Here is a 41,193-nt window from a genome sequence, read left to right as displayed (position 1 = left end):
GCTTGGCGCTGCGGCGGACGCATAGGGGGAGAGAAGTGTCACCTATGTATCCGGTTCAAAGTGTTACCCATCTATCGGCTGGACAGTTAACCGTGTGCCTCGGCGCCCTTGCCTGCAGGGCTGGTGATTGGCGAAACCTTCGGCGCCGGCAACCTTTCTCCCTTACGGGGAGAAATGCCCGGCAGGCCAATGAGCGGCAGCGCTGGCGCCGACAGTATCGCCTTCCCAGTTACCGCGTCCGCGATTTCAGCGGCAGCCTGCTTGCGCCGTCTCGTATGCAGTGCGGCGCGCCGTCAGGCGAAACGGCATGTCGCCGAGTTCGCGCTCCGACATGGTGTCGAGCACGGGATGCGACAGCGGATCGGTCACCCAATTGAGGACATCCCCGTCATGGCGCCGCCGCGTGTAGCCGGCGGCAAAGACTTTGAGCAATGATACGATCGTCACTATCCTCGCCTCCTCGGTCTGACTGTCCCGCTAGAATCTGCCCTGTCTCGCCGTCTTTCAATTGAGATTTCGGCCGCCCCGGTTTAGAAAAACTGGAATGGCTATGCTGAACCGCGTCCATCTCAACGGCCTGCGCGCCGTCGAAACCGTCGCCCGCCTCGGCTCGCTGGCGGCCGCTGCCGGCGAGCTCAACGTATCCGTCAGCGCCGTCAGCCAGCAGATCAACCGCACCGAAAAGCAGCTTGGACAGGCGCTGTTCGAACGAACGGCGAGCGGGCTGGTGCTGACCGAGTTCGGCACGGTTTTTTCCGCCCGGCTGGGCGCCGGTTTTCGCGAGCTGGCGCAGGCGGTGGCGCTGGCCGACGAGGCAAGCCAATGCACGCTGGTGGTTTCGGTGGCGCCGGCCTTCGCCTCGAAATGGCTGCTGCCGCGATTGTCGCGGCATTTCGACCGCCATCCCAACGTGCTGCTGCGCATCGACGCCTCGGTGCGCCTCGCCGATCTCGAGCGCTCCGACATCGACATCGCCATCCGGCTTGGCGACGGCAAATGGCCGGGCGGCCGGGCGGAACTTTTGTTGGCGCAGGAAGTCTTTCCGGTCTGCGCGCCGGTGATCGCCAAGAAACTGAAGTCGATCGAAGACCTGGCGCAGACCTGCGCCATCACCGACGAGCGGGCGATGATCAACTGGGAGAGCTGGTTCAAGGCTGCCGGGGCCGAGCCGGTCACTTTTCGCAAGGGCGCGCGCTTCACCGACCCGATGTTGTGCCTGGAATCGGCAATCGCCGGCCACGGCGTCATGCTCGGCTGGCAATTGCTGGCCGCCGATGCGCTGGCCGACGGCCGCCTCGTCGCGCCTTTCGGCGTGCGGGCGCAGAGCGGCCTCGGCTACTGGCTGGTGACCTCGGCCACCAAGACCGAAAGCCGCAAGGTGCGCGATTTCAAGATCTGGATCAGCGAAGAGATCGCGGCGACCGTGGCGCAGTTCAGCGCGCTGGAAAGCGCTGCCTAGGGCTGTCCGTCGCGACGGTGCTGGAAAGCACAGCCGCGCCGATCTATGTTGGAAGCTTCACCCCCAAGACCAAGACAGGCAGGATCATGACCACACATTCGCGCGGCGTTTCCGCAACGATCGACCCGGTGAAGCTTGACAGGCTGGCGGAAGTCGCCATCAAGGTCGGGCTGCAATTGCAGCCGGGGCAGGATCTGGTGCTGACCTCGTCGATCGCAGCCCTGCCGCTGACCAGGCGCATCGTCGAGCACGCTTACAAGGCGGGCGCCGGGCTGGTAACGCCGATCTTCAACGATGACGAGATCACGCTGGCGCGCTTCCGCTACGGGGCGGATGCCGGCTTCGACCGCGCCGCCGGCTGGATGTATGAAGGCATGGCGAAGGCCTTTTCCAACAATGCGGCGCGGCTTGCCGTGCGCGGCGAGGACCCGTCGCTGTTGTCGGCGCAGGACCCGGCGAAAGTGGCGCGCGCCAACAAGGCGAACTCGATGGCCTACCAGCCGGCGCTGGAAAAGATCACCGGCTTCGACATCAACTGGAACATCGTCGCCTACCCGGATCTCGCCTGGGCAAAACAGGTCTTCCCCGGCGATGCCGACGATGTCGCCGTGGTCAAGCTTGCCGATGCGATCTTTTCGGCATCACGGGTCGATGTGGAAGACCCGATCGCAAACTGGACGGCGCACAATGCAGCGCTGCGCGGCCGCACAAAGTGGCTGAACGAGCACAATTTCCATGATCTGCATTTCAGCGGCCCGGGCACCGACCTCACCGTCGGGCTGGCCGACGGCCATGAATGGATGGGCGGCGCCTCGACTGCCAAGAACGGCGTCACCTGCAACCCGAACATCCCGACCGAGGAGGTCTTCACCACGCCGCATGCACGGCGCGTCTCCGGCCGTGTATCCTCGACCAAGCCGCTGTCCTACCAGGGCACGCTGATCGACGATATCTCGGTGCGTTTCGAAGAGGGCAGGATCGTCGAGGCCAAGGCTTCGAAGGGCGAGGACGTGCTGAAGAAAGTGCTCGACACCGACGAGGGTTCGCGCCGGCTCGGCGAGGTGGCGCTGGTGCCGCATTCCTCGCCGATCTCGGCCAGCGGCCTGCTGTTCTTCAACACGCTGTTCGACGAGAACGCCGCCTGCCACATCGCGCTCGGGCAGTGCTATTCAAAATGCTTCGTCGACGGCGCCTCGCTCACCCAGGACGAAATCGCCCAGCGCGGCGGCAACAAGAGTTTTATCCACATCGACTGGATGATCGGCTCCGACAAGATCGACATAGACGGCGTGCACAAGGATGGCCGCAAGGTGCCGGTGATGCGCAAGGGTGAGTGGGCGTAAGCTCGCGGAGGGCGGATGGGTTTCGACCTGACGGTCAAGCGAATTTACGAAGCACCCGCGCCCGATGACGGGCAGCGGGTGCTGGTCGATCGCATCTGGCCGCGCGGCATCAGCAAGGAGGATGCCGCGCTGACGCTGTGGCTGAAGGAGATCGCGCCGAGCAATGAATTGCGGAGGTGGTTCGGACATGAGCCGGCGCGATGGGCGGAGTTTCAGGTGCGGTATTCGGTCGAGCTGGATGGGAATAGAGAAGCGGTGGCGAAACTGCGTGGCTTGCTCGGAAAGGCCAAGGTGACGCTGCTTTATGGCGCACATGACGAGGCGCATAACAATGCGGTGGCGTTGGCGGGGTATTTGCGCTGGACGGGTTGAGAGACAGCGAACCGCTGCATACGCCGCAAGCGAAAGCCTTCACAATTAGCGATCGCCCTCCACGCGTTCGTCCATCCTCGGGTCTGCGCTGCGTCGCTTCGCTCCTTGCTTCGCCCTAGGATGACGAAGCGAGGCTACGCTACTTCACCACCCCTTCATAAGCCTCCGGCTTGAACCCCACCAAAATCTCATCCCCGACCTCGAGCACCGGGCGCTTGATCATCGTCGGGTTGGCCAGCATCAGCTTCCTGGCCTTCTTCTCGTCGAGCCCTTGCTTGTGCTTGTCGGGCAGTTCGCGGAAGGTCGTGCTGCCCTTGTTGAGCAGCTTTTCCCAGCCAACCTTGCCGATCCATCCATCCAGTCTGCCCACCTCTATCCCCTCGGCCCGGTAGTCGTGAAAACGGTAAGGCACATCGTGGCCCTCCAGCCAGGTGCGCGCCTTCCTGATCGTGTCGCAGGTGGTGATGCCGTACATGGTGATCGTCAAAACGCACTTCCCTTGGGCTGGTGGTCGAATCCGCCGGACAGCCTAAAACCGTCCTTCCCGCTTTGCCAGCACCCCGGTCACATCAGCCCATTTTTAGGGCTTGCCAATACTAAGGAATTTTCCTAAGTATCTTTCTATACCCGTCGACGGACCTCAGGATCGCCCATGCCAAGCCTCCTCGCCCCAACTACAAGTCTCCCGCAGATCGACGGCATCTTCCGCGCGCTGGCTGACCCGACGCGGCGGCGCGTGGTCGAGCGGCTGAACCGCAGTCCCGCCTCGGTCAGCGAGTTGGCGCAGCCTTTCGAGATGGCGCTGCCTTCCTTCATCGAGCATCTGAAAGTGCTGGAAGGCTGCGGTCTGGTGCGATCGGAAAAAATCGGCCGCACCAGGACCTATCAGCTGGCGCCCGAACCGCTGCAGCTCGCCCAAAACTGGCTGGCCGAACAGCGCACGCTGTGGGAGCGCCGACTCGATCAATTCGACGCCTATGTGATGAGCCTCAAGGAGCAAGAAAAGTGAGCTATCCCTTCAAGCCCGACCCCAGACTGGACCTTGTGCTGGAGCGCAAGCTCGACGCGCCGCGCGAACTCTTGTGGAGCGCGATGACGGTGCCGGAGCATGTCAAGCAATGGTTCACGCCCAAGCCCTGGCTGATCACCGATTGCGAGATCGACCTTCGTCCGGGCGGACTGTTCCGGACGCGCATGCAATCGCCCGACGGCAAGGAGGTCAACGACCGCCATTGCTGCTATCTCGAGATCGTGCCGAACGAGCGGCTGGTGTGGACCGATGCGCTGCTGCCGGGCTATCGGCCCTCCGGCGAGCCCTTCATCACCGCAGTCATTTCGCTTCAGTCGGATGACAAGGGCACGCGCTACACGGCAACGGCCATCCATCGCGACGAGGCTACCCGCAACAATCATGAAGAGATGGGGTTCTTCGACGGCTGGGGCACGGTGGCCGATCAGTTGGCGCAGTATGTGAAGACCATTTGAGCTTTCCCACTGCGGCCAGGACTTTGTCCCGGCCGCCTGGTTTTTGGGTCGTGCAGCGAAGCGCGCCGGAACCCGACGGCACCCGGGCTCAGTAGTAGAAGCGCTCTTCTGTGATCTTGCCGTTCTTGACCGTGTACAGGCCAACCTCGTCCATGGTGACCCGTTCGCCGGTGGCCTTGGGAGTTATGTCGAACTTGAAGCGCACCGCGAACTGGTCGCCGTTGACATAGGGGCCTTCGACAGAGCCGCCATGGACTTCGTGGTTCGCTTGCCACCATTCGCCCTTTTGCCTGAGAGCCTCCTTGCCACAGGCAATGGCCATCGGCCCCTCCATCGCTTCGAGGCTGACGATATCATCGGCATTGTACTTTTCACCAGCACCCAGGTGATCCCCCTGCTGGAGCATTTCGGTGAAATCCTTGGCAACATCCGCGATGGTCATGTGTGTTCCTCCTGTTCAGACTGGTTTGAAGTAGGGAAGCGCTTGCCGGCCCGCCACCTTTACCCGCACGACAGCTGACAAGGTGTGTCAGGACGATGATATAGCGCGGCTATGTGACGACGATTGCGGCGGCGTCGGACAGCGACTTCGGTTGCAGACAAAAGCCAATTCCGCAATGCTGGGTGCATGTGCAACCTCTACAACATCACGACGACGCAAGAGGCGGTCCGCCAATGGACCCGCACATTGCGCGATATCAGCGGCAACCTCGAACCTTCGCTTGATGTCTATCCCAATCAACCTGGGCTTGTCGTTCGCAACAGGACGGATGGGGAGCGTGAACTGGCGAAACTGCTTTGGGGTTTGCCAACGCCGCCCGAGCGCATGAAAGGTAAGGCCGACTACGGCACCACCAACGTTCGCAATCCGCAATATTCGCACTGGCAGCAATATGTGGGGGTCGAGCACAGATGTGTCGTGCCGGTGACCAGCTTTGCCGAGCCCAGCCCTGCGGCGAACGATAAAGACCCGGAAACAGGAATCCAGCGAAATTACTGGTTTGCCCGTGGCGAGAGCCGGCCGCTGTTCTTCTTCGCTGGTTTCTGGACGTCTTGGCAGGGCGTGCGAAAGGTCAAGGACGGTCCCGGCGACTTCGAGCTATACGCCTTCATGACCACCAAGCCTAATGCTCTCATCGCGCCGATCCACGAGAAGGCTATGCCCGTGATCCTCACCACGCCGGAGGAAACCGAGGCTTGGCTGACGGCGCCATGGTCGGAAGCACGGCATTTGCAGCGGACGGCGCCCAACGACGCGTTGGTGATCGTTGAGAAGCCAGCCACACAGATCAAGTTCCCACCACAGGCCCCGGCCCAAGGGTCTCTGTTTTAACCCGGAATCGGCTCTCCTCAATCTTCGTCTCGCCAGATTACCCGCCGAACCATGCGGATTTCGACAAGACGTCTGACGCGAATTTTAAGGCGTTCAGCAGCGCTTGGCAGAATGATGCCGGCATCGAGTTCACGACCTTTGCAGCGCTCGCACCGCATGTGCCGCTCCACATCCCAAAAGGGGATATCACCAACCAGCTTTGCGAGATCGCCAGGCAGATAGTGTCGAGTGATGTTGCAGTTCCGACATCGAACACGAATTAGCTGCCCGACTTCATGCGCCAAGCAGAGGGTTTGCACATTACGGCGCGGTCGGGTGCTTAGTTCGGGCATCCCGCAAAGTAGGAATATGTTCCTTTACGAGTCAATTCACACTTAATTCCACCTTGGCGATCTTCACAGCAGGTTAAATCCAACCGTCGATGAAGGGATTGGGTTGGATCAGCTTGGCAGCATAGGGCAGTTGGCACCACGGCGCAGGCTGATATGCGCCACGTCGCCGACGCTGAATTGAAAGCCCTCGGCCTGGCGCGGCGCATCGATCACCACCGGCAATCCCTGCCCCAGCTCAGCATGCAGCCGCAGCGTGCGGCCGTGGAAGACGATGGAGTTGACGCGCGCCGGCGCGGTGCCGGCGGCGGCATCGGTGGTGGCCAGCAAGTCCTCGGGGCGAACGCCGATGGTGCGCTCAGTGCCTTCGCCGGGTGTGTCGCCGGTTTCAGATGTTGCTTCCAGCGAAAGCCCGCCAGCGGCGAAGCGCAGGCGGTCGCCGTCGCGGCCGATGAAGCGCGATTGCAAGAGGTTCATGGTGCCGATGAAGCTTGCGACGAATTTCGTCGCCGGCCGGTCGTAAAGCGTAGCCGGCGGCGCGATCTGCTCGATGCGGCCCTTGTTCATGACGACGATGCGGTCGGAGATCGACAGCGCTTCGGTCTGGTCGTGGGTGACCATGACGAAGGTGGTGCCGAGCCGCGACTGCAGCCGCTTCAGTTCGACCTGCATCTGTTCGCGCAGATGCGCATCGAGCGCCGACAGCGGTTCATCGAGCAGCAGAACGCGCGGCTCGCAGACTATGGCGCGGGCGAGCGCGACGCGCTGGCGCTGGCCACCCGACAGTTCGGAAACGCGGGCGCCGAGCTTGTCGGCGAGGCCGACCATATCGAGGGCTTCGCGGACGCGCTTTGCCTGCTCGGCGCCGGACAGTTTGCGCAGCGACAGGCCGAAGCCGACATTCTCGGCGACGTTCATATGCGGGAACAGCGCATAATCCTGGAACACGGTGTTGACGGGACGGTCGAACGGCCTGAGCGCGGTGATGTCGCGACCATCGAGCAGCACCTTGCCGCTCGACGGGCTCTCGAAACCGGCAATGACGCGCAGGCTGGTGGTCTTGCCGCAGCCCGAGGGCCCGAGCAGGGTGATGAACTCGCCGCTGATAATGTCGAGATCGACGGCGTCGAGCCCGACAATGCCGCCGGGGAAAACCTTCGAGACCGTGTCCAGGCGTACCAGCGCATCAGGCGCCATCGCGAACCTCGGACGGCTTGGTGGTGTTGACCCAGAGGATCTGGCAAGGCTCGGTGCCGGGATTGCGGAAGGCGTGCAGAAGCGTGCTCTTGAAGGCAAAGGAGTCGCCGCTCTTCAGCACGTATTTTGTCGAGTCCACCACCAGTTCGACCTCGCCCGACAGGACATAGCCGAACTCGTGACCGATATGCGCGTAGGCTTCCGCCGTGCCGCCATCGGCTTCCACGGTCACCAAGAGGCCGGTCAGCGCCGCGCCCGGCGGCGACAGCAGCGCCTTGGCGATGCCTTCCGACTTGACCGGGAGCTGCCGCCTTTTGTCGGCGCGCACGCAATAGAGATCGTTGGCGGCTTCGTTGCCGTCGGTGATCAGCGCCGAAGGCTCGATGTCGAGCGCGGCCGCAAGCGGCCAGATCACCTTGACGCGCAGCGAAGACAGGCCGCGCTCGATCTGGCTCAGCGCACCGATGGAGACGCCGGCTTTTGCTGCCAGCTCGGCCAGCGACAAATTGCGCTCCAGCCGCAGCGCCCGCACGCGCCGGCCGACGCGGATGTCGGCGTCGGCCTTTGGTTTCGCTTCGTCAAGCATGTCCATCAGTTGGTCCTTGTTGCAGTCTTTGGCGCGGCGGCAAGACCCGCGGGCTTCAGGAGATTAGTCACAATTACCTGCCGTCGGCGCTGCCCCTCATTGTCCTGCCGGACCTTTCTCCCTGTATAGTGACGGGGAGAAAGCGGCTGGTCGCAAACTCGGCGCCATTTTCTGCAACGTTTTGCGATTGGCGAAATCGCTGGTGATATCCCCCCTCTCCCCGTCACTATACGGGGAGAGGATGCCGGCAGGCAGGTGAGGGCAGCGCAACCGTCGGCGATGGATCCCTCACCCGCCCGCCTTCACTTTCTCGAACATCTTCGCCACATCGTCGTTCTGCTTCATCGGGCCGGTGAAGATGGTGGTCTTCAGCATCACCTCCGGGTCCGCCGGCAATTGCAGCTTGTCCAGTTCGTCCTTCGCCACGCCGGCGAAGGCGGTGCTCAGCGAGCTGCCATAGCCGTAGGCCTGGATCAGGTACTTACCCGAGTCGGCGTCGAGCCGGCTGTTGATGAAGTCATAGGCGAGGTCGACGTTTTTGGCGTCCTTGAGCATCACGAAGCCGCAGGCCCAGGTCAGCATGCCCTCCTTCGGCTTCATGAACTCGACCGGCACGCCCTGCTTCTTCAGCGAGGTTGCCGACGCGTTCCAGGTCATGGCGGCGACCAGCTGGCCGCTGGCCAGCGCCTGTTCGACCGAGGTCATGTCGGTGGTGTAGTTGGAGAGCAGGGGACGCTGCTCGCGCAACTTTTCCGCCACCTTGTCCATCTGCTCGGGCGTCATGTCGAAGGGGTTTACGCCGGCCAGAAGTGCGGCAACGATCGGGGTGTCATGCACGGCATCGATGGTCGCCATGCGGCCGGCATATTGCTTGTCCCACAGAAGGTTCCAGCTCGCTTCCGGGTTCTTCACCAGATCGGTGCGGTAGAGGATCGAGGTGTTGCCCCAGTCCCACGGCACCATCCAGACCTTGCCGTCGCCGGCCTGGATGTCGGGCAGGTTCTTGAACACCGGGAAGATCGAATCCCAGTTCTTGATGCGCTTGGTATCGATCGGCTGCAGCAGGCCTTCCTTGTTCCAGCGCGCCACCTTGTCGTAGCAGGGATGGGCGATATCGGGGCGGAAGCCGGCCTTGACCTTGGTGAAGGCATCATCGTCGTCGCCGAAGATCGAGGCCTCGACGCCATCGGGATGGGCCGTCAGGAAGCTCTTGTTGAAGTCTGGCAGTTCATAGCCGGACCAAGTGAAATATTGCAGCTTGTCGGCGGCGAAGGCGACAGTCGACGACAGGACGATTGCAAGCGCGGCAAGCCCGGTGCGGGCTGTCTTTGCAGTGATCGATTTCGGGCCAGTGATCGATTTCAGCCCAGTAATTGATTTCGGGTCGAATGCCATTTCGGTTCTCCTCTTTTGTTATGATTCAGGCTGGACTGGTGGGCGCCGTCCGACGGGCTGTGCTCAGCCCGCGATGGCGCAGGATTTCGGCGATGCCGGCGATGATGACGGACACAGCAAGGATAGCTGTCCCCAGCGCCATCACGGTCGGCAGCGAGCGAGGAAAACGCAGTTGGCTCCAGATGTAGAGCGGCAGCGTCGGCTCGGTGCCGGCGAGGAAGAAGACGACGATGAACTCGTCGAAGGAAATCAGAAAGGCCAGCATGAAGGCCGAGACGATGGCCGGCAGCGAGAGCGGCAACATCACCCGCCGGAAGGTCGTCCAGTCGGAAGCGCCGAGATCGAGTGCGGCCTCGCGAATGGTTTTCGGAACTGCGGCAAACCGGCTGCGCATGATCACCACGGTGGTCGGCAGCGCCACCAGTATGTGGCCGAGAACGATGGCGATGCGCGACGGGCCGAGGCCGATGAGATTGACGAGGATCAGCAACGATATGCCGACGATGACGCCGGGGATCAGGATCGGCAGCCTGGAGATGGCGCTGATGGTGGCGGCGAGCGGCGAACGACCGTAGAGGTCCATATAGGAGACGGTGATGCCGCAGAGCGTGGCGCCGGCGGCGGCCACGACGCCAATGACGAGACTGTTCAAAAGCGCGCCGGACAGCGCCGGATTGCCATAGAGCGTGGCATACCATTCGAGCGTGAAGCCCTGCAGCGGAAACGCGGCCTGGATGGAGTTGTTGAAGGAAAACAGCGGGATCAACAGCACCGGCAGATAGAGGAAGACGAGATAGGCAAGCACATAGACGCCGAGCCAGCCGCGGCCATCATCTCTCCGCGCCGCGCTCATGTGCGGCTGCCGAATTTGCGGTCGGCGCCGCGTGCGACCAGCACCACGCAGAGGATGACCAGCATCACGCAGACTGAAAGTGCCGCCCCGAACGGCCAGTCATTGGCCTTGCCGAACTGCGACTGGATCAATGTGCCGATCATGGTGCTGGCGGGACCGCCGACCATGGCCGGGGTGACATAGTCGCCGACCGTCGGCACAAAGACGACGAGGGCGGCCGCCAGAACGCCCGGCATCGAATTGGGCAAGACGACGCGGCGAAACGCCGTGAACGGTCTGGCGCCGAGATCGGAGGCGGCTTCGAGCAGTGATTTCGGGATGGTGTCCAGCGCCACATAGATCGGCAGGATGGCGAAGGGCGCATAGGCATGCGCCAGCGTGACGACCACCGCCGCCGGCGTGTTGAGGAAGGCCAGCGTCGGCTCCGACCAGATGCCGCTTTCGATCAGCGCCGAGTTCAAGACGCCGTTGTAGGCGAGCACGATCTTCCAGGCGAAGACGCGCAGGAGATAGCTGGTCCAGAACGGCAGGGTCACCAGAAACAAAAGCAGGCTGCGGCGGCGGCCGGCATGGAAGGCGAGATAGTAGCCGACGGGATAGGCGGTGACGACGGTCGCCAGCGTCACCAGGCCGGCGATCACCAGCGAGCGCAGCGTCACTGTCCAGTAGAGCGGATCGGAGACCACGGTGATGAAGTTGCCTGCCGTAAAGCCGGCGCCGAGCAGCGAACCGTCATTGCCGCGAAGTGAGAGGAACAGCACGAGGCCGAGGGCGAACAGGATCAGGAGGACGGTGACCAGCCCGCCCGGCAGCAACATGGCGAAGCGGAAGCCCCGGGCGGAGCCTGCTGGCGCTTCAGACGCAACGACGGTCGACATCGGGCTACTCGACAGAAATATGAAATCGACTTAACTTTTTTCATATTTGTGAAACTGTCAAGTTGAATCAACGCTCGAACGCGTCCAGCATCCGGTACCAGGCGATGGTCGCGGCGACGCCGACCTGGCGGAAGGCGTGGAACGGGATCGGCCGGACCGGCGACAGCGGGAACGGCAATTGATTGACATCGCCGCCCGCGAGGTAGCCCGCCATGCGTTTTCCCAGCGCGGTCATCAGGCCGACGCCCCTGCCCTGGCAACCAACCACGGCGAGCAGACCCTTTTCCGGCTCATGGATGTGCGGCAGGTGATCCGGTGTCATCGCCACGCGGCCGAACCAGCGCTTCTCGATGACGACATCGGAGAGCGCCGGATAGAGCCGCACCAGCGCGCGCTGCAGATGCGCCCAGTCGGCCTCGCTCCTCGGCCGCGCCTTGCGGCCGCGGCCGCCAAGCACCAGATGGCCGTCGGCTGTTTTGCGGTAGTAGACGAGAATGCGCCTGGAGTCGGACACCGCCTGCCCTTCCGGCAGGATCGTCGCCGCAAGGTTGGATGACAGCGGCGCGGTGGCGACCTGGAAGGAATGCAGCGGCACGATCGTTTCGGCGAGGCCCGGAAGCAGTCCATCGGTATAGGCGTTCGTCGCCAGGACAACCGCTTTCGCCCGCACCTCGGCGCCGTTTTCGGTTGAAACACGCCAAAGGCCGGCCTCCTTGCGGAGTTTCACCACCTTCTGCCGCTCGGCAATGCTGGCGCCGGCGGCGGCAGCGATGCGCGCCAGTTCCACTGTATAGGCGAGCGGATCGATGATGCCGGCGCGGCGGTCGAGCCAGCCGCCGAGATAGCCTTGCGCGCCGGTCATATCGGCGATCTCGCTTTCATTCAGAAGCCGGACATGGGCGCCACGCGCCCGCCATTGACGATCCCTGTTCGCCGCCGCTTTCAATGCGGTTTCGGTATGCGCGGCCTGGATCCAGCCATTGCGCGTGAACGGCACCGCCAGCTTTTCGTCTTGGATGAGATCGAACACCGTATCCGCCGTCGAGGCGGCGAAATCGACCAGCGCTTGGCCACGCTCGAGGCCGAAATGCTCGAGCAGCCATTCGGGATCATATTTCAGGCCGGGAATGACCTGGCCGCCATTGAGGCCCGAGGCGCCCTGGCCGATCTCGCCAGCCTCCAGCACCTGTACACCGAGACCGAGCCGGGCTGCGTGCAAGGCGGTCGACAGGCCCATGAAGCCGCCGCCGACGATGGCAACGTCGACCGGCGCAGTGAGGAGCAACTGGAAGGCGGATGCGGTCTGCGGCTTCTGCCAGATCGGAACGGAAAACGGTGCGGGCAAGGCTTCACCTGGAGTATGCGGAAAATGAAAATTCTAGTGCCAGTTTCATTTTTTTGAAAGAGCGGGCCTCATGTCAGAACCGACAATTGCCTGCGCCACGGGATAGACCTTTGGCGTGAATCCGGTGAAAGTGCAGCGGCCCAGCTGCCATCTCGATCATCAAAGGACCGTAAGCCATGACGAACCCAACGCAGCTTCCCGCCGACGGGCTCTTCATCGGCCGAGCCAGGGCAAGCGATGCCTCGCATCCTCTGGTGGTCACCGTGCGCGACGGGATCGTTTTCGACGTCACCTCGACCACCGCACCCACAGTGCGCGACATCTGCGAGATGGCCGATCCGGCCGGACACGTGCGCTCTGCCAAGGGCGAACCGATCGGCTCGCTCGACGCGATCGCCGCCAACAGTTTTCAGGCCACCCGCGATCCGGCAAAACCCTATCTGCTCTCGCCTGTCGACCTGCAGGCGGTGAAGGCGTCGGGCGTGACCTTCGTGGTCAGCCTGCTCGAACGCGTCATCGAGGAGCAGGCGCGCGGCTCGGCGGAACAGGCCGACGCCATCCGCGCCGACATTGCCGGGCTGATCGGCCACGATCTGTCCAAGCTGAAGCCCGGCTCGCCTGAGGCGATGGAGATCAAGGCCAAGCTCATCCAGCGCGGCGCCTGGTCGCAATATCTGGAAGTCGGCATCGGCCCCGACGCCGAGATCTTCACCAAATGCCAGCCGATGGCGTCCGTCGGCTTCGGCGCCGATGTCGGGCTGCATCCTGTCTCCACCTGGAACAACCCCGAGCCGGAGATCGCCATGATCGCCGCCAGCACCGGCAAGATCGTCGGCGCGACCATCGGCAACGACGTCAATCTGCGCGACGTCGAGGGACGCTCGGCGCTGCTGCTCGGCAAGGCCAAGGACAACAATGCCTCGGCCTCGCTTGGGCCCTTCATCCGGTTGTTCGACGCAAGCTTTTCCATCGACGATGTCAAGCGCGCCACTGTGCGGCTGAAGGTCGAGGGCGAGGACGGGTTTTCGCTGGAGGGCGCGAGCTCGATGGCCGAGATCAGCCGTTCGCCCGAAGAACTGGTCGCGGCCGCCATGGGGCCGCACCACCAGTATCCCGACGGCTTGGCGCTTTATCTCGGCACCATGTTCGTGCCGTCGAAGGATCGCGGCGAGAAGGGCAAGGGATTCACCCACAAGATCGGCGACATCGTCACCATCTCGTCGGAGAAATTCGGCGCGCTGGTGAACCGCGTGCTTCTGTCGCCCGATTGCCCGCACTGGACCTACGGCGCCAGCCATCTCATGCGGGACCTCGCCAAGGCCGACCTGATCTGATTTCGGAGCAGCGGGACGAACGGATAGCCGATAAACGTTCGCATCCGGTCCCTGTAAGCCGTTTGTTAGCGGAATCCGGGTGACTGTATCGGAAATTCGCTCCAGGATCGGGGCGCGGTCTGTGGGGGCCGAATCGCATGCTCGGTTTGCCGATGATATCGGTGCGCAATCTCGCCATGCGTTATGGCGGCGTTGTCGCGCTCAGGGATATGAACCTGTCTGTCGGACAGGGGACCATCCATGCTGTCGTCGGTGAAAGCGGCGCCGGAAAGTCGACGCTGGTGAAGGTGCTTGCCGGCGTGCTCCGGCCCAACAGCGGCACCATCCGCGTCGGCGACCAGATCGTCACCGTCGACAGCCCGATCGCTGCACGCAAGCACAGCTTCGGCGTCGTCCACCAGGGGCTCGGCCTGTTTGCCGACCGCTCGGTGCTGGCCAATCTGTTCGTCAATCGCGAGCCGTTGCGCAATGGCTTCGTCTCCAGGCGCGAAATGGAGGCACGCAGCCGCACCTTGCTTCGGCAACTCAAGCTCGACGTCGATGTCCACGCTCCTGTGGGACAACTCGGCATGGGCGAACGGCATTATGTCGAACTCGGCCGCGCAATTCTGGAAGGCCCGAGGCTGCTGATCCTCGATGAACCGAATTCTGCGCTCGACCGGCGCCAGACCGAGCACCTGTTCACCGTACTAAGTGACCTCAAGGCCAAGGGCACGAGCGTGCTCTATGTCTCGCACCGGCTGGAGGACGTGTTAGCGATCGCAGACCAGGTCACCGTGATGCGCAACGGCCGTGACGTGCTGACAAGTGAGCGCTCGGCGTTGAGCGAAGCCGATGTGATCGACGCCATGATCGGCCAGCAGCGCGGCAGCCTGTTCCCGCCTGCACTGCCGGCCAATGCCAGCACGATAAGGCCGCGGATCACGGTGGAGGGTCTGAGCGGCGGCCGGATTTCCGGCGTCAGCTTCACCGCCCGCTCCGGCGAGATCCTCGGCTTGGCCGGGCTTGAGGGGTCGGGCGTTGAAGACCTGTTCGAGATGCTGTTTGGCCTGCGCGAGGCGCAAAGCGGCAGGGTGCGGCTCCTCGACGGCTACGGCTTGCCTGGAAATCCGACCGAAGCGGCGCGGCGCGGCATCGGCCTGGTGCCGGCCAACCGCCTGTGCAACGGCCTGATGCCCGACCGGTCGCTGGCCTTCAACATAGGCAACATCGCTACCGGCGCCCGCAACTGGGGGTCTCGCCGCTACTCGCCCAAGGCCGCGATCGCCGCCGCCGCAAGGCAGATCGATGCGCTGCGCATCAAGGGCCTGCCGGACGCGCCGGTGAATTCGCTGCTGGCCGGCGATCAGCAGAAGATCGTAATCGCCAAATGGCTGGAGACGGCGCCGCAAGTGCTGCTCCTAGACAATCCGGCTGGCGGTATCGAGGCGGCTGCCAAGCGCAAGATCTATGCGCTGATCCGGCAGATGGCGGCCAATGGCTGTATCGTTTTGCTGCGTTCGGTCGAGCCGTCCGAACTGACAAACCTCAGCAACCGCGTCCTTGTCTTCCACCGCGGCCGGGTCGCCGGCGAGCTGTCCGGCGCCGAGATGAAGCGAAGGACAGTGCTGCAACTGACCACCACCGGCGAGATGCCGGAGGCGGAGCGGCCGAAAAAGAAACTCGTGGGAGCCATGGCATGACACGATTGGATCCCATGCTACAGCTTGCCGGTTCGGCTGCCCACCCGAAGCGCAGCCTTCGCCTGCCCGTCGAACTCAGGCCGCTCATCGGGCTCGTTGTCCTTGTGGCGATTACAGGCTTTGCCCGGCCGGATTTCCTCGACGAGGCCAATGTGCTGTCGTTGCTGGAAACCGCTGCGTATCCCGGCATGCTGGCGATCGGCATGGTGTTCGTGCTCGCACTCCGCGAGATCGACCTTTCCGTCGGCTGGATATTCCATCTCGCGGCCCTTCTCACCGCATTCCTTCTGGCCGCCGGCATCGACCCGTGGCTTGCCGCCCTTGCCGGCGTGCTGCTCGGCGCCGGGCTCGGCCTCGTCAACGGCCTGCTGGTGGTGGCGCTGCGACTGCCGGCCATCGTCGTTACGCTGGGCACCTTTGCAATGTTCCGGGGCCTGGCGGCGGTGGCCGTCAAGATGCAAGCGACAGCTCCGGCCAGCCCAGGCGGCGACTTCTTTGAGATCGTTCACGGCAAGCTGTTCGGCCTTGTGCCGACGGCTGTCTTTGTCTTCGTCACAATGGCGGTGGTGATGCACCTCGTGCTTCACCGCAGCCGCTTCGGCTACCGGATCCAGGCCGTCGGCAGCAATCCGCAGGCGGCGCTCTATGCCGGCATCCCGACAGGTGCTGTGCGGCTGCAGACGCTGGTGCTGATGGGCATCGTCTCGGGGCTGGCGGGCGCGCTGTGGCTTGGCTCTCCCGTTACCGACGTCGACCAAGGCGGCGGTTTCGTGCTGATGGCGATTGCCGCGGCGATCATCGGCGGCACCTCGCTTTCCGGCGGGCGCGGCACCGTCTTCGGTGCGGTGATCGGCATGCTGATCGTCCAGGTCATCTTGAGCGGCGTGACCCTGTTCGGCATCGACGCCGCATGGAGCCCCTTCGTGATCGGCGCGGTGATGGTGCTGGCGCTCGCGCTCGACCGGCTGGCCAAGGTGCTGCGCAACCGCCAGGCCGAGCGCTTTCAGGAAAATCCGCGCGCCTGAGTTTAAGCCCCGCCTGCTTGCCGGGAAATATCTCTATCTCTTGGTTGACGCAATTCCGGACGGAAAACCGTTTCACACTTTTCCTGGAATCGCCCTCTAACTGATGCGATCTGATGGGATCGATGATGGCGCGTTGCATCGCGCCACCATCCATTGGGCGGATGGAGGCTTGCCATCGGCCGCAAAAGAAGATGCTCTGCGCATCCGGGTCGGCGCTGGCAGGAGGAGAGGATCAAGGGCATGGCCCGGATCATCGCCGGACGTGGAGGTCGTTTTTCAACATGGGAGGAAAGCAAATGCTGACGAGGCTACGATTACTCGTGCTTGGCTTGATTGTGGCGCTGGCCGTTCCGGCGGCGGCACAGGCCAAGACGTTCTACTGGATTTCGCATGGCGGCCCGGCCGACCCGGTCTGGACCTACTTCCTGGCCGGCGCCAAGCAATGGGCGAAGGACACCGGCAACACCGTCAACACCTCGTTCCACAATGGCGACGTTGCCTCGCAGCAGGAGGCCGTGCGCGCCGCGATCTCGGCAAAGGCCGACGGCATCGTCACCACCAGCCCCGATCCGGGCAGCCTGATCGAAATCGCCAAGGAAGCCAACACGGCCAAGATCCCGATCATCAACTTCAACACGCCCGATCCCAAGGCAAGCTTCGACGCCTATGTCGGCGGCGACAACGTCACCTTCGGCAAGCACTGGGCGCAATATCTGGTCGACAAGGGCCTGGTGAAGAAGGGCGACTTCGTCTGGATGCCGGTCGAAATCCCCGGCGCCACCTACGGCGTCCAGGAAGAGGAAGGCATCAAGAGCGTCTTCGAACCGCTGGGGATCACCTATGAGATCACCGAAGCGACCCTCGACCAGGCCGAAGCCATCAACCGCATGGTCGACTATCTCACCGCCAACAAGGCCAAGGTCAAGGCAATCATCGGCCTCGGCGATCTGGTCACCGGCTCGATCAAGCGGGTGTTCGACCAGGCCGGCATCAAGCCGGGCGAAATTGCGGTCGTCGGCTGGGGCAACTCGCTCGACACCACCCAGGAAGTGCTGACCGGCTACGTCAATGCCGGCCAGTGGCAGGACCCGCAGGCGACCAGCTACGTCGCGCTGTCGCTGGCCAACATGGCGGCGTCAGGCATTCCTCCGGGCTTCAACGTCATCACCGGCGCGCTCTATGAAAAGGACACCGCGCAGGTCTACGACGACATCCTGTCGGGCAAATAACCCAGACCTTCAACAGTCGCGGCCGCAGCCGCGGTCGCGACTGTCTTTTCGCCGAGCCCTTCGCGTTGCGCGCTGGGCTCAGCCTTCCCCTTCCTGTCGCAGGTTATCAGTGGAAAACCGTTCGCTCATCCAACGCCTGATCGCGAGGCCGGAATTCGGGCCCTTCGTTCTGCTCATCGTCGAAATCGCGGTGTTCTGGAGCATCAACCACGATTTCCTGTCGCCGCAGAACATCTCCAACACGCTGGCCTTCACCGTCGAGCTCGGGCTGATCGCGCTGGCGATGACGCTGTTGATGACGTCGGGTGAATTCGATCTGTCGGTCGGCTCGCTGTTCGGCTTTTCGCCGGTGCTGATGTGGACGCTGTTCAACAGCGGCCTGACCTCGCTGGAGGTCGGCTTCCTCGCCGCGCTGCTGATCGCGGCCTTCATCGGCCTGGTCAATGGCTGGTTCGTCACGCAGCTGAAAATCCCATCCTTCCTGGTGACGCTCGGCATGCTGCTGGTGGTGCGCGGCACCGCGCTGTTCGTCACCGACGGCTTTCCGCAGCGGACGTGGAGCGCCGAGGGCAGCTGGCTGGCCGAAGCGCTGGTCGGTGATTTCTTCATCGGCCCGTTCCGCATCTACATGTCGCTCTTCTGGTTCATCGCGGCGGCCATCGCACTGGGCTACGTGCTGACGCAAAGCCGGACCGGCAACTGGATCCAGGCAGCCGGCGGCAATCCAAGCGCCGCAAGGGCGCGCGGCGTCAACGTCAGCGGCGTCAAGATCGGCCTGTTCGTGCTGTCGTCGGTGATGGCTTCGCTTGCCGGCGTCATCTCGTCGCTGCGCACGTCGGCCGCCAACCCCAACAGCGGCACCGGCTACGAGCTCGAAGTCATCGCCATGGTGGTGATCGGCGGCACGGCGCTGACCGGTGGGCGCGGCACCATCATCGGCACGGTGCTCGGCATCCTCATCCTGCGCGTCATGCGCAACGGCATCGTGCTGATCGGCGTGCCCGGGCTGGCCTACAACATCTTCATCGGCGCCATCATCCTCGGCATGATGGCGCTGCACTCATGGCTGGAACGCCGGCATCAGGCAGGGACCTAGAACCATGGCTGAACCGCTCATCCGCATGTCCAACATCAAAAAGTCCTACGGGCGCGTGCAGGCGCTCGAAGACGCCAATTTTCATGTCAACGAAAGGGAGATCGTCGGCCTGCTCGGCGACAATGGCGCCGGCAAATCGACGCTGATCAAGGTGTTGTCGGGGGCGGTGCCGCTGACCAGCGGCGACATTTTCATCCGCGGCAAGAAGGTCAATCTGCGCAGCACCAGCGACGCCATCGCGCACGGCATCGAGACGATCTACCAGGATTCGGCACTGGTGACGCAGCTGTCGATCGCGCGCAACCTGTTCCTTGGCCGCGAGCCGATCAAACCGCCGCGCTTTTTGAACCGCATGGACCAGGAGGCGATGAACAATGTCGCCCGCGACCTGTTGAAACAGGTCGGCATCTCCAAGAACATCCCGCCGACGACGCCGATCGGCTCCCTGTCCGGCGGCGAGCGGCAGGCCGTCGCCATCGCGCGCGCCATGCACTTCGACAGCGACCTGATCATCCTCGACGAGCCGACCAACAATCTCGGCGTCGCCGAGACGCAAGGCGTGCTGAGCTTCGTGCGCAACGCGCGCGATTCCGGGCATTCCTGCATCTTCATCGCCCACAACATCCACCATGTCTTCCAGGTGGTTGACCGCATCGTCGTCATGCGCCGGGGCAAGGTGGTGGCCGACGACATCGACCCGAAGAAGACCAGCGTGGCCGAGGTCGAACGCATCATCACCGGGATGTCCGACAAGGAGATCCGCGACGCCATCATCGAAGGCGGGCCATCGCACGGCTGAACCGTCTTCGCGCCGTCTGGCACGGAAACGCATCCGCTCTAACTCGTTGTAGAGCATGACCTTTTGACAAAACGGTTCCCGTTTGTCCGAGAAAACCGGTTCCCACTTTTCGGGATCATGCTCTATGACTACAGCCATGAAAGCCACCGTTGCCGACATAGCCAGGAGCTGCGGCCTGTCGACCGCGACCGTCGACCGGGTTCTGAACAACCGGGCCGGCGCGAGCGCCGCCAACCGCCAACGGGTGATGGAGGCGGCCAAGCAGCTCGGCTATTTGCCGGTGGTCGATCAGGTGACGCTGCCGTCGCGGCCGGCGCATCTTGAATTCTTCCTGCCGATCGGCGCCAACGGTTTCATGATCGACCTCGCCGGGCACATCGAGGACTATGCGGGGCGCCTGCCGCTGGTCGCCTCGTGCCGGATCCACAATCTCGGCGGCATCTCGCCGGCAGCGCTGCAGGCGGCGGTTGAAAATCTGTCGCTGAAGGCCAATGGCGTCGGCGTCATTGCCGTCGATCATCCGCGAACGCGCAACATATTGCGCGATGTGGTCGAGGCAGGCATCCGCCTTGTCACGCTGGTCTCCGACGTTCCAGCCGCCCCGCGTTCGGCCTATGTCGGCATCGACAACCGGGTTGCCGGACGCACGGCGGCGCTGTTGATGGGGCGCTTCCTCAATGGCCGCCAGGGTCATCTGGCGATGGTCGTCGGCTCGCGTTCCTATCGCGGGCACGAGGAGCGCGAGATGGGCTTTCGGTCGGTGCTGACAGAGGAATTCCCCAATCTCACGGTCTCGAGTGCGGTCGAGATCAATGACGAACCGGAGGGCAGCTACACCGCAACGATGCAGGCGCTGCACAACGAGCCGGAACTGCTCGGCATCTATTGCGTCGGCGCCGGGCGCTCAGGTGTGGCGAGAGCGCTGCTCGAGGCCAAGCCAAAGAAGAAGCCGGTCTTCATCTGCCACGACCTGACCAAGGAAACGCGCGGCTATCTCGTCGACGACCTCGCCGATGTCGTCATTGACCAGAATGCGCGGCTGATCGCGGAGCAATCTGTGATCCGCCTGCTTGGCTCGATCGCATCCGCCGCGCCATACCTGACGAAGAAGTTCATCGAGCCACGGCTGATCTTCAAGGAAAACGTGCCGGTGCAGTGAAGTCGCGCCGTGGCGGTTTCTCCGATTTGTACGACAAGTCGGGGTAGATGCCGCAAATCTGCACAGCAGCCATGCAACTTTCATTGTTGCCGAATCATTGGGCAACCCTTACTCATCTGGGTGTCGGCCATCTACTCCTCCCAGATGCGATGCCGACGCTGAGCGCGGTGCACCTCCTCCCGCATCTCGTTCGAAATCGAGCCCGCTGCCACCTCCTCCCGGCAGCGGGCTTTTTTCATTCCCAAATGAAACTTGGCATATCCAAAGCCCCTCACCCGGATTGCCGAGACCGAGTTGCAAAGAGCAATTCGCTGCAATCCGACCTCTCGCCAAAGCGAAAGGAGATCATCAGCGCCGGCGCCAGCCTCTTCTCCCCTCGGGGAGGAGCTAGCCGCGAAGCGGCCGGATGAGGGGGCCTTGCAAACTCGGTGAGCTGGAATTCAGCGCGCCCTGAAAGAGCTGATCAGGCCTTCAGCCATGCGCACGAACTGCGTGCTGGGGCCCTGGCAGCCCATGGTCTGCACGCTGACGCGCGCCCCTTCGAACAGCAGCGACAGCGTATCGGCCAGAAGCTCGGCCTGACCGATGCCCGCATCCCGGCACAGCGCAACGAGGCGATCGCGCTGAGCGCTCTTGAGCTCCTTGATCACGCTCCTGGCCGGATGGTCCGGCTCGGTCAATTCGGCGGCGGCATTGGCCATGTCGCAGCCGCGACCGTCAGCCGCCAGGCAAGCAGCGGCCATGCGAATCCAGGCATGCAACTGGGCGAGCTTGTCGCCGGGATGCTCAGCCTCGAATTGGTCCCACATCGCGGCGCCTTTAGCCGCCGACGCGCGCAGGCATTGGACGATCAGTTCGTCCTTCGACTCAAAATGACGGTAGAGCGTCATCTTGTTGGTGCCGGCGGCTTCCGTGATGGCGTCGACACCGACGCCCTTGATGCCATGCTTGTGAAACATGTCCTGCGCCGTCTCCAGGATTCGGTCCCGGGGGCGCACGCGATCGGTAATGCCGTCTGCCATCGCAGTCTCCTTGTCTCCCTAAAAATTCGGTTCACCTCTTGACTAGGGTGTTACCGGTCTGTAACTATCCGAATGTTACTTACTGGTAACACCTATGTGGCCTTCCGTCAATAACAAGGCCGTGAACTGGTCCTGCCAGATCACAAAGGGTGAAAATTGCAGGTCATGCGGCTCCGGCCGGTGAAGAGATGAAAACCGGTTCGCGATCGTCCGATGCGAATCGCTGGAATGGAGACGCTCCAATGTCGCAGCGCAAGGATTTGACCATCGATGAAGCCATCCGGGATCCGATGATCCGGCTGGTGATGAAAGCGGACCGCGTCAATCCGCGCGCCTTCGAAGCGATGCTGAGGACCGTTGCCGATGAGCAGGGCCTCAGCGGTGCGGCGCCGTCTTCGTATTTTTTGCAAGACCCGGGTTCGGTGCGCGGCCGGCGGCTGTCCCGGTCTGCCAATTCTTTTAAAGAGGCCGGTTCTTATAAAGAGGTTTGCGTGTCGTGGTAAACTTTTTCATCCATCGTCCGATCTTCGCCTCGGCCATCGCCATAATCATGGTGCTCGCCGGGACGATTTGTTATTTCCTTTTGCCGGTTTCGCAGTTTCCCGACATCACGCCGCCGCAGGTCGTGGTCAGCGCCCATTATCCGGGCGCCAGCGCGCAAGTGGTCGCCGATACGGTGACGACGCCGCTGGAGCAGCAGATCAACGGCGTCGAAGGTATGACCTACATGTCGTCGTCGAGCTCCAATGACGGCTCCTCGACCATCACCATCACCTTCGATGTCGGCTATTCCTTGAGCACCGCGGCCGTCGACGTCCAGAACCGCGTCTCGCAAGCGGCCTCGTCGCTGCCGGCGATCGTCAACCAGGGCGGCGTGACGATCAAGAAGCAGAACCCGAATTTCGTCCTCATCGTCAACCTGACCTCGCCCGACAGTTCGGTCGATCCGGTGGCGCTGAGCAACCTCGCCTATCTGCAGGTCGTCGATCCGCTGAAGCGGCTGCCTGGCGTCGGCGACGTCCAGATATTCGGCGAGCGCCGCTATTCGATGCGCGTCTGGCTCGACCCGGACAAGCTCGCCAATCTTGGCATCACCGCTGTCGACGTCCAGAACGCCATCTCGGAACAGAACGTCCAGGTGGCGGCCGGCAAGATCGGCCAGTCGCCGGCGCCCGCCGGCACCGCCTTCGAGATGCAGGTCAACGCCGTCGGCCGCCTGAGCGACCCCAAGGAGTTCGGCGACATCGTCGTGCGCGCCAACACCGGCACCGGCTCGCTGGTGCGACTGCGCGACGTCGCCCGCATCGAGCTCGGCGCGCTGCAATATTCGTCGTCGGCCTTCTTCGGCAAGGACCCGACGGTGGTGCTGGCCGTCTACCAGATGCCCGGTTCCAACGCGCTCGATCTGCAGCAGCACGTCAAGGACAAGATGCAGGAACTGTCGGCCCGTTTTCCCAAGGGCGTCAGCTACGCCATGCACTACGACACCACGCGCTTCGTGTCGGCATCGATGCATGACGTGCTGATCACGCTTGGCGAAGCGCTGGTGCTGGTCGTGGCCGTGGTGTTCATCTTCCTGCAGAGCTGGCGCACGACGATCATCCCGACCATCGCCATTCCGGTGTCGCTGGTGGCGACGATGGTGGTCATGGAAATGATGGGCTTCTCGCTCAACATGCTCTCCCTGCTCGGCATGGTGCTGGCCATCGGCCTCGTCGTCGACGACGCCATCGTGGTGGTCGAAAATGTCGAGCGACAATTGGAGGCGGGCCTCAAACCGCTGGCGGCGACCAAGGCCGCGATGGCCGAGGTCACCGGACCGATCATCGCCACCACCGCAGTGCTGATGGCCGTCTTCGTGCCCGTTGCCTTCATTCCCGGCGTCTCCGGCAAGCTCTACAATCAGTTCGCGCTGACGGTGGCGATTTCGGTCGGCATATCCGCCTTCAACTCGCTGACGCTCAGCCCGGCGCTGAGCGCCGCCTTCCTGCGCCATCGCGGCGAGACGCAGTTCGCCCCGTTCCGCTGGTTCAACACGGGCTTCGACAGACTGTCGCATGCCTATGCGCACGGCGTGCGTATCCTCATCCGGCTGCGCTGGATCATGCTCGGCCTGTTCGCGGCCGGCCTGGTGGCCACCTACTTCGTCTGGCAGAAGTTGCCCTCGACCTTCCTTCCGGTCGAGGACCAGGGTTACTTCTTCGTCGTCATCCAGCTGCCTGACGGCGCCTCGCTGGAACGCACCGATGCGGTGGCGCAGAAGGCGCGCGACATCCTCCAAGCTACGCCCGGAGTCGAGATTGTCGGTTCGATCAGCGGCCTGAACTTCCTGACCAGTGCGGCGCAGTCGAACTCGGCTGTCGAGTTCGCCATCCTGAAGCCGTGGGAAGAGCGCGGCCCCGACCAGAGCGCGTCGAAGCTCGTCGCCGACGTGCGCGGCAAGCTGATGCAGATTCCGGAAGCCTTCGCGCTGTCCTTCGATCCGCCTTCGATCCCGGGTATCGGCACCACGGGCGGCTTCGAATTCGTCGTCGAGGATCTCACCGGGCGCGGCAGTTCAGCCCTCAACGACGCGACGCAAGCCGTGATCGCCGAGGCGCGCAAGCAGCCGGAAATCAACCCGCAGCAGCTGTTCTCGCCGTTCTCGACCTCGACGCCGCAGTTCAACTACGACCTCGACCGCAGCAAGGCCAAACTGCTCGGCCTCAACCTGCCCGACGTCTTCAACACGCTGCAGATCTATCTCGGCTCGCTCTACGTCAACGACTTCAACCTGTTCGGCCGCACCTTCCGGGTGACCATCCAGGCCGACAAGGATGCACGTGCCGACGCAGGCGACCTTTCGCGGCTCTATGTGCGCAACGCCTCCGGCGGCATGGTGCCGCTGAGCACACTGGGCAAACTGGTGCCGTTCGTCGGCCCGGAAACCGTGCCGCACTACAACAACAACGCCTCGGCCACGATCAATGGCGGCGCAGCCCCCGGCTTCTCGTCGGGCCAGGCGGTTGCCGCGATGGAACGGGCCGCCGCCACCGCTTTGCCCAGGGATTTCGGTTTCGAATGGACCGGCATCACCTTCCAGGAGCTCAAGGCAGGATCGATCGCGTCGGTCGTCTTCGGCCTCGCCATCGTCTTCGTCTTCCTGATCCTGGCGATGCAGTATGAGAGCTGGGCGATGCCGTTCATGGTGCTGCTGGCGGTGCCACTGGCCCTGTTCGGCGCCTTCGCAGCCCTGTTCCTGCGCGGCATGCAGATCGACGTCTACTCGCAGATCGGCTTCGTCATGCTGATCGGCCTCGCCGCCAAGAACGCGATCCTGATCGTCGAGTTTGCAAGGCGGCGGCGCGAGGAGGGACTGAGCATTGTCGACGCGGCGATGGAAGCTGCGCGGCTGAGGCTGCGGCCGATCCTGATGACGGCCTTCGCCTTCATCCTCGGCGTGCTGCCGCTGATGTTTGCGACGGGTGCGGGTGCGGCAAGCCGGCAGTCGATCGGCACCACCGTGTTTGGCGGCATGGTCGCGGCGACCATCCTGTCGCTGGTGTTCGTGCCAGTCTTCTACGCGGTCATCGAACAGCTGCGCGAAGGCCGCGTGCGCAGCGAACCGAACGCTGCTCATGACCAGGACAATAATGAACCGACTGCCGAACCAGCGCCGATGCGCCTGGCCGAAGCAGCCGAATAGAATTGGAGACCAAAATGCGTAAATGGAAAATAGCTTTGGGAACGGCCGTCGCCCTGGGAGCGGTCTCGGTGGCAAGCGTCCACTTCCTCGACATGGGCAATCTCAGCCTCAATGCCGGCACGGCGGCAGCGACGGCAGCACCTGCGGCATTCGTCATGCCGGTGCCGGTGACGAGCGTGGTCAAGAAGACGATCCCGATCTACCTTGACTACGCCGCCCGCATCGAGGCGATCCGCAGCGTCACCTTGCAGGCCCGCGTGCCCGGCTATCTGCAGGAGCAGACGGCTAAGGACGGCGCGGATGTGCGCCAGGGTGATCTGCTCTACAAGATCTCGCCTGACGACTTCAAGGCGGCTCTCGACCAGGCCAAGGCCGAAGTGCAGCGCGACCAGGCGAGCCTCGACTATGCGCGCTCCAATCTCGGCCGCGGCTCCGAACTCGCCAAGAGCGGCTATCTGGCCAAGGATGGGTTCGACCAGCGTACGAGCACCTTGCGCCAGGCCGAAGCGTCGCTTGCCGTCAACCAGGCGGCGGTGCGCACGGCCGAGCTCAATTTGAGCTACGCCGAAATCCACGCTCCGTTTGCCGGCCGCGTCGGCCGCAACCAGGCTTCGGTCGGCACGCTGGTCAGCGTCGCCGGCACGGTGCTGAACACGCTGGTGCAGCTCGACCCGATCTACGTCACCTTCAATCCGAGCGAGACGGACCTGGCCGAAATCGAACGGGCCCGGGCCGCCGGCCCGATCGAGGTCGAGGTGCTGCTGCCCGGCGAGACCGAAGCCAGCCAGAAGGGCGAACTCACCTTCATCGACAACACGGTCGACCACTCGACTGGCACGATTACGGCTCGCGCCACCATCGGCAATGCGAAGTTCTCGCTGCTGCCGGGCCAGTATGTCCGGGTGCGGCTGCACATCAAGCAGCTGCCCGACGCGCTGATGGTGCCGCAGGTGGCGCTGGGTTCGAGCCAGCTCGGCAAATATGTCTATGTCGTCGGCAAGGGCAACACGGTCGACCAGCGCATCGTCTCGCTTGGCGCGACCAGCGGCGACCTTGTGGCGGTCCTCAGCGGCGTTGCCGAAGGCGACCAGGTGATAACGGGCAATCTGCAGAAGATCGGACCAGGAATGCCGATCTCGCCGTTGCCCCAGGAGAAACCGGCCAGCTGATAACCCCCATCAGCCCCGGTCCTGCGGCGCCTTCGGCTTCCACGCCGAGGGCGCCGTTTTTTTATGGAGCGCCGCACGCCGTTTTTGGAGTAACCGCAAGGCACAAGAATCCGGAACAGACATATTGTAGGATTGTCGACAATCTGCTTGTCTGTTTCCGGCTCTCACTGGAGTGACGGAATGGCCAAGCTGGACTTCAATCCGATCGCGGATACGACACGCCGAGCCGAGATCGTTGCGCTGTTGCGGCGGGCGATCCTGACCGGCCAGCTGGAACCCGGCCAAAAGCTGAGCGAGCTGAGGATCGCTGAGCAGATGCGGGTCAGCCGCGCGCCTTTGCGCGAAGCTATGCGCGAGCTGGTGCAGGAAGGCATCCTGACCAGCATTCCCTATGCCGGCACCTTCGTCATCGATGTCACCGCCAAGGACATTGACGACGCCTACTCGCTGAACAAGGTGCTCGATGAATTCGCCATCGAGCGGACATGGAAGCTGCGCGACCAGCGCTTCTTCGATGAACTCGACCGCCGCCACGAAGCGGTGAAGCAGGCAACGCGCGCGCGCGACACCACCCGCCAGATCGAGACCGCACTGCAATTGCACGGGCTGATCTATGAATGGGCCGACAATTCGGTGCTGCTGGAAACCTGGCAGCGGCTGACCAGCCGGCTGCAGATGTACTTTGCCCTGCACCAGCAGGCCCGCAACGAGCCGGTGCCGGCCGAAGATCTCCACGAAACCTATGTGCGGCTCTTGAAGGGCGCCGACATGCGCGCTGCCCAGCGCCATGCGCGCGAGCATATCGACCTCGATTTCGAAGAGCTGCTTGCCTATGCGCGTGGCCTCGATCAGCGGAACATCGAAGGACTGACCCTCCTCAACGCCTAGAGACAACGGACAGACAAGTGCAGATCAAAACCATCAAGGCCTATCGCGTCGTGCAGCCCTTCGTGGACGGGCCCTACCGCATGTCAAAGGGGCGGGTTGCAGATTGCTTCGATGCGGTGATCGCCGCCATCACCTCCGACAGCGGCGTGACCGGCTGGGGCGAGATGGCGCCGCTCGGCAATTTCTACTCGGCCGCCTTTCCGGCGGGAACGCGCGCGGGCGTGGTCGAGATCGCGCCGCACCTGATCGGCCAGGACCCGCGTGGCCTCGCCGGCATCGGCCGATTGATGGATACGGTGTTCAAGGGGCATCCCTACATCAAGTCGGCGCTCGACATGGCCTGCTGGGATCTGGCGGCCCGGGCCGCCGACGTGCCGCTGGTGACCATGCTTGGCGGCCGCGAGAGCGACATGGCGGAGACCTACCGCGTCGTCACCCACGGCACGCTCGACCAGATGGCGGCACTGGCCAAAAGGATCATCGCCCAGGGCTGCCGCCGGCTGCAGGTCAAGGTCGGCGGCAATGTGCATGAAGACATCGAGCGGGTGAGCGCAGTCGCTTCGGCCGTGCCGAAAGGCACGGTGATTTTCTGCGACGCCAATGCCGGCTGGACACCCTACCAGGCGCGGCAGTTCGCCGATGCAACGCGCGGCATCGACTACACGTTCGAGCAGCCCTGCACGACGATCGTGGAGAACATGTCGGTGCGCCGCATGCTCGACAAGCCGATGGTGCTGGACGAGAGCGTCATCTCGCTCGAGGCGATGCTGGAAATCCATCGCCTGGGCGCCGCCGACGGGCTGACGCTGAAGATCTCGCGGCTTGGCGGCGTAACCAGGACAAGGCAAATCCGCGACGTCGCCGTCGATCTCGGTTTCATGATCACCGTCGAGGATACGGGCGGCGCCGAGATCGACACGGCGGCGATGGCGCATCTGTCGCTGTCGACGCCGGAAGAACGCCGGCTGCACGCCATCGCCTTCCATGAGTGGGTGACGGTGCGCACGGCCTCCAACGCCCCACCGGTCACCGGCAGCCACATGGGCATTCCCGACGGGCCCGGCCTCGGCATCGATGTCGTGCCCGACCTGCTCGGCAAGCCTTTCCTAGAGATCGGCTGAGATCAAGCGCAGCATGAAGCTGTCACCCCACGAACCTCCGTGGGAGATTTGGTCCTGCAGCCATTCTCCGATTTGCGGGTTGAAATATTTTTCAAATGGAAATAGGAATGTTCAAAATGATGATTTGACGCTGCGGCGCGTCGTGACTGGAGGAAGCGAATATGGCCCATCCGCAATTTGCAGCGGAACTTCTGCAGCGCGCTGAAGCCCAAGGGCCTATCACCATCGGTCTCGCCGGCGCCGGGCAGATGGGCACCGACATCGTCGTCCAGGTGGCGCTGATGCCGGGCATGCGGATCGGTGCCATTTCCGAGGTGCGCCCGCAAGCGGCGATCGATGCCGCACTGCTCGCCGGCCATGACCGCTCCGACATCGTCCAGGCTGCGAACGCCTCTGCCATCGACCGTGCCATCGAGGCCGGCAAGATCGCTGTCACCGAAGATCTGCATGCGCTGGCCGCGGCCGGCCGCATTGATGTCATCATCGACGCGACAGGCAATCCCAACATCGGCACGCTGTTTGCGCTCGAAGTGATGAAGAACGGCAAGCACATCGTCATGCTCAATGTCGAGGCGGACATTACGATCGGCCGCTTCCTCAAGGAGGAAGCGCGCAAGGCCGGCGTGGTCTACACCGGTGCGGCCGGCGACGAACCCGCCTGCACGCTGGAGATCATCGGCTTCGCCAAGAGCCTCGGCTTCAACATCATCGCCGCCGGCAAGGGCAAAAACAACCCGCTCAAGATCGACGCCATGCCCGCCGACTACGAGAAGGAAGCGTCCGAGCGCAACATGAATGCGCGCATGCTGGTCGAGTTCGTCGACGGTTCCAAGACGGCGATCGAGATGGTGGCTATCGCCAACGCCACCGGGCTGGTGCCCGACGTGCCGGGCATGCACGGCCCGACGGCGACGCTGGAGGAACTGGCCAGCGTGCTTTGCCCGCGCGAGGATGGCGGCGTGCTGCACCGCAAGGGCGTGGTCGACTATTCCATCGGCAAGGGCGTGGCGCCCGGCGTGTTCTGCATCATCGAAACGAGGCATCCGCGCGTGCTGGAGCGCATGGTCGACCTCAAGGTCGGCAAGGGCCCCTATTTCACGATCTACCGTCCCTACCACCTGACAAGCCTTGAAGTGCCACTGTCGGCGGCGCGCGCCGTTGTCTACAAACGTGCCGACATGGAGCCGCTCGACCATCCGGTCGCCGAAGCGGTGGCGGTAGCCAAAAGCGATCTCGGCGCCGGGCAGTCGCTGGGCATGATCGGCGAGAACGACTATCGCGGCTTCGCCATGACCTGGGAGGACGCCCGCGCCAAGGGCGCGCTGCCGCTCGGGATTGCCGAACGCGCCAAGGTGGTCAAGCCGGTCAAGACCGGCGACTTCCTCACCTATGAAAATTGTGTACCCGACGATTCGATGGTGATAACGCAGATCCGCCGCCGTCTCGACCAGTCGGACGGACAGTTTGTGACCAACGCCGCCTGAACCTTCGGGATCTCCCTGTGATGGACGATGTCGTTATCGGGATCGATGCCTCGACGACGGCGGTGAAGGCAATCGCCTTCACCCGCGACGGCGCGGAGCTGTTCCAGGCGCGCGAGGCCTATCCGCTGGCCAATCCGAAGCCCGGCCATTTCGAGCAGGATGCCGAACATTGGTGGGCAGCCCTCATCAGTGCGCTGAAGCAGGTTGCCGACAAGGTCGGCGCCGCGCGCGTGGCGGCAATTGCCATAGCCCATCAGCGCGAGACCTTCACCCTGATCGATCAGGCCGGCACGCCGCTCATCCCGGCGATCCTGTGGCTTGACGAGCGCGCCCGGCCTCAAGTCGCCAAGCTGTCGGCCGAGCTTGGCCGCGAGACGATCCGCGACTGGAGCGGCAAGCCGCCGGATCCGACGCCGGCGCTCTATGCCATCGCCTGGCTGGCGGAACACCAGCCGCAGGTGCTGGCCAACGCCGCCGCCCTGGTCGATGTTCATGGCTTCTTCGTTCACCGGCTGACCGCACGGCTGGTAACCAGCACGGCAAGTGCCGACCCGCTCGGCTTGCTCGATGTCGCGACAGGCGAATGGCACCCTGAGCTTGTCGCGGCTGCAGGGCTGCAGCCACGGCAGTTGCCGGCGCTGATCGGCCCAGGCGAAATCTGCGGCGGCCTAGCCGAAAGCATTGCCCAGCTGACTGGCCTCAAAGCGGGCACGCCAATTGTCGCCGGCGCCGGCGATGGCCAGGCCATGGGTCTCGGCATGGGCGTCTATGGTGCCGGCAGGAGCTATCTCTCGCTCGGCTCCGGCGTCGTCAGCGGCTGCTATTCCGGCACGGTCACCACATCGGACGCGTTTCGCACGCTGGTCTCGCCGACCGGCTCCGGCTTCATGCTGGAAACCGTGCTGCGCTCGGGCATGCAACTGGTCGACTGGATCGTGCGCACCACCGGCGCGTCTTCCGCGGCAGAACTGGAGAAGGGTGCGGTCGATGTTGCGGCCGGCGGCGACGGTCTTTTGGTCATGCCCTATTGGGCCGGGGTCTTGAGCCCCTATTGGGATGGCGCGGCGCGCGGCGCCGTTGTTGGCCTGTCGCTCGACCATGAGCCCAGGCATCTCTTCCGCGCCACGCTGGAAGGCATCGCTTTGGAGCAGGCCATCGCCAGCGAGGCGATGGAGGCCGAAAGCGGCGGCAAGCCGGGAGAGATGATTGCCGCCGGCGGCGGCACCAATTCGGCGCTGCTGATGAAGATCATGGCCAGCGTGCTGGAGCGGCCGCTGTTCGTGTCGCCGGTCAACGAGGCGGCGGCCCTTGGCGCGGCGATGCTGGCGGCTTCGGCGATCGGCTGGTTCGCCTCGGCGGAAGACGCCGCCAAGGCAATGGCGGCGGCGCCAGCCAGGCGTGTCGATCCTGACATGACGCTGGTGCCGGCTTACCGGGCGCGCAAGGCGATCTACCGCGACCTCTATCACGCGACACGCGACATCCACGCGCGGCTCGGTGCGATCTGAGTTCAAGCGCAGCTTGCCTGCGTGAGGCTCCCATGCCCAACCTGCCCAGCTTGCCGATTTTGCGTCCTGCCCGGCCAATGCTAGACTCATCGGGCTCATGAAAGCAGTATTTCACCTTGCCGCCCTGCCCTGGATTGTCGCGCTTGCGGCAGCTCCAATGACGGCGCGTGCGCAGGACGGGCCGCCCTTCGAGGTCACGCTCGACATGGACAATGACGGCAGGATGGATCGGGCCGCGATCGCGGCGGATTCCGACAGCGGGCTGGCGGATCTCTCGATCTATCTGGCTGCCGGCGAAGGAAAGCTCGATCCTTCGCGCAAGCCTGACTTTGTCAAGAAGGCGCTGACGCAGGACCGTATTCTCGGGCTCGAAAGCAAGGGCAAGGGATCGCTTGCCGTCACCTCGTGCTTCGGCTGCGGCGCCAACAAATCATGGGATGCGACGCTGACCATCGTCTGGCGCGGCGGTAAATTCCTTGTCGCCGGCTACAGTCGCGACTGGGACTGGAATGTGCAGAAAGCCGACGGCTCGGTCGAGACGACGCTGGGCGGTTGCGACATCAATTTTCTCACCGGCAAAGGCACCGCTTCAAAGGACCTGGACGACGGCAAACCGGTCGCGGGAAAATTCGTGCCGATCGCACTGGCCGACTGGTCGGACGACAGTCGTCCGGAGCCCTGCGAATTCTGACCGAGGCCGACAGCGCTCAACGGTTGAGCAGGCCTTTGGCCGCATCCTCATCGGTAATGAGCACCGAAACCCTGGTGTTGGCGAGCGCGGCGCGCATGACGGCGACCTTCTCCTGACCGCCTGACACCAGGATGATGCTCGGAATATCGGACAGATCCTGCAGCGGATAGGCGCAGACGCGGCGGTTGACCTCATGGTCGACAGAGTGGCCCTCGGCGTCGATGAAATGGCACAAGAGGTCGCCGACCGCGCCGGCCGCCTGCAATTCCTCGAGTTCGCTCGGTTTGATGAAGCCGTAATTGGCGATCGGGCTGTCCTTGGAAAACGAGCCGACGCTGAGCACGGCGATGTTGGCGCGGCGCGCGCGGAAGACGACATCCTGAACGCTGCGCTGGCTCATGAAGGCATCGCGCTGTTCCGGCTTGTCGGCATAGACCGGCACCGGCAGCAGGAAACATTCAGCGCCGATCTTTTCGGCGAACTCCCAGGCGCTTTCGGTCGGGTTGAGCGGCTGCGCATGGGTGAGGCCGCCGAGCATCGAGACGACCGTCGTCCTGGCAATCGGCCGCCTCGGCAATTCGTTGATGGCAAATTTCAGCGTCCGGCCCCAGCCCAGCGCAATGACGTCGCCGGCATTGACGTTGTCGGCGAGATAGGCGGCAGCCGCGTGGCCGATCATCAGCGGCGCGTTGCTGCGATCAGCGGCCGACGGCACCACGACCGCCTGGCTTAGCCCAAAGCGCTGCTTCAGGCTCTCCTCGAGCTGCACACATTCGACGACACTGTCGCGAATGCGGAACTGGACAATGCCTTCCTCGCGGGCAGCCGACAGGATCCGGTGCACCTTGATGCGGCCGACGCCAAGAATCTCGGAGATGCGCTCCTGCGTCAGCCCTTCGACATAGTAATGCCAGGCGGCGCGGGCCTTCAGCTCGGCATCGGGGAAGCGCGAGGCCTTCTCATTTTCGACGGTCGCCATGCTCGTGCTCTCCCGCGGCAGATTTCGGAAATCTTTTCCGCAAAGCGCCGCCCCCTGGCCTTCCCTAGGACAAACCGCCCGGTGGCGCAAACCTTCGCCGAATGGCGCAACGGCTCTTGACAATTTTCTAATGAACAGTTTAGCTGAACAAAATTGCATATCAAAGATAAATTGTTCACAGGGAGGTGCCTGGTGAACAAGAGCGGACGGCAGGCCATCGTCGTTTCGCTGAGGGAGGAGACGAAGTGGCCGTGAGTAATGATGCAAGCGAGTCGAAGGCTGGCGAGTTGAAAGCCGCGCCCGGCACTCAAGGTGCGACGGCCGCGAAGCTTTCGGCGCTGTTTGCCGGAACCATGGGGCCGCTGATCGGGCTGCTGCTGCTTTGCCTGGCGCTGACGCTGACCACCGACACGTTCCTCACCGTGCGCAACATCCTCAACGTACTTGACCAGATCACGGTGCTCGGCATCATGGCAATCGGGATGACGCTGGTGATCCTGATCGGCGGCATCGATCTCTCGGTCGGCTCGGTGCTGGCGCTGGCCGCCATGGTGATGGGCTTTGTCTCCCACCCCGACTATCTCAATCTCGGCCTTGCGGCCGGCGTCGTCGCAGCACTGGTCGTCGCCGGCCTTTGCGGACTGGTGTCCGGCCTGCTGGTGACCGTCACCCGGCTGCCGCCGTTCATTGCGACGCTGGCGATGATGTCGGTGGCGCGCGGTCTTGCCAACATGATCACCGACGGTTCGCAGATCGTCGGCTTTCCCGACTGGTTCACCAGCCTGTCGATCATCCGCCATTTCGGCTTCCTGTCGGTCACCGTCGGGCTAATGGTGGTGTTGGCGATCGTCTTCGCCATCTTCCTCAACTACCGCGCCACCGGCCGCAGCCTTTACGCCATCGGCGGCAGCGCCGAGGTGGCGCGGCTCTCCGGCATTCCGGTGAAGTCGCTGACCAACTGGGTCTACGCCATCTGCGCCGTGCTTGCGGGTCTTGCCGGCATCGTGCTCGCCGCGCGGCTGGATTCTGTGCAGCCGAGTTCCGGCCTCGGCTATGAGCTCGACACCATCGCGGCGGTGGTGATCGGCGGCGCCAGCCTCTCGGGCGGCATCGGCTCGATCGGCGGCACCGCGGTCGGCGTACTCATCATCGGCGTGCTGCGCAACGGGCTCAATCTGCTCGGCGTCTCGCCCTTCATCCAGCAGGTGGTGATCGGCGTGGTGATCGCGCTGGCGGTCGCCAGCGATACCTGGCGGCGCAGGGCGCGATAGAGAACGGGGCACAATTGAGAATTCGCCCGGAGCGTCCGGGCGATAGACGGATCGGTCGATCCGAAACTGGGATGTTCCAAGGGGCGCGATGCGCTGGCGGGACAGTTTGACTATCAACGGAGGAAAAACATGCTGACCAAACGTTCATTGCTGCTCGCCGCTGCCGCCATCATTCCTATGCTCGGGCTGACCGACATGGCCTCGGCCAAGGAGGCCAAGAAACTCGGCCTCGCCGTGGCCAATTTGCAGGCCGACTTCTTCAACCAGATCAAGCAGTCGGTCGAAGCCTACGGCAAGGAGAAGGGCATCGAGATCGTCACCGTCGACGCCAAGGGCGATTCAGCGACCCAGGTCAGCCAGGTCCAGGATCTGATCACGCAGAACATCGACGCGCTGATCTACATTCCGGCCGGCGCCACAGCCGCCACCGTGCCGACCAAGACCGCCAAGGCTGCCGGCATCCCGGTCGTCAATGTCGACCGCAACGCCGACGGCGCGCCCGGCGACACCTTCATCGCCACCAACAGTGTCGCCTCGGCGCAGGCGGTGTGCGACTACATCGCCAAGCAGGCCGGCGGCAAAGGCGAACTGATCATCATCCACGGCCAGAAGGGCACCACGCCGGAAGTCGATCGCTCGAAGGGCTGCGGCGAAGCGCTCAAGGCCTATCCCGATATCAAGGTGGTCGGCGAATTGTGGAGCGAAGGCTGGCACCAGGACGAAGGCTTCAAGCTGACGCAGGACCTGCTGCAGTCGCATCCCGATGTCTCCATCGTCATCGGCCAGGCCGATGCGCTGGCGCTGGGCGCGGCACAGGCGGTCAAGGTCGCCAATCCCGGCCACAAGGTCTGGGTTGCCGGCTTCGATGGCGACGTGGCCGCACTCAAGGCGCTGAAGGACGGCGTGTTCGACGTCACCGCGACGCAGCAGACGCAAGGCATGGGCCGGCTCGCCGTCGATGCGGCGATCAAGCTGGTGGCCGGCGAAAGCGTTCCGGCCGAGCAGCTGCAGGATGCGACGCTGACCACCAAGGACAATGTCGAGCAGTTCATCGCCAAGCACCCGTAACCTGCGGCACCGCTTAGAGAGAGCGCCACGATGTCTCCTGATCCTCGCCACAGCGAAAGCCCGCACAACGGGCTTTTCGTCAACGGCCTCTGCAAGAGCTACGGACCGGTCCAGGTCCTGGCCGATGCGAGCTTCGAGGTGCGGCCGGGCGAGGTTGTGGCGCTGCTCGGCGAAAACGGCGCCGGCAAGTCGACGGTGTCCAATATCATCGCCGGCTCGACCCGGCCCGACGCGGGCACCATCATCTGGCGGGGGAAGCCCTATTCCCCCGCCTCGCCCGCCGCCGCCATCGATGCCGGTGTGGGCATGATCCATCAGGAACTGAAGCTGCTGCCGGATCTGTCGGTGGCGGAGAACGTCTATGTCGGGCGCCTGCCGATGCGCGGCGGCCGCATCGACCGCGCAGCGATGAACGCCAAGGCCTCGGCGCAGTTGAAGCGGCTTGGCCTCGACGTCTCGCCCGAGCGCAAGGTGGGCACGCTGCGCATCGCCGCCCAGCAACAGGTCGAGATCGCCAAGGCGTTGACGCTCAATGCCGAATTGCTGATCTTCGACGAACCGACCGCAGCGCTTGGCGGCGAGGAAACGGAGCTTTTGTTCCAGCAGATCCGCAAGCTCAAGGCGGAGGGCATGTCCTTCATCTACATCAGCCATCGTCTCGACGAGATCGCGCAGATTGCCGACCGCGTGGTTGTGATGCGCGACGGACGCATCGTCGCCCGCCACGAACGCGCCGATATTCCCGTGCGCACAGTAGTGGAGCAGATGGTCGGCCGCTCGGTCGAGCGGATGTTCCCACACTTGACGCCGCCGCGCGAGGAGACGCTGCTCGAGGTCGACAACCTGTCCTCGCCGGAGAAGAGCTTCAACAACGTTTCCTTCTCGGTCAAAGCAGGCGAGATCCTCGGCATTGCCGGGTTGATCGGCGCCGGCCGCACCGAACTGGTGCGGGCGATCGCCGGCGCCGATCCGATCTCGTCGGGCTCGGTGCGCTTTGCCGGCAAATCGGTGCATCTCAGCGGGCCGGCGGCAGCGATCAAGGCCGGCGTCGTGCTGGTGCCGGAAGACCGTAAGGCGCAAGGCGTGGTGCTCGACCAGACCATCGGCGAGAATCTGGCGTTCGGCAATTTCGACCATGTCGCGCCGAAGGGCTGGGTGTTTCCGAAAGCGGTGCAGAAATTCGCCGAAGCCGGCATCGCAAGGCTCGGGGTCAAGGGCAAACCTGGCCAGGCGGTCAGCAAGCTTTCCGGCGGCAACCAGCAGAAGGTGATCATTGCCAAATGGGTGTCGCGACCGCCAAAAGTGTTCATCCTCGATGAACCGACGCGCGGCATCGATGTCGGCGCGCGTGCGGCTATCTACGACGTGATCGCCGACCTCGCCCGCTCCGGCATGGCGGTGGTGGTGGTCAGCTCCGACCTCGAGGAGGTGCTGGGGCTGTCGCACCGGGTGCTGGTGCTGAGCCGCGGCCGCCAGCGCGGCATTCTCGACCGCAGCGAGGCGAGCAATGTCGCGGTGATGGAACTCGCCACGAGCTGAGGACAGGAGTCGGAACAAAGCGCAGCAGGTGGTATCCTCCCAAGGACCGGACCGCGCGGGGCGCCAGCAAAGACTGGCGTCCCTTCATTTCAGGAGGGGGAACAACATGAAACTATTCGATCTCAGCGGCGACGTAGCGCTGGTAACAGGCGCGGGCAGCGGCATTGGCCAGGCCATTGCCATCGGGCTCGCCGAAGCCGGCGCCGACATAGCCTGTTTCGGCCACACCTCCAAGGGCGGGCTGGACGAGACGGCGCACAAGATTTCGGCACTTGGCCGCAAGGCGCTGGTGCTGACCGGAACGGTGACGTCGGAGGCCGATCTCGCGTCAGCGATCGAGCGCACCGAGAACGAACTCGGCGCGTTGACCATCGCCGTCAACAATGCCGGCATCGCCGGGGCCGAGCCGGCCGAGACGCTGCCGCTGGAAAAATGGCAGAATATCTACGACGTGAATGTCAGCGGCGTGTTCCTGTCCTGCCAGGCCGAGGCGCGCGCCATGCTGACGCGGCGCAAGGGCTCGATCATCAACATCGCCTCCATGTCGGGTTCGATCGTCAATCGCGGCCTGACCCAGGCGCATTACAATTCGTCGAAGGCGGCCGTCATCCACATGTCGAAAAGCCTCGCCATGGAATGGGCCGATCGCGGCCTGCGCGTCAATGTGGTGAGCCCAGGCTACACGCTGACGCCGATGAACAAGCGGCCTGAGGTCGCGGAACAGATCAAGATCTTCGAACGCGACACGCCCATGGGGCGCATGGCGACGCCGGAAGAAATGGTCGGCCCGACCGTGTTCCTGGCCAGCCGCGCCGCGAGTTACGTCACCGGCATCGACCTGATCGTCGATGGCGGTTTTGTCTGCTGGTAAGGAGAAAAGATGCAGAAGCGTTTTGAAGGCAAGACTGCGGTCATCACCGGCGCGAGCGGTGGCATCGGCGCGGCGATGGCGAAGCGCTTCGCCGAGGAAGGTGCCGCGGTCGTGGTCAGCGCCATCGATGCCCGCGTCGAGGACGTCGCCGCCGGCCTGAAAGCAGCGGGCGCCAAGGTCGCGTCGATGCGCATGGACGTGACCAAGAAGGATGAGGTCACCGCGCTTTACGACCTCGCCGAGAAGGAATTCGGCCGCGTCGACATTTCGGTGCAGAATGCCGGCGTCATCACCATCGCCCGGATCGAGGCAATGACCGAAGCCGAATGGGACAAGGTGTTGGCGGTCAACACCAAGGGCGTGTTCCTGTGCTGTCAGGAAGCGATCGCGCGCATCCGCAAGCATGGCGACGGCGGCCGGCTGATCAACACGGCATCGGGCCAGGCGCGGCAGGGTTTCATCTACACGCCACATTATGCGGCGTCGAAGTTCGGCGTCGTCGGCATCACCCAGAGCCTGGCCAAGGAAGTGGCCAAGGAAAAGATCACCGTCAACGCGATCTGCCCCGGCATTATCGACACCGACATGTGGGCTTACAACGACGCCGCCTGGGGCAAGCTGATGGGCGACTACAAGCCCGGCGAGCTGATGGCCGAATGGGTGAAGAACATCCCGATGGGCCGCGCCGGCAGCGGCGAGGACGTGTCCGGCCTGGTCAGCTTTCTCGCCAGCGACGACGCCACCTACATCACCGGCCAAACCATCAATGTCGATGGCGGCCTGATCATGTCGTGAAGTCCGCTCCGGCGGTTGGCAATCGACCAGTCTGAAATTCGGCGCAGCACAGGGCATCAGCCGTTGCGCCGCATGAAGGTTGGTATATATAATTTCATCTCATGAAACGGCCTTGGCGAGCTCGCCGGCCGAGACCATGGGACCTTGATGGCTCGCACGTCTGAGAGCGCCGCTGGAGCGGCGATCGATCCGTTGACGATTGCTCGCACAGCAATCCATCCGATGCCATGACGCGGGCCCGCCCGGCATCACATAAACACCAAGTCGAGCAACCATTTCGCCTGCGCAAGTTGCGGCCGCGGCACTGGCTTGGTGCGAACGAGCTTGCGTAACGACCCGCCTTTCCAACACAATCAAGAAAAGACGCAAGAAGGGAACGATCAAGAAATTTCCACATGGTTTGACAGGAGAACAAGCATGTCATTTCGCAGTGTGATTTCGAACCTATCAATGGGAGCCTTGGCGCTTGCCACCGCAAGTGCGCTTACATCACCGGTCCACGCAGCAGCACCCGAATCCAACGACCCGATCAAGATCGCGCTGTTCGACTGGACCAGCGTCAATCTCAACGCCAAGATCCTTGGCGGCATCCTCGAAAAGCTCGGCTACACCGTCGAATATCCGACCGCCGACTACCTCTCCAGCCTGACCACCGGTCTCACCAATGGCGACCTCGATGTCGGCCTGGAGTTCTGGGACACGACGGCCGGCGAGGCGATGAAGGCTTCAGACGCCACCGGCCAGACCGAGCGGCTGGGCAAGCTCGGGCCGAAGGCCAAGGAGGAGTGGTGGTTTCCCGAATACATGAAGGAGAAATGCCCCGGCCTGTCCAATTGGGAGGCGCTGAAGGACCCGAAATGCGCCGAGGCTTTCTCGACGGCGGAGACGGCGCCGAAGGGCCGCTATCTCGGCGGCCCGGTGACCTGGGAAGGCTTTGACGACGAGCGCGTCGAGGCGCTGAAACTGCCCTTCACCGTCATCCATGCCGGCACCGACGCGGCGATGTTCGCCGAGCTGGACTCGGCCTATCAGCGCAAGGCGCCGATCATGCTGTGGATCTATTCTCCGCATTGGGCGCCGGCCAAGTACAAGGGCGAGTGGGTCGAATTCCCCGAGTATACGCCCGAGTGCTACACCGACCCGAAATGGGGCACCAACCCGGACGCCAAATATGATTGCGGCAAGCCGCATGGCGAAATCTGGAAATACTCATGGTCCGGCATGAAGGACAAATGGCCGATCGCCTACAAGGTGGCCAAGGCCTACACGATCGACACCGATGAGCTCAACAAGATGAGCGGCGAGATCGACCTCGGCGGCAAGACGCCGGAAGACGTCGCGGCCGCCTGGATCGCCGCCCACGAAGCCGACTGGAAAGCCTGGGCGCAGTGATGGCTCCGACTGAAGGCCGGACCCGGCCGTAACGGCCGGGTCCATATCTTCATCTTCCAGAAGGGCCATTGGATGACGGAAGCGACTGAACCGCAGGCAGTTGGCACGCCAAAGGATGCGCGGCCGACAAAGCTTGCTTGCCGCAATGTCTGGAAACTGTTCGGATCGAACGCGGCCAGCTTCATCCGCGAGCGTGACGGCAAGGCCAGCATGGCCGATGTCGCTGCCGCAGGACTGGTGGGTGCGGTGCGCGCCGTCGATCTCGAAATACGCCAGGGCGAGATCTTCATCATCATGGGGCTATCCGGCTCCGGCAAGTCGACGCTGGTGCGCTGCATGTCGCGGCTGGTCGAGCCGACCCACGGCAAGGTCGAATTCGAAGGCAACGACCTGCTCAAGATTTCCGATGCGGCGCTGATCGAACTGCGGCGTCATCGCATGGGCATGGTGTTCCAGAATTTCGCGCTGCTGCCGCATCTGAACGTGCTGGAGAACATTGCCTTCCCGCTGAGTATCCAGGGCCAAGACCGGCCGACGCGCGAAGCGAGAGCGCGGGAGGTGATCGATCTCGTGGGCTTACGCGGCCGCGAGCATTTCTATCCGCGCGAACTCTCCGGCGGCCAGCAGCAGCGCGTCGGCATTGCCCGCAGCCTCGCGACCAAGCCGGAGATCTGGTTCCTCGACGAGCCGTTCTCGGCGCTCGACCCGCTGATCCGCCGCGAGATGCAGGACGAACTGATGCGGCTGCAGACCATGCTGCACAAGACCATCGTCTTCATCACCCATGATTTCGACGAGGCGATAAGGCTTG

Annotated in this window: 39 protein-coding genes (1 of these 39 cut by a window edge); 28 read left to right on the top strand and 11 right to left on the bottom strand. The window is 63.5% G+C overall.

Features of this window, described 5'->3' with window-relative positions:
* Positions 1-246: 246 nt before the first annotated feature.
* Entirely contained in the window at positions 247-447 is a 201-nt protein-coding gene (locus NKI32_RS23615; RefSeq protein ID WP_352511586.1) for a hypothetical protein, read from the bottom strand.
* Positions 448-544: 97 nt separating this feature from the next.
* Here NKI32_RS23615 and NKI32_RS23610 point away from each other — a divergent pair, with 97 nt between their 5' ends.
* From NKI32_RS23610 to NKI32_RS23600, 3 genes are all read left to right on the top strand, one after another.
* A complete protein-coding gene (locus NKI32_RS23610) occupies positions 545-1,459 on the top strand; it encodes a LysR substrate-binding domain-containing protein (protein ID WP_352511584.1) in 915 nt (304 codons plus the stop codon).
* A gap of 86 nt (positions 1,460-1,545) precedes the next feature.
* Positions 1,546-2,802: an aminopeptidase gene (locus NKI32_RS23605; protein ID WP_023684389.1), complete on the top strand. Its 1,257-nt coding sequence runs from the start codon at positions 1,546-1,548 to the stop codon at positions 2,800-2,802.
* A gap of 15 nt (positions 2,803-2,817) precedes the next feature.
* Positions 2,818-3,174: a DUF488 domain-containing protein gene (locus tag NKI32_RS23600; protein WP_352511582.1), complete on the top strand. Its 357-nt coding sequence runs from the start codon at positions 2,818-2,820 to the stop codon at positions 3,172-3,174.
* A gap of 139 nt (positions 3,175-3,313) precedes the next feature.
* Here NKI32_RS23600 and NKI32_RS23595 read toward each other — a convergent pair whose 3' ends face one another.
* Positions 3,314-3,661, bottom strand: coding sequence for an ArsC family reductase (locus NKI32_RS23595; RefSeq protein WP_023687095.1), 348 nt, complete (start codon positions 3,659-3,661; stop codon positions 3,314-3,316).
* Positions 3,662-3,826: 165 nt separating this feature from the next.
* Between NKI32_RS23595 and NKI32_RS23590 the strand changes: the two genes are divergently transcribed.
* Together NKI32_RS23590 and NKI32_RS23585 are read left to right on the top strand one after the other, a co-directional pair.
* A complete protein-coding gene (locus tag NKI32_RS23590) occupies positions 3,827-4,183 on the top strand; it encodes an ArsR/SmtB family transcription factor (RefSeq protein ID WP_353003820.1) in 357 nt (118 codons plus the stop codon).
* Entirely contained in the window at positions 4,180-4,659 is a 480-nt protein-coding gene (locus tag NKI32_RS23585; RefSeq protein WP_023668501.1) for an SRPBCC family protein, read from the top strand. Before NKI32_RS23590 ends, NKI32_RS23585 begins: the two co-directional genes overlap by 4 nt.
* 88 nt (positions 4,660-4,747) lie before the next feature.
* On the opposite strand, the gene NKI32_RS23580 is transcribed toward NKI32_RS23585, so the two are convergent.
* Positions 4,748-5,101, bottom strand: a complete 354-nt coding sequence (locus NKI32_RS23580; protein ID WP_353003818.1) for a SnoaL-like domain-containing protein — start codon at positions 5,099-5,101, stop codon at positions 4,748-4,750.
* Between the two features lie 186 nt (positions 5,102-5,287).
* Between NKI32_RS23580 and NKI32_RS23575 the strand changes: the two genes are divergently transcribed.
* The gene (locus tag NKI32_RS23575; RefSeq protein WP_023834823.1) at positions 5,288-5,992 is read left to right on the top strand and encodes an SOS response-associated peptidase; all 705 of its coding nucleotides are present in this window, start codon (positions 5,288-5,290) and stop codon (positions 5,990-5,992) included.
* A gap of 440 nt (positions 5,993-6,432) precedes the next feature.
* Here the strand turns inward: NKI32_RS23575 and NKI32_RS23570 are convergent, their stop codons facing one another.
* The 6 genes from NKI32_RS23570 to NKI32_RS23545 form a co-directional block, all read right to left on the bottom strand.
* Positions 6,433-7,518 carry an ABC transporter ATP-binding protein gene (locus tag NKI32_RS23570; RefSeq protein ID WP_023687090.1) on the bottom strand — a complete coding sequence of 362 codons (1,086 nt, stop codon included), beginning with the start codon at positions 7,516-7,518 and terminating at the stop codon, positions 6,433-6,435.
* On the bottom strand, positions 7,508-8,110 hold the full coding sequence (locus NKI32_RS23565; RefSeq protein ID WP_352498409.1) for a helix-turn-helix domain-containing protein: 603 nt from the start codon (positions 8,108-8,110) through the stop codon (positions 7,508-7,510). Before NKI32_RS23565 ends, NKI32_RS23570 begins: the two co-directional genes overlap by 11 nt.
* Positions 8,111-8,392: 282 nt before the next feature.
* Positions 8,393-9,499 carry an ABC transporter substrate-binding protein gene (locus NKI32_RS23560; protein ID WP_023668506.1) on the bottom strand — a complete coding sequence of 369 codons (1,107 nt, stop codon included), beginning with the start codon at positions 9,497-9,499 and terminating at the stop codon, positions 8,393-8,395.
* Between the two features lie 25 nt (positions 9,500-9,524).
* Complete coding sequence (locus tag NKI32_RS23555; protein ID WP_502897979.1) at positions 9,525-10,352, bottom strand: ABC transporter permease; 828 nt, start codon at positions 10,350-10,352, stop codon at positions 9,525-9,527.
* Positions 10,349-11,230 carry an ABC transporter permease gene (locus NKI32_RS23550; RefSeq protein WP_353003817.1) on the bottom strand — a complete coding sequence of 294 codons (882 nt, stop codon included), beginning with the start codon at positions 11,228-11,230 and terminating at the stop codon, positions 10,349-10,351. The genes NKI32_RS23555 and NKI32_RS23550 overlap by 4 nt, the downstream gene beginning before the upstream one ends.
* A gap of 67 nt (positions 11,231-11,297) precedes the next feature.
* A complete protein-coding gene (locus NKI32_RS23545) occupies positions 11,298-12,575 on the bottom strand; it encodes an NAD(P)/FAD-dependent oxidoreductase (protein ID WP_353003815.1) in 1,278 nt (425 codons plus the stop codon).
* A 176-nt stretch (positions 12,576-12,751) separates the two neighbouring features.
* On the opposite strand from NKI32_RS23545, the gene NKI32_RS23540 reads away from it, so the two are divergent.
* The 7 genes from NKI32_RS23540 to NKI32_RS23510 all read left to right on the top strand — a co-directional run bounded on the left by NKI32_RS23540 (position 12,752) and on the right by NKI32_RS23510 (position 20,899).
* Positions 12,752-13,909 carry a fumarylacetoacetate hydrolase family protein gene (locus NKI32_RS23540; protein ID WP_353003812.1) on the top strand — a complete coding sequence of 386 codons (1,158 nt, stop codon included), beginning with the start codon at positions 12,752-12,754 and terminating at the stop codon, positions 13,907-13,909.
* Positions 13,910-14,046: 137 nt separating this feature from the next.
* Positions 14,047-15,591: a sugar ABC transporter ATP-binding protein gene (locus NKI32_RS23535; RefSeq protein ID WP_353003810.1), complete on the top strand. Its 1,545-nt coding sequence runs from the start codon at positions 14,047-14,049 to the stop codon at positions 15,589-15,591.
* Positions 15,588-16,616 (top strand): ABC transporter permease, encoded by a 1,029-nt coding sequence (locus NKI32_RS23530; protein WP_352535418.1) that lies wholly within the window; start codon positions 15,588-15,590, stop codon positions 16,614-16,616. Before NKI32_RS23535 ends, NKI32_RS23530 begins: the two co-directional genes overlap by 4 nt.
* A gap of 296 nt (positions 16,617-16,912) precedes the next feature.
* The gene (locus tag NKI32_RS23525) at positions 16,913-17,845 is read left to right on the top strand and encodes a substrate-binding domain-containing protein (RefSeq protein WP_353003808.1); all 933 of its coding nucleotides are present in this window, start codon (positions 16,913-16,915) and stop codon (positions 17,843-17,845) included.
* A 109-nt stretch (positions 17,846-17,954) separates the two neighbouring features.
* Positions 17,955-18,941, top strand: a complete 987-nt coding sequence (locus NKI32_RS23520) for an ABC transporter permease (RefSeq protein WP_353003805.1) — start codon at positions 17,955-17,957, stop codon at positions 18,939-18,941.
* A gap of 4 nt (positions 18,942-18,945) precedes the next feature.
* Positions 18,946-19,740 carry an ATP-binding cassette domain-containing protein gene (locus NKI32_RS23515; protein ID WP_023668515.1) on the top strand — a complete coding sequence of 265 codons (795 nt, stop codon included), beginning with the start codon at positions 18,946-18,948 and terminating at the stop codon, positions 19,738-19,740.
* Positions 19,741-19,876: 136 nt separating this feature from the next.
* Positions 19,877-20,899 (top strand): LacI family DNA-binding transcriptional regulator, encoded by a 1,023-nt coding sequence (locus tag NKI32_RS23510; protein WP_023668516.1) that lies wholly within the window; start codon positions 19,877-19,879, stop codon positions 20,897-20,899.
* Positions 20,900-21,339: 440 nt separating this feature from the next.
* On the opposite strand, the gene NKI32_RS23505 is transcribed toward NKI32_RS23510, so the two are convergent.
* Positions 21,340-21,921 carry a TetR/AcrR family transcriptional regulator gene (locus NKI32_RS23505; protein ID WP_023668517.1) on the bottom strand — a complete coding sequence of 194 codons (582 nt, stop codon included), beginning with the start codon at positions 21,919-21,921 and terminating at the stop codon, positions 21,340-21,342.
* A gap of 242 nt (positions 21,922-22,163) precedes the next feature.
* Here NKI32_RS23505 and NKI32_RS23500 point away from each other — a divergent pair, with 242 nt between their 5' ends.
* The 8 genes from NKI32_RS23500 (at position 22,164) to NKI32_RS23465 (ending at position 32,467) form a co-directional block, all read left to right on the top strand.
* Positions 22,164-22,424, top strand: a complete 261-nt coding sequence (locus NKI32_RS23500) for a hypothetical protein (RefSeq protein ID WP_352625625.1) — start codon at positions 22,164-22,166, stop codon at positions 22,422-22,424.
* The gene (locus tag NKI32_RS23495) at positions 22,418-25,606 is read left to right on the top strand and encodes an efflux RND transporter permease subunit (RefSeq protein ID WP_023687080.1); all 3,189 of its coding nucleotides are present in this window, start codon (positions 22,418-22,420) and stop codon (positions 25,604-25,606) included. Before NKI32_RS23500 ends, NKI32_RS23495 begins: the two co-directional genes overlap by 7 nt.
* Before the next feature lie 14 nt (positions 25,607-25,620).
* A complete protein-coding gene (locus NKI32_RS23490) occupies positions 25,621-26,775 on the top strand; it encodes an efflux RND transporter periplasmic adaptor subunit (protein ID WP_352460067.1) in 1,155 nt (384 codons plus the stop codon).
* Positions 26,776-26,955: 180 nt separating this feature from the next.
* Positions 26,956-27,663, top strand: coding sequence for a GntR family transcriptional regulator (locus tag NKI32_RS23485; protein WP_353003802.1), 708 nt, complete (start codon positions 26,956-26,958; stop codon positions 27,661-27,663).
* 17 nt (positions 27,664-27,680) lie between these two features.
* Positions 27,681-28,784 (top strand): mandelate racemase/muconate lactonizing enzyme family protein, encoded by a 1,104-nt coding sequence (locus NKI32_RS23480; protein WP_353003800.1) that lies wholly within the window; start codon positions 27,681-27,683, stop codon positions 28,782-28,784.
* Between the two features lie 161 nt (positions 28,785-28,945).
* A complete protein-coding gene (locus tag NKI32_RS23475) occupies positions 28,946-30,268 on the top strand; it encodes an NAD(P)H-dependent oxidoreductase (RefSeq protein ID WP_353003798.1) in 1,323 nt (440 codons plus the stop codon).
* A 20-nt stretch (positions 30,269-30,288) separates the two neighbouring features.
* On the top strand, positions 30,289-31,776 hold the full coding sequence (locus NKI32_RS23470; RefSeq protein WP_353003796.1) for a xylulokinase: 1,488 nt from the start codon (positions 30,289-30,291) through the stop codon (positions 31,774-31,776).
* Between the two features lie 157 nt (positions 31,777-31,933).
* The gene (locus NKI32_RS23465) at positions 31,934-32,467 is read left to right on the top strand and encodes a hypothetical protein (RefSeq protein ID WP_353003794.1); all 534 of its coding nucleotides are present in this window, start codon (positions 31,934-31,936) and stop codon (positions 32,465-32,467) included.
* 16 nt (positions 32,468-32,483) lie between these two features.
* Here the strand turns inward: NKI32_RS23465 and NKI32_RS23460 are convergent, their stop codons facing one another.
* On the bottom strand, positions 32,484-33,446 hold the full coding sequence (locus NKI32_RS23460) for a sugar-binding transcriptional regulator (protein ID WP_352444430.1): 963 nt from the start codon (positions 33,444-33,446) through the stop codon (positions 32,484-32,486).
* 287 nt (positions 33,447-33,733) lie between these two features.
* On the opposite strand from NKI32_RS23460, the gene NKI32_RS23455 reads away from it, so the two are divergent.
* The 7 genes from NKI32_RS23455 to NKI32_RS23425 all read left to right on the top strand — a co-directional run.
* A complete protein-coding gene (locus tag NKI32_RS23455; protein ID WP_502897981.1) occupies positions 33,734-34,717 on the top strand; it encodes an ABC transporter permease in 984 nt (327 codons plus the stop codon).
* 129 nt (positions 34,718-34,846) lie between these two features.
* Positions 34,847-35,785, top strand: coding sequence for a sugar ABC transporter substrate-binding protein (locus tag NKI32_RS23450; RefSeq protein ID WP_023668529.1), 939 nt, complete (start codon positions 34,847-34,849; stop codon positions 35,783-35,785).
* 30 nt (positions 35,786-35,815) lie between these two features.
* Positions 35,816-37,324: a sugar ABC transporter ATP-binding protein gene (locus NKI32_RS23445; protein WP_353003788.1), complete on the top strand. Its 1,509-nt coding sequence runs from the start codon at positions 35,816-35,818 to the stop codon at positions 37,322-37,324.
* 106 nt (positions 37,325-37,430) lie between these two features.
* Positions 37,431-38,195: an SDR family oxidoreductase gene (locus NKI32_RS23440; protein WP_023752581.1), complete on the top strand. Its 765-nt coding sequence runs from the start codon at positions 37,431-37,433 to the stop codon at positions 38,193-38,195.
* Between the two features lie 9 nt (positions 38,196-38,204).
* On the top strand, positions 38,205-38,990 hold the full coding sequence (locus NKI32_RS23435) for an SDR family oxidoreductase (protein WP_352537900.1): 786 nt from the start codon (positions 38,205-38,207) through the stop codon (positions 38,988-38,990).
* Positions 38,991-39,407: 417 nt separating this feature from the next.
* Positions 39,408-40,382 carry an ABC transporter substrate-binding protein gene (locus NKI32_RS23430; protein ID WP_353003786.1) on the top strand — a complete coding sequence of 325 codons (975 nt, stop codon included), beginning with the start codon at positions 39,408-39,410 and terminating at the stop codon, positions 40,380-40,382.
* 72 nt (positions 40,383-40,454) lie between these two features.
* Positions 40,455-41,193, top strand: partial view of a quaternary amine ABC transporter ATP-binding protein gene (locus tag NKI32_RS23425; RefSeq protein ID WP_353003784.1) — the 5' portion only. It continues 341 nt past the right edge of the window; only the first 739 of its 1,080 coding nucleotides appear in the window; its start codon is at positions 40,455-40,457; its stop codon lies beyond the right edge, outside the window.

The organism is Mesorhizobium sp. M0761 (genome assembly GCF_040320205.1).
Lineage (GTDB): Bacteria > Pseudomonadota > Alphaproteobacteria > Rhizobiales > Rhizobiaceae > Mesorhizobium.
Note: the sequence above shows the minus strand (reverse complement) of the source record. Positions and strands in the feature narration are given on the sequence as shown.

Bases quoted from the DNA above. Each gene is read 5' to 3' on its own strand.
- NKI32_RS23610 (WP_352511584.1), top strand. From the start codon at position 545: ATGGCTATGCTGAACCGCGTCCATCTCAACGGCCTGCGCGCCGTCGAA.
- NKI32_RS23605 (WP_023684389.1), top strand. From the start codon at position 1,546: ATGACCACACATTCGCGCGGCGTTTCCGCAACGATCGACCCGGTGAAG.
- NKI32_RS23600 (WP_352511582.1), top strand. From the start codon at position 2,818: ATGGGTTTCGACCTGACGGTCAAGCGAATTTACGAAGCACCCGCGCCC.
- NKI32_RS23590 (WP_353003820.1), top strand. From the start codon at position 3,827: ATGCCAAGCCTCCTCGCCCCAACTACAAGTCTCCCGCAGATCGACGGC.
- NKI32_RS23580 (WP_353003818.1), bottom strand. From the start codon at position 5,101: ATGACCATCGCGGATGTTGCCAAGGATTTCACCGAAATGCTCCAGCAG.
- NKI32_RS23575 (WP_023834823.1), top strand. From the start codon at position 5,288: ATGTGCAACCTCTACAACATCACGACGACGCAAGAGGCGGTCCGCCAA.
- NKI32_RS23570 (WP_023687090.1), bottom strand. From the start codon at position 7,518: ATGGCGCCTGATGCGCTGGTACGCCTGGACACGGTCTCGAAGGTTTTC.
- NKI32_RS23565 (WP_352498409.1), bottom strand. From the start codon at position 8,110: ATGGACATGCTTGACGAAGCGAAACCAAAGGCCGACGCCGACATCCGC.
- NKI32_RS23560 (WP_023668506.1), bottom strand. From the start codon at position 9,499: ATGGCATTCGACCCGAAATCAATTACTGGGCTGAAATCGATCACTGGC.
- NKI32_RS23555 (WP_502897979.1), bottom strand. From the start codon at position 10,352: ATGAGCGCGGCGCGGAGAGATGATGGCCGCGGCTGGCTCGGCGTCTAT.
- NKI32_RS23550 (WP_353003817.1), bottom strand. From the start codon at position 11,230: ATGTCGACCGTCGTTGCGTCTGAAGCGCCAGCAGGCTCCGCCCGGGGC.
- NKI32_RS23540 (WP_353003812.1), top strand. From the start codon at position 12,752: ATGACGAACCCAACGCAGCTTCCCGCCGACGGGCTCTTCATCGGCCGA.
- NKI32_RS23535 (WP_353003810.1), top strand. From the start codon at position 14,047: ATGCTCGGTTTGCCGATGATATCGGTGCGCAATCTCGCCATGCGTTAT.
- NKI32_RS23530 (WP_352535418.1), top strand. From the start codon at position 15,588: ATGACACGATTGGATCCCATGCTACAGCTTGCCGGTTCGGCTGCCCAC.
- NKI32_RS23525 (WP_353003808.1), top strand. From the start codon at position 16,913: ATGCTGACGAGGCTACGATTACTCGTGCTTGGCTTGATTGTGGCGCTG.
- NKI32_RS23515 (WP_023668515.1), top strand. From the start codon at position 18,946: ATGGCTGAACCGCTCATCCGCATGTCCAACATCAAAAAGTCCTACGGG.
- NKI32_RS23510 (WP_023668516.1), top strand. From the start codon at position 19,877: ATGAAAGCCACCGTTGCCGACATAGCCAGGAGCTGCGGCCTGTCGACC.
- NKI32_RS23505 (WP_023668517.1), bottom strand. From the start codon at position 21,921: ATGGCAGACGGCATTACCGATCGCGTGCGCCCCCGGGACCGAATCCTG.
- NKI32_RS23500 (WP_352625625.1), top strand. From the start codon at position 22,164: ATGTCGCAGCGCAAGGATTTGACCATCGATGAAGCCATCCGGGATCCG.
- NKI32_RS23490 (WP_352460067.1), top strand. From the start codon at position 25,621: ATGCGTAAATGGAAAATAGCTTTGGGAACGGCCGTCGCCCTGGGAGCG.
- NKI32_RS23485 (WP_353003802.1), top strand. From the start codon at position 26,956: ATGGCCAAGCTGGACTTCAATCCGATCGCGGATACGACACGCCGAGCC.
- NKI32_RS23475 (WP_353003798.1), top strand. From the start codon at position 28,946: ATGGCCCATCCGCAATTTGCAGCGGAACTTCTGCAGCGCGCTGAAGCC.
- NKI32_RS23470 (WP_353003796.1), top strand. From the start codon at position 30,289: ATGGACGATGTCGTTATCGGGATCGATGCCTCGACGACGGCGGTGAAG.
- NKI32_RS23465 (WP_353003794.1), top strand. From the start codon at position 31,934: ATGACGGCGCGTGCGCAGGACGGGCCGCCCTTCGAGGTCACGCTCGAC.
- NKI32_RS23460 (WP_352444430.1), bottom strand. From the start codon at position 33,446: ATGGCGACCGTCGAAAATGAGAAGGCCTCGCGCTTCCCCGATGCCGAG.
- NKI32_RS23450 (WP_023668529.1), top strand. From the start codon at position 34,847: ATGCTGACCAAACGTTCATTGCTGCTCGCCGCTGCCGCCATCATTCCT.
- NKI32_RS23445 (WP_353003788.1), top strand. From the start codon at position 35,816: ATGTCTCCTGATCCTCGCCACAGCGAAAGCCCGCACAACGGGCTTTTC.
- NKI32_RS23440 (WP_023752581.1), top strand. From the start codon at position 37,431: ATGAAACTATTCGATCTCAGCGGCGACGTAGCGCTGGTAACAGGCGCG.
- NKI32_RS23435 (WP_352537900.1), top strand. From the start codon at position 38,205: ATGCAGAAGCGTTTTGAAGGCAAGACTGCGGTCATCACCGGCGCGAGC.
- NKI32_RS23430 (WP_353003786.1), top strand. From the start codon at position 39,408: ATGTCATTTCGCAGTGTGATTTCGAACCTATCAATGGGAGCCTTGGCG.